This is a genomic window from Psychroflexus sp. MBR-150, assembly GCF_053628795.1.
This window is the reverse complement of the sequence record NZ_JBRJHB010000004.1, coordinates 1-57671: the sequence shown is the minus strand read 5'-3', so window position 1 is coordinate 57671 and position 57671 is coordinate 1. Positions and strand designations below refer to the sequence as shown.

The 57671-nt window shown below is 34.8% G+C and carries 45 protein-coding genes (1 of these 45 running past the window's edge); 34 read left to right on the top strand and 11 right to left on the bottom strand.

Annotation, left to right across the window (positions count from 1 at the left end; genetic code table 11):
* From ACSSV5_RS03480 to ACSSV5_RS03460, 5 genes are all read left to right on the top strand, one after another.
* Positions 1-52: the 3' portion of a copper-translocating P-type ATPase gene (locus ACSSV5_RS03480; RefSeq protein ID WP_454244792.1), read on the top strand. The gene continues 1961 nt to the left of window position 1, outside the view; the window shows 52 of its 2013 coding nt (coding positions 1962-2013); its start codon lies beyond the left edge, outside the window; its stop codon occupies positions 50-52.
* Between the two features lie 11 nt (positions 53-63).
* Positions 64-1755 carry an efflux RND transporter periplasmic adaptor subunit gene (locus tag ACSSV5_RS03475; RefSeq protein WP_454244791.1) on the top strand — a complete coding sequence of 564 codons (1692 nt, stop codon included), beginning with the start codon at positions 64-66 and terminating at the stop codon, positions 1753-1755.
* Positions 1756-1847: 92 nt separating this feature from the next.
* Entirely contained in the window at positions 1848-2579 is a 732-nt protein-coding gene (locus ACSSV5_RS03470) for a DUF5672 family protein (protein WP_454244790.1), read from the top strand.
* Entirely contained in the window at positions 2576-3139 is a 564-nt protein-coding gene (locus ACSSV5_RS03465) for an L-threonylcarbamoyladenylate synthase (protein WP_454244789.1), read from the top strand. Before ACSSV5_RS03470 ends, ACSSV5_RS03465 begins: the two co-directional genes overlap by 4 nt.
* Positions 3140-3144: 5 nt before the next feature.
* Positions 3145-4575, top strand: coding sequence for a CCA tRNA nucleotidyltransferase (locus tag ACSSV5_RS03460; RefSeq protein ID WP_454244788.1), 1431 nt, complete (start codon positions 3145-3147; stop codon positions 4573-4575).
* Between the two features lie 10 nt (positions 4576-4585).
* Here ACSSV5_RS03460 and ACSSV5_RS03455 read toward each other — a convergent pair whose 3' ends face one another.
* The 3 genes from ACSSV5_RS03455 to rlmH all read right to left on the bottom strand — a co-directional run bounded on the left by ACSSV5_RS03455 (position 4586) and on the right by rlmH (position 6437).
* Positions 4586-4891 carry a hypothetical protein gene (locus ACSSV5_RS03455; protein WP_211066231.1) on the bottom strand — a complete coding sequence of 102 codons (306 nt, stop codon included), beginning with the start codon at positions 4889-4891 and terminating at the stop codon, positions 4586-4588.
* Between the two features lie 24 nt (positions 4892-4915).
* Positions 4916-5836 (bottom strand): lipoyl synthase, encoded by a 921-nt coding sequence (gene lipA / locus ACSSV5_RS03450; protein ID WP_247653600.1) that lies wholly within the window; start codon positions 5834-5836, stop codon positions 4916-4918.
* Between the two features lie 127 nt (positions 5837-5963).
* On the bottom strand, positions 5964-6437 hold the full coding sequence (gene rlmH, locus ACSSV5_RS03445) for a 23S rRNA (pseudouridine(1915)-N(3))-methyltransferase RlmH (protein ID WP_211066232.1): 474 nt from the start codon (positions 6435-6437) through the stop codon (positions 5964-5966).
* Between the two features lie 287 nt (positions 6438-6724).
* On the opposite strand from rlmH, the gene pta reads away from it, so the two are divergent.
* The 9 genes from pta (at position 6725) to ACSSV5_RS03400 (ending at position 17100) form a co-directional block, all read left to right on the top strand.
* Positions 6725-8818, top strand: a complete 2094-nt coding sequence (gene pta, locus ACSSV5_RS03440) for a phosphate acetyltransferase (protein WP_454244787.1) — start codon at positions 6725-6727, stop codon at positions 8816-8818.
* A 3-nt stretch (positions 8819-8821) separates the two neighbouring features.
* Positions 8822-10012, top strand: coding sequence for an acetate/propionate family kinase (locus ACSSV5_RS03435; protein ID WP_454244786.1), 1191 nt, complete (start codon positions 8822-8824; stop codon positions 10010-10012).
* 1108 nt (positions 10013-11120) lie between these two features.
* The gene (locus tag ACSSV5_RS03430) at positions 11121-11528 is read left to right on the top strand and encodes a DoxX family protein (RefSeq protein WP_454244785.1); all 408 of its coding nucleotides are present in this window, start codon (positions 11121-11123) and stop codon (positions 11526-11528) included.
* 6 nt (positions 11529-11534) lie between these two features.
* On the top strand, positions 11535-11957 hold the full coding sequence (locus tag ACSSV5_RS03425) for a DsrE family protein (protein WP_454244784.1): 423 nt from the start codon (positions 11535-11537) through the stop codon (positions 11955-11957).
* 2 nt (positions 11958-11959) lie between these two features.
* Positions 11960-13618, top strand: coding sequence for a bifunctional metallophosphatase/5'-nucleotidase (locus tag ACSSV5_RS03420; protein WP_454244783.1), 1659 nt, complete (start codon positions 11960-11962; stop codon positions 13616-13618).
* 641 nt (positions 13619-14259) lie between these two features.
* Positions 14260-14982 carry a Fic family protein gene (locus ACSSV5_RS03415; RefSeq protein WP_211066238.1) on the top strand — a complete coding sequence of 241 codons (723 nt, stop codon included), beginning with the start codon at positions 14260-14262 and terminating at the stop codon, positions 14980-14982.
* A gap of 189 nt (positions 14983-15171) precedes the next feature.
* The gene (dcm, locus tag ACSSV5_RS03410) at positions 15172-16371 is read left to right on the top strand and encodes a DNA (cytosine-5-)-methyltransferase (protein WP_454244782.1); all 1200 of its coding nucleotides are present in this window, start codon (positions 15172-15174) and stop codon (positions 16369-16371) included.
* Between the two features lie 13 nt (positions 16372-16384).
* Complete coding sequence (locus ACSSV5_RS03405; RefSeq protein WP_454244863.1) at positions 16385-16561, top strand: hypothetical protein; 177 nt, start codon at positions 16385-16387, stop codon at positions 16559-16561.
* 113 nt (positions 16562-16674) lie between these two features.
* Positions 16675-17100, top strand: a complete 426-nt coding sequence (locus tag ACSSV5_RS03400; protein ID WP_247653601.1) for a hotdog fold thioesterase — start codon at positions 16675-16677, stop codon at positions 17098-17100.
* Positions 17101-17253: 153 nt separating this feature from the next.
* On the opposite strand, the gene uvrA is transcribed toward ACSSV5_RS03400, so the two are convergent.
* Positions 17254-20046, bottom strand: a complete 2793-nt coding sequence (gene uvrA / locus ACSSV5_RS03395) for an excinuclease ABC subunit UvrA (RefSeq protein ID WP_454244781.1) — start codon at positions 20044-20046, stop codon at positions 17254-17256.
* Between the two features lie 211 nt (positions 20047-20257).
* Between uvrA and ACSSV5_RS03390 the strand changes: the two genes are divergently transcribed.
* Positions 20258-20848, top strand: a complete 591-nt coding sequence (locus tag ACSSV5_RS03390; RefSeq protein WP_211066242.1) for an RNA polymerase sigma factor — start codon at positions 20258-20260, stop codon at positions 20846-20848.
* A 246-nt stretch (positions 20849-21094) separates the two neighbouring features.
* Here the strand turns inward: ACSSV5_RS03390 and ACSSV5_RS03385 are convergent, their stop codons facing one another.
* Positions 21095-21757 (bottom strand): endonuclease III domain-containing protein, encoded by a 663-nt coding sequence (locus tag ACSSV5_RS03385; RefSeq protein WP_211066243.1) that lies wholly within the window; start codon positions 21755-21757, stop codon positions 21095-21097.
* 28 nt (positions 21758-21785) lie between these two features.
* Here ACSSV5_RS03385 and bcp point away from each other — a divergent pair, with 28 nt between their 5' ends.
* Positions 21786-22235 carry a thioredoxin-dependent thiol peroxidase gene (gene bcp / locus ACSSV5_RS03380; protein ID WP_454244780.1) on the top strand — a complete coding sequence of 150 codons (450 nt, stop codon included), beginning with the start codon at positions 21786-21788 and terminating at the stop codon, positions 22233-22235.
* A gap of 78 nt (positions 22236-22313) precedes the next feature.
* Here the strand turns inward: bcp and ACSSV5_RS03375 are convergent, their stop codons facing one another.
* From ACSSV5_RS03375 to ACSSV5_RS03360, 4 genes are all read right to left on the bottom strand, one after another.
* Positions 22314-25124: an alpha-amylase family glycosyl hydrolase gene (locus ACSSV5_RS03375; RefSeq protein ID WP_454244779.1), complete on the bottom strand. Its 2811-nt coding sequence runs from the start codon at positions 25122-25124 to the stop codon at positions 22314-22316.
* A 57-nt stretch (positions 25125-25181) separates the two neighbouring features.
* Positions 25182-26369: a SusF/SusE family outer membrane protein gene (locus ACSSV5_RS03370; protein ID WP_454244778.1), complete on the bottom strand. Its 1188-nt coding sequence runs from the start codon at positions 26367-26369 to the stop codon at positions 25182-25184.
* Positions 26370-26388: 19 nt separating this feature from the next.
* Positions 26389-28002, bottom strand: a complete 1614-nt coding sequence (locus tag ACSSV5_RS03365) for a RagB/SusD family nutrient uptake outer membrane protein (protein ID WP_454244777.1) — start codon at positions 28000-28002, stop codon at positions 26389-26391.
* A gap of 61 nt (positions 28003-28063) precedes the next feature.
* The gene (locus ACSSV5_RS03360; RefSeq protein WP_454244776.1) at positions 28064-30994 is read right to left on the bottom strand and encodes a SusC/RagA family TonB-linked outer membrane protein; all 2931 of its coding nucleotides are present in this window, start codon (positions 30992-30994) and stop codon (positions 28064-28066) included.
* A gap of 264 nt (positions 30995-31258) precedes the next feature.
* On the opposite strand from ACSSV5_RS03360, the gene ACSSV5_RS03355 reads away from it, so the two are divergent.
* From ACSSV5_RS03355 to pgi, 12 genes are all read left to right on the top strand, one after another.
* Complete coding sequence (locus ACSSV5_RS03355; RefSeq protein ID WP_454244775.1) at positions 31259-32311, top strand: LacI family DNA-binding transcriptional regulator; 1053 nt, start codon at positions 31259-31261, stop codon at positions 32309-32311.
* A 90-nt stretch (positions 32312-32401) separates the two neighbouring features.
* The gene (locus ACSSV5_RS03350; protein WP_211066249.1) at positions 32402-33766 is read left to right on the top strand and encodes an MFS transporter; all 1365 of its coding nucleotides are present in this window, start codon (positions 32402-32404) and stop codon (positions 33764-33766) included.
* Positions 33767-33775: 9 nt separating this feature from the next.
* Positions 33776-34438, top strand: coding sequence for a beta-phosphoglucomutase (gene pgmB, locus ACSSV5_RS03345; RefSeq protein WP_454244774.1), 663 nt, complete (start codon positions 33776-33778; stop codon positions 34436-34438).
* 58 nt (positions 34439-34496) lie between these two features.
* Positions 34497-36803 carry a glycoside hydrolase family 65 protein gene (locus tag ACSSV5_RS03340; RefSeq protein WP_454244773.1) on the top strand — a complete coding sequence of 769 codons (2307 nt, stop codon included), beginning with the start codon at positions 34497-34499 and terminating at the stop codon, positions 36801-36803.
* The gene (locus ACSSV5_RS03335; protein ID WP_454244772.1) at positions 36803-38665 is read left to right on the top strand and encodes a glycoside hydrolase family 13 protein; all 1863 of its coding nucleotides are present in this window, start codon (positions 36803-36805) and stop codon (positions 38663-38665) included. The genes ACSSV5_RS03340 and ACSSV5_RS03335 overlap by 1 nt, the downstream gene beginning before the upstream one ends.
* 133 nt (positions 38666-38798) lie before the next feature.
* Positions 38799-39041 carry a hypothetical protein gene (locus ACSSV5_RS03330; RefSeq protein ID WP_454244771.1) on the top strand — a complete coding sequence of 81 codons (243 nt, stop codon included), beginning with the start codon at positions 38799-38801 and terminating at the stop codon, positions 39039-39041.
* A complete protein-coding gene (locus ACSSV5_RS03325; RefSeq protein ID WP_454244770.1) occupies positions 39023-39721 on the top strand; it encodes a type II toxin-antitoxin system RelE/ParE family toxin in 699 nt (232 codons plus the stop codon). Before ACSSV5_RS03330 ends, ACSSV5_RS03325 begins: the two co-directional genes overlap by 19 nt.
* Before the next feature lie 50 nt (positions 39722-39771).
* Positions 39772-41211: an alpha-amylase family glycosyl hydrolase gene (locus ACSSV5_RS03320; RefSeq protein ID WP_454244769.1), complete on the top strand. Its 1440-nt coding sequence runs from the start codon at positions 39772-39774 to the stop codon at positions 41209-41211.
* A gap of 101 nt (positions 41212-41312) precedes the next feature.
* On the top strand, positions 41313-42299 hold the full coding sequence (pfkA, locus tag ACSSV5_RS03315; RefSeq protein WP_454244768.1) for a 6-phosphofructokinase: 987 nt from the start codon (positions 41313-41315) through the stop codon (positions 42297-42299).
* A gap of 32 nt (positions 42300-42331) precedes the next feature.
* The gene (gap, locus tag ACSSV5_RS03310) at positions 42332-43330 is read left to right on the top strand and encodes a type I glyceraldehyde-3-phosphate dehydrogenase (protein WP_454244767.1); all 999 of its coding nucleotides are present in this window, start codon (positions 42332-42334) and stop codon (positions 43328-43330) included.
* A 65-nt stretch (positions 43331-43395) separates the two neighbouring features.
* Positions 43396-44265 (top strand): BadF/BadG/BcrA/BcrD ATPase family protein, encoded by an 870-nt coding sequence (locus ACSSV5_RS03305; protein WP_454244766.1) that lies wholly within the window; start codon positions 43396-43398, stop codon positions 44263-44265.
* Positions 44266-44274: 9 nt separating this feature from the next.
* On the top strand, positions 44275-45906 hold the full coding sequence (gene pgi / locus ACSSV5_RS03300) for a glucose-6-phosphate isomerase (RefSeq protein ID WP_454244765.1): 1632 nt from the start codon (positions 44275-44277) through the stop codon (positions 45904-45906).
* Between the two features lie 1304 nt (positions 45907-47210).
* Here the strand turns inward: pgi and ACSSV5_RS03295 are convergent.
* Positions 47211-47519, bottom strand: coding sequence for a GIY-YIG nuclease family protein (locus ACSSV5_RS03295; RefSeq protein WP_211066257.1), 309 nt, complete (start codon positions 47517-47519; stop codon positions 47211-47213).
* Positions 47520-48015: 496 nt separating this feature from the next.
* Entirely contained in the window at positions 48016-48864 is an 849-nt protein-coding gene (locus tag ACSSV5_RS03290) for a UDP-2,3-diacylglucosamine diphosphatase (protein ID WP_454244764.1), read from the bottom strand.
* Between the two features lie 257 nt (positions 48865-49121).
* Here ACSSV5_RS03290 and ACSSV5_RS03285 point away from each other — a divergent pair, with 257 nt between their 5' ends.
* From ACSSV5_RS03285 to ACSSV5_RS03260, 6 genes are all read left to right on the top strand, one after another.
* The gene (locus ACSSV5_RS03285; protein ID WP_211066259.1) at positions 49122-49919 is read left to right on the top strand and encodes a polysaccharide biosynthesis/export family protein; all 798 of its coding nucleotides are present in this window, start codon (positions 49122-49124) and stop codon (positions 49917-49919) included.
* The gene (locus ACSSV5_RS03280) at positions 49919-52390 is read left to right on the top strand and encodes a polysaccharide biosynthesis tyrosine autokinase (RefSeq protein WP_454244763.1); all 2472 of its coding nucleotides are present in this window, start codon (positions 49919-49921) and stop codon (positions 52388-52390) included. The genes ACSSV5_RS03285 and ACSSV5_RS03280 overlap by 1 nt, the downstream gene beginning before the upstream one ends.
* A gap of 299 nt (positions 52391-52689) precedes the next feature.
* Positions 52690-53565 (top strand): ABC transporter permease, encoded by an 876-nt coding sequence (locus ACSSV5_RS03275; RefSeq protein WP_454244762.1) that lies wholly within the window; start codon positions 52690-52692, stop codon positions 53563-53565.
* 301 nt (positions 53566-53866) lie between these two features.
* Positions 53867-55096 (top strand): ABC transporter ATP-binding protein, encoded by a 1230-nt coding sequence (locus ACSSV5_RS03270; protein ID WP_454244761.1) that lies wholly within the window; start codon positions 53867-53869, stop codon positions 55094-55096.
* A 1-nt stretch (position 55097) separates the two neighbouring features.
* Complete coding sequence (locus tag ACSSV5_RS03265) at positions 55098-56081, top strand: UDP-glycosyltransferase (RefSeq protein ID WP_454244760.1); 984 nt, start codon at positions 55098-55100, stop codon at positions 56079-56081.
* 51 nt (positions 56082-56132) lie between these two features.
* Positions 56133-57071: a glycosyltransferase family 2 protein gene (locus ACSSV5_RS03260; RefSeq protein WP_454244759.1), complete on the top strand. Its 939-nt coding sequence runs from the start codon at positions 56133-56135 to the stop codon at positions 57069-57071.
* Positions 57072-57671: the final 600 nt, after the last annotated feature.

Below are 57671 nucleotides of genomic sequence, written 5' to 3'. Positions count from 1 at the left end.
AGTGATAGTGGCTATAAATGCTCAATTACTTAAAAAACAAATCAAAAATTAAAAATGAAAACAATGAATAAAAAAAGAATAATTATTATATCAAGCACACTTGTTATAGGGATATTGCTTGGATGGGTGATTTTTGGTGGTTCATCATCAAACAGTAACAAAGAAGACAACCATACCTCGGTCAAAAATTCACAAAATCAAACTTGGACTTGCTCAATGCATCCTCAAATACGTCAAAATGAACCTGGCAATTGCCCAATATGTGGAATGAAATTGATTCCTGTTGGCTCTGAAGATATTACTGAACTTGACCCTATGGCGATAAGTATGTCGCCTACCGCTATGCAGTTGGCACAAGTCCAAACTTTAGAAGTAAGCTCGGGTAGTAGCCAAAAATCTGTTCGCCTAAATGGCAAAGTTCAAGCTGATGAACGCTTGCTATATACACAATCTTCTCACATCCCTGGTAGAATTGAAAAACTGACAGTGAATTTTACAGGTGAATTTGTAAATAAAGGAGAAGTTATCGCTTATATCTATTCTCCTGAATTGGTAACTGCACAAGAAGAACTCTTTGAAGCTAAAAAAATTAAAGCTACACAACCTGCACTATTTAGGGCAGCCAAAGAAAAATTAAAAAATTGGAAACTTTCTGACAATCAAATAGAGCAAATTTTAAATTCTGATGAAGTTATAGAAGAATTTCCCGTATTGGCTAATGTATCAGGCTATGTGACGAAAAAAATGATAAACATAGGTGATTATATCAAACAAGGAACAGTTATTTATGAAATTGCTGACCTCTCTAAAGTCTGGGTCATGTTTGATGTTTATGAATCTGATCTTAATTCAGTTAAAGTAGATGATGAGGTAAATTTCACGATTAAAGCCTTACCAGGTAAACAATTCAAAGGAAAGGTGTCTTATCTCGACCCTATGATTAATCCCCAAACAAGAGTAGCTCAAGCAAGGGTTGAACTCCCAAACCCTAATTATAAACTCTTGCCAGAAATGTTTGTTAGCGGTGTGGTAAAAGCTAAAACTGAAAACAACAACCAAATCAGTGTACCAAAATCTGCCGTGATGTGGACTGGAAAACGCTCTGTGGTTTATGTGATGCATCAAACCGCAAAAGGTGTCAGTTTTAAAATGCGAAAAGTGATTTTGGGTGAAAACTTAGGCGAAAACTATATAATAGAATCTGGGTTGCAAGATGGCGATAAAATTGCCGTAAATGGAACATTTAGTATTGATGCTGCTGCTCAACTATCAGGTAAACCTAGTATGATGAATCCCGAAGGCGGTGTAGCTATGACAGGACACCATCACGGAAATATGGATATGCCGAAGACAAATCAAACTCATTCAGCTAAAGATAATGAAACCATTATTCAGCTTATTAATAATTATATTGAATTAAAAAATAGTTTGGTAAACGATAACTTTGAAGCTTCAAAACAAGCATATCAAAATCTTTTATCAAAACTTTCAAACTATAGCGATACTACTTTTAAAAATTTAAATGAGATTAAAAACATTGAAGATTTAAGAGACAGTTTTATAAAAATTTCTGATGAAATTATAGCTATCGTAAAATCTTCAAATCCAACCGATAACAAAATTTATGTGCAACATTGTCCAATGGCTAATCAAAGTCAGGGTGCGTCTTGGTTGAGTTTTTCTAAAGAAATCAAAAATCCATATTACGGCGCTTCAATGCTGAAATGTGGCAGTGTGATTGATTCTATGCCGTAATATAAAATGTGTTTGATGTGACAAAAAAACGTCTAAAACGATAAAAAGAGTTAAACCTTCTGATAATTAATTAAATTTGTAAAAAAATGTAAGTGTTATTTAAAATCGTCGTTCCACTTTATAGAAACAATCTATCTGATAATGAATGGTTATCGTTAAACAATATATCTAAGTATTATTCCAAATCAGATATATGTCTATGCATACCTAAAAATCTTCTATTAGGTGAAAGTTTAAACAAATATGAAAATGTGAGATTTGATGACTTTTTTTTTGAAAGTGTTTCATCTTACAATAAACTTATGCTAAGTCAAGTTTTTTATGAAAGTTTTAAATCATATAAATACATTTTAATACACCAGTTAGATGCTTATATTTTTAAAGATGAATTAAAATTGTGGTGTGATAAAGATTATGATTATGTAGGTGCTCCATGGTTAAAATCAGAAAATCCTTTTAATAATTTATATAAAAGCAAAAAACTCAAAGATAGAGAACCCATTTTTTACAATGTTGGTAATGGTGGCTTTTCACTTAGAAAAGTAAAAACATTTTTGAAATTTATCGAAAAATATGATGACATTATTACACGACATGAAAATCATCCTTTATATAATATTGAAGATGTTTTTTGGTCATTAATTGCACCAAAATATATTGAATTTGTAATCCCTGATTATAAAGAAGCTGCAAAGTTTAGTTTGGATAGAAAACCGAAAATTGGTCTAAAAATAAATGAAGGTCAATTGCCTTTTGGTTGTCACGGTTTTGAAAAGTCTAAAACTAAATCTTTTTGGCAAAAATACATTCAACATCTCTCATGAACACATTAGATATTCTAACCCCTTTAAATTATATAAAAAATCACAAAACAATCCTTTACCCAACCGACACCGTTTGGGGCATTGGTTGTGATGCCACCGATGAAAATGCGGTAAAAAAAGTCTATCAACTCAAACAACGAGATGATTCTAAGGCTTTGGTTTGCTTAGTAAAAGACGTCGATATGTTATCAAAATATGTTGAAAGCATTCCTGATATGGCTTTAGAATATTTAAAACAAACCGAAAGACCCACAACTATTATTTACCCCAAAGCCAAACATTTAGCCAGAAATCTCATCGCTAAAGATGGCTCGATTGCCATAAGGATTTGCCAAACTGAATTTTGTCAAAACCTATTAAAAGAATTTGGTAAACCTATTGTTTCAACTTCGGCAAACATCAGTGGAACACCAACGCCAAAAGGATTTAAGGATATTCAACAAGAAATTTTAACGGGCGTTGACTATGTCGTAAATTTGCAAAATCAAAACAGCGATACTAAACCTTCAAGAATTATTAAATTTAACGAAAAAGGTCAAGTGCAAATTATTAGAGACTAACTTAAATGATGTCAAAACACACCGAAGCATTAACACATCCTATTTTTAAAATTATATCTGAAGTCGCAGATGAATTGAGTTTAGACACCTATGTTATTGGTGGTTATGTGCGTGATTATTTTCTCAACAAACAAAAAGTTAAAGACATTGATATTGTTTGCGTTGGCAATGGGATTCACTTGGCTGAACAAATTGCAAAAGCTTTAGGAATCAACAAAAAACAAGTTAAAATCTTTAAACGTTTTGGCACAGCAATGTTGCATTACAAAGGTATTGACATCGAGTTTGTCGGGGCGAGAAAAGAGTCTTATGCCAAAGATAGTCGCAATCCAGAAGTTGAGCCTGGAAGCCTTGAAGATGACCAAAACCGAAGAGATTTTACGATAAATGCATTGGCTTTACAACTTAATTCATCAGATTTTGGACAACTTTTAGATCCATTTGATGGCATTCAAGATCTCAAAGACAAAGTCATAAAAACACCGCTTGAACCAGAAGTTACTTTTTCTGATGATCCTTTGCGGATGATGCGAGCCGTTCGATTTTCAAGTCAATTGCATTTTCAGATTGAAGAACAAACTTTTAAAGCTATTCAACAACAAGCTGAGCGTCTCAAAATTGTTTCGCCCGAGCGTATTATTGATGAGTTTAATAAAATTATGATGACACCCAAACCTTCTTTTGGGTTAAAATTGTTATTGAAAGCAAATTTATTAAAACACTTTTTACCAGAACTCACAGCACTTCAAGGCGTTGATGAAGTTGAAGGACAAACGCATAAAGAAAACTTTTGGCACACCTTAGAAGTGGTGGATAATATTTCAGAAAACACAGAAAATCTATGGCTTCGTTGGGCTGCACTGTTACACGATATCGGTAAAGCACCCACCAAACGCTTTGATAAAAACATTGGTTGGACATTTCACGGACACGAGTTTAAAGGCTCAAAAATGGTTTATAAACTCTTTAAACGCTTAAAAATGCCTTTGAACGAAAAGATGAAATACGTTCAAAAGCTCGTCTTTATGAGTTCGCGACCTATCGCCGTGGTTGATTCAAACGTCACTGATTCTGCCGTTAGACGACTTATTTTTGATGCTGGCGATGATTTAGAAGACTTAATGACACTTTGCGAAGCAGACATTACTACAAAAAATCCTAAACGTTTTAAAGCTTATCACAATAACTTTAAGCGAGTTCGGGATAAAATTAAAGACGTTGAAGAACGCGATCATATCAGAAATTTTCAGCCTCCAATCAGTGGTGAAGAAATTATGAAAGCCTTTAATATCAAACCTTCAAAAGAAATCGGCATCATAAAATCTGCCATTAAAGAAGCCATTCTCGAAGGAGAAATTCCAAACGAGAAAGAAGCGGCTCGGGAATTTATGCTTCAAAAAGGGAAAGAGTTGGGGTTAAAACCAGATAAAAATTAAAGGCTTCTTACTAAGACAATTTATGACCTAACCTGATCAATCTTTTGCGTTGAATCATATAAAAAATAAACGAAATAAAAGGAATGATAAATAAGCTTAAAATCCAAAAGCTTTTATTGTAAATTTTGTTCCGTATCATATCATTCAAAATGATAATCCAAGTCGAAAAAAACATCATTAATCCAAAAGTCAATAAAAACTCAGGATAATTCCAATGATTTAGCTTTGCAAAAGCACCTAAAATCATCACTAAAGTATTTCCAATAACTAAAAACCAAACTACGTTTTGACTTATTTTAAAATCATTACTTTCCATAAGATATAATTTTAAATTAAAATACTATTCTATATGCTTTTGTGCTTTATAAGATGAACGTACTAAAGCACTGCTTTCTACGTGTCTAAAACCGAGTTCTTTTCCTATAGTTTCATATTTTTTAAATTGGTCTGGCGTGATGAATTGTTTGACTGGTAAATGCTGTTTACTCGGTTGTAAATATTGACCAATCGTCACTACATCGACATCAACAGAACGTAAATCTTTTAAGGTTTGAATAACTTCTTCTTCTTTTTCGCCAAGACCGAGCATTATACCAGATTTAGTCCTGTGAATACCTTGTTGCTTTAAATATTCTAAAACGCCGAGACTTCTATCGTATTTGGCTTGAATACGCACTTCACGAGTTAAACGTCTTACCGTTTCCAAATTGTGTGAAACCACTTCAGGACTGACTTCTATAATGCGGTCTATATTTCTTTTGACGCCTTGAAAATCAGGGATTAAGGTTTCTAAAGTCGTTTCAGGATTCATACGTCTTATGGCTTGAACGGTTTCTGCCCAAATGATAGATCCCATATCTTTTAAATCATCACGGTCAACACTTGTTACTACAGCATGCTTGATGCCCATAATTTTGATGGATCGTGCTACTTTCTCGGGTTCGTCCCAAGCTACATCTTCAGGACGACCGGTTTTAACGCCACAAAAACCACACGAGCGTGTGCAAACATTACCCAAAATCATAAAAGTTGCTGTGCCTTCACCCCAACACTCGCCCATATTAGGGCAACTACCAGAAGTGCAAATGGTATGTAAATCGTATTTATCTACAAGTTTACGCAGATTTCTGTATTTTTCACCTGTGGGTAATTTCACCCTTAACCATTTGGGTTTACCTTTGGTAGTAGTTTGTTTATCAGTAGTTTTATTGACAACTTTTGATGTTTCTTTGATATCTGGCGTAGCAACTGCAGTGCTCATAGTTTTCAATTTTATACAAATTTAAAAAATAAAGATGAGTTAGCTTTACATATTGTGTTTTCAAGCTGAATATTAAGAAATCTTTTAAGATTGATGATGAAAAATCAACCATTAAGAAATATTAAAACTAATCGTGATGATAAGGCAAATTGTGAATGATAGAAAACGCTCGATAGGTTTGCTCAACATAGATCAATCGTATCATCTCGTGGGTAAAGGTCATTGGAGATAGTGCTATTTTTTGGTGGGCACGTCGGTAGATATCTTTTGAAAACCCATAAGGTCCACCGATAAGAAAACACAAGGTTTTTGTGCCTGCATTCATTTTATTTTGATAGAATTTAGCAAAATCCCGCGAAGTCAAAGATTTTCCTTTTTCGTCTAACAAAACAACCCAATCTGATGTGCTAAGATGTTTTAAAAACAATTCCGCTTCTTTAGATTTTTGCTGGTCTTCACTTATGCTTTTAGTGTTTTTGATATCTGGTAAACTCACAATTTCAAAATTGATAAAGTGTTGCAGTCGTTTTTGAAAATGTTGAATCAAACTTTCTATTTCATTTTGTTTGGTTTGACCGATTTGTAGAAGTTTGATGTTCATTCTAAATAAAATTATCTAAGTTTAAATTCCAAATTTAACGAAGTATATTCTTATAAATATAACAGATGACTGAGATAATAAACAAAACATGGCGAACTTTGCGAAACCTTTGTGCCCATTGCGGTTAAAAACTAAACATCGGTTACTTTAGTGTTTAATATGAGAAACATCATATTTTTTAATATCTATCTTAAACTTTATTTTTCTCTTAAGATAAAAATTGTTAAAATACCTGACATTTGCAAATTAAATATTTTCTATTCTCAATTTGAATTAAAAAATTAAAAATGAACAAAGGAATTTATATTGCAACCAGTGAACCCAATAGCGGAAAATCTATTGTTACTTTAGGTTTGATGCGAATGTTATTAACCAAAACGGCTAAAGTAGGTTATTTTAGACCAATTATCGACAACAATTCTCCAGGCAAAAAAGACAACCATATCAATACTGTTCTTTCTCATTTTGGTTTGAACATCAAATATGAGGAAGCTTATGCGTTTACACGTTCAGAATTTATCAGTAAACGCAATGCTGATCAAGATGGTGAAATTTTAGATATCATTATTGAAAAATATAAAGCCCTTGAAGACCGCAACGATTTTATGTTGGTTGAAGGCACTGATTTTTCTGGTGAAGGCACAGCTATAGAATTAGATGCCAATATTTTGATTGCTAAAAATCTTGGGCTACCAACAGTTATTGTTTCCACAGGCGTAGGAAAAAGTTTAAATGAATTTATAAATGGTTTACATTTAGCTTACGATTCTTTTGATGACAAAGGCGTTAAAGTTTCTGCTGTAATTGCTAACAAGGTTCAAGAAGAAAATTTACAAACTGTTATTAATGGCGTAGAAAAGCATTTACCAAAAGATATTATTGTCAATGCTATTCCTTTAACTTCTGGCTTGAAAAACCCTACGGTCAAAGAAATTGCTAAATCTATTGAAGCTAAAGTTTTATTTGGAGAAGATTATTTGAATAACCAAAGCAACAGTTTTAAAGTAGGAGCAATGCAATTGAGAAATTATCTGACATATCTTGAAGAGAACTGCTTGATCATCACACCTGGCGATAGAGCAGATATCATTCTCGGTGCACTTCAAGCTAATATTTCGAGTAATTATCCTAAAATTTCTGGCATTGTTTTGACTGGCGGATTGGTGCCAGAAGCGTCTATTGCAAAACTCATAGACGGCTTGCAATATGTAGTGCCTATTCTTTCTGTAAAACAAGGCACATTTGAAGTCGCTAATAAAATTGGTAATATGCGCTCACATATGTATGCGGATAACAAAGAAAAAATCATGTTGTCCTTAAATACATTTGAAAAATATTGCGATGTAGAAAGACTTTCAGACAAGCTGATTACTTTTACAAACAAAGGGATGACGCCGAGAATGTTTCAATACAACCTCCTTAAACGAGCCAAAAAACAGCGTAAACATATCGTTTTGCCCGAAGGTAACGACGATAGAATTATCACAGCAACATCTCAACTGGCTTTGATGGATTTTGTAGATTTAACCCTTCTCGGTGAACGAAATAAAATTAAAGAAGCCATCTCAAGATTAGGTTTAAGTTTGGATTTTAATCAAGTGAATATCATCAATCCTTTAGATTCTGAATATATAGATGATTTTGCACAAACGCTTTACGAGCAACGCAAACACAAAGGAATGACCATTGATATTGCCGAAGATTTAATCAGAGATGTGTCTTATTTTGGCACGATGATGGTTTACAAAGGCTTGGCAGATGGAATGGTTTCAGGTGCAGCTCATACCACGCAACATACCATAAAACCCGCTTTGCAATTTATTAAGATGAAACCTGATGTTTCTGTCGTTTCATCTGTGTTTTTTATGTGTCTCGAAAATCGAGTTTCAGTATTTGGCGATTGTGCGATTAACCCTAATCCTAATGCAGAACAATTAGCTGAAATTGCTATTTCGTCAGCCGAATCAAGTCAAGCCTTTGGCATTGAACCCAGAATAGCAATGCTGTCTTATTCTTCAGGTTCATCGGGCAAAGGCGAAGATGTGGATAAAGTAAGAAAAGCCACAGAGATTGTAAAATCTAAACGACCAGAACTCAACATAGAAGGTCCAATTCAATATGATGCGGCTGTTGATATGGCTGTTGGGCAAAGTAAAATACCTAACTCTAAAGTTGCTGGACAAGCTACAGTTTTGATATTTCCTGACTTAAATACAGGAAATAATACCTATAAAGCCGTTCAACGTGAAACAGGTGCTGTGGCCATAGGTCCGATGTTGCAGGGCTTAAATAAACCCGTAAACGATCTAAGTCGAGGTTGCACAGTTGACGATATTTTTAACACTGTGGTGATTACCGCTATTCAAGCTCAAGATATTTAATTTATGAATGTATTAGTTATCAATTCTGGCAGTTCTTCAATCAAATATCAGTTGATTGATATGCCCAGCGAAACAGTGAAAGCCACTGGTTTAATTGAACGTATTGGTGCAGAAAACGCTAAAATCACTTACAAAAAAGACGATTTTAAAACATCAAAGGAACTCCATATTGCAAACCACGAAGAAGGTTTGACTCAAATGAACAGGTTTTTGATGCACAAGGAATTTGGCGTGATTGCTGATAAAGACGACATTAAAATCGTTGGACATCGCGTCGTTCACGGCGGGCAATCGTTTTCAAAAACAGTAGAAATTACCGAAATAGTAAAATCAAAAATTCAAAGTCTTTGCACTTTAGCACCACTACATAATCCACCAAACTTAAAAGGCATAGAAGTCGCTGAAAATGTGTTTTCCAAAGCGAGACAAGTGGCGGTTTTTGACACGGCTTTTCTTCAAACCATGCCGCAAAAAGCTTATCAATATGCTATTCCTAAATCATTTTTAGAAAAAGAAGACATTAGAGCTTATGGATTTCACGGCACGAGCCATAAATATGTATCTGAAAAAGCACAGGAATTTTTAGATTATAGAAATCAATCCAGCTCAAAATTGATCAGTATTCATCTTGGCAACGGTTGTAGTATGACGGCTATAAAAGACGGTAAAGCCATCGATCATTCAATGGGTTTTGGTCCAGCTAATGGTTTGATTATGGGTACACGTGCTGGCGATATTGATCAGTCTGTGATTTTTTATTTGATGGATAAATTGGGTTATTCTGCTAAAGAAGTCAACGATATCTTGCTAAAAGAAAGCGGTATGTTGGGCTTAACAGGCTCAAACGATTTACGAGATATTCAGCAAAAAGCAGAAGCAGGAAATAAAGATTGTAGATTGGCTTTAGAGATGAATGCTTATCGAATTAAAAAATACATTGGAGCTTATGCTGTGGCATTAAATGGTTTAGATGCTATAATTTTTACCGCTGGAATAGGCGAAAACTCTGCTTTAATGCGTGATTTGGTTTGTCGAGACATGGATGTTTTAGGTCTTCAGTTAGATCAAAATAAAAACAAAATGGCTTTAAGTGAAATTAGAGACATCAGCACCAAAACATCAAAAGTAAAAATTTTGGTTATTCCAACCAATGAAGAGCTTGAAATTGCTAAACAAGCTTATAAAATTGTGTAATTACACTTTTTTCTCAATCCATGTTTTTGATTTAGGAAATGCGAAAAACTTTCATTGCAGTGCATTCGTGGTATTTAAAAAAAAATTCATCAGTGCATTCGTGGCATTAAAAAAAATTTCATTAGTGCATTCGTGGCTCAAAAAAAACAACATTAGTGCATTCGTGGCTCAAAAAAAACAACATTAGTGCATTCGTGGCTTTAAAAAAAAATCATCAGCACATTCGTGGCTTTTAAAAAAAAAATTCATTAGTGCATTCGTGGCATTTAAAAAAAATTCATTAGTGCATTCGTGGCTTTAAAAAAACAACATTAGTGCATTCGTGGCATTAAAAAAAAATTCAATAGTGCATTCGTGGCTCAAAAAAATTTTCATCAAAAATAAAATCAGCACAAAGACCAAAAACCCAAGTAGAATGTAAAAATTGCCTTTGTCATATTTTTTGTGTAAAACCTCATCCTTAGCGATAGCGTAAATTACTATTGCTAACACAAGGCTATAAGTAATGCTGTATGATGTGCTTAACCGAAGTTCTGAGATTTTTTGCTCTTTGTTAAACGGCAGAAAAGTGATAGCATTTTTGCCCAGCATTAGTCATAGACAAATCCTTAACTTTTATTAAGAAAAAAATAACACGATTGCATAAGATTTGTATCTACATTTGCATAGATGAGAAAAAGTAGCACAATAAAAAAAGTATATTCAATCTTGTCCATTTTTGGACTTGCATTGTTGTTATTGCTTTCTCCTTGCAAGGTTAGGAATTTTATACAAGCTGAATTAGGGATTTCTCAAACAAAAGTCTTAAACAAGAGTCAATCTACAATCTCTCAATCAAATTGCCAGACTTTTCAGGCTACTGAAACTATTCAAACTATCTCAAAACCAACTTTCCAGCAACCTGGTTTTTTGGTTTCAGAAATTTATCCTTGTGAGTTTACAATTAATTTACTTAGGCATTCCTTTATTTATGGGCCATCAAGAAACCACTCGGTCTCTGATGTTCCTTTGTACATTTTATACCAAAATCTCAAGGTTTATTCGTAATTGATTTGCTGACCAAGAAAACTCAAGCAATCACTAAATTTATCAATTACAAATAACAAAAATGAAATTTCAAGAAAAAACACTTGAAGTTAGCTACAAATCTGTAGTTATACTTCGCATTATGCTTAGCTTAATTTTTATAGTAGCAAGCACCAATCATTTTTTTAATACCGAAAAAACCGTGAGCAGGATAGAAAATGCATCCATGGGTTTTATTGGTAATATTCTAGGAACACCTGAGGCAGCAGTGATTCTGTCAGGTATAGTAATGTTGATTGCAGGTATTTCACTACTTATTGGTTTCAAATCTCGAATTGCTGCCATTGTATTAATTGCCGTTCTAATCCCAATCACATTAACAATTCAAGTTGGACAAATATCAACTTTAGGTCCACTTTTTAAAAACATAGCAATTCTCGGTGGACTTCTTTTTTTTACATTGAATGACACTAATAACCTTTTAAAATAAACAAAAATGAAAACATACATATTTAGTTCAATCTTTTTAATGCTTACTCTATTCGGAACCCTAAACACACAGGCACAGCAAATGAACAATGATAAAAATAATTATGTGGTACTGACCAAAAAAGTGCCACAGTTACAGCCTATACTATTGACTGCTGAATCCCTGAAAGCCGAAGACGGTGATGCCTTTGGCGATTTTCAGGTCATTATTTGTGGAAAGGAAATAGGCGATATCACCGATACCGAAAAAATAAGCGACTTCATCGTAAAAGCCGAAAAAGCTGGTGTAAAAATCATAGCCTGTGGGTTCTCGCTCAATAAATTCAAAGTAGATAAAACCAAAGTCCCAAAAGAAATTGAGGTTGTCGAGAACGGAATTCTGTACAACTTTCAACTTCAGAAAAAAGGGTATAAAAGTATAAGCTTATAATTATGACCTCATATAAGAAATATCCCATAACAACTTTTGCCATAATAGGAATACTATTGGTATTGGTTTCTTGTAAAACAGAAAAATCGAACACAGTGGAAAATAATGATTCAGTTAAAGACACATTGAGTATAACGATATTGCAAACAGCCGATATACACGGTCAACTGGACACCCACCCCGAACTGTTCTGGGAAAACGAAAAGATAGTATTTAAAAACCGTGGCGGTCTCGCTAATATTAAAACTCTTTTTGACCAGGAACGACAGAAAAACCCAAATAGAACTATTATTGTGGATGGTGGCGACCTTATACAAGGCAGCGGTTACACTGCTTTATCTGAAGGAAAAGTGATGCCTGATATTATAAAAAATATGGGCTATGATGTCATCATTCCCGGAAACTGGGAAGTGGTTTACGGCAAGGAAGTTATGATGAATGTAATGAAAGGGTATGACACACAGGTAATTGCCCAGAATATGTTTCACGATGATAATGACGAACCTTTATTTCCAGCCTCTTGGGTAAAGGAAATCGAAGGAATTCGCATAGGATTTATAGGTATCAACGACCCAGATGTGCCCGTTAGACAAAACCCCATTTTCAGCAAAGGAATTGGTTTTAGTGGACTAGACGATAATCTAAAGAAAATAGTAGATGATTTTAAGGTCAATGAAAAGATAGATGTTTTGTTTTTAATAACGCATCTTGGAATATTCAAACAAGTAGAGCTTGCCAATAATTCTATAGCAGAGCACGCAGATTATATATTGGGTAACGACACCCACGAACGTGTACGCGAACCTATACAAGGCAAATATGCAAAAGTAACTGAACCCGGGGCGTTCGGTTCTTTTGTAGGTAAGTTGACGCTGCATTTTGTGAATGGCGTGTTAGTGGATGACGATTATGAACTAATTGATGTTGACCCGGAAGTCTTTTCAGCCGATGAAGAAATACAGGCACTTGTGGATAAGGCAAAAGCACCTTACAAAGCACATTTAGAAACTATAGTCGGTTATACAAACACACCGATATATAGATATTTAACGGTTGAAAACCCAATGGATAATATGATAACCGATGCCGCTCGCTGGAAAACAGGTGCAGATATTTCAATTTCCAATGGTTTTCGGTTTGGTAATCCCATTGTACCTCAAGATGGAAAACCGGCACCGATTACAAGAGCTAATCTATGGAACTTGCTTCCGGTAAATGAAAAGGTAAAGACAGGAAAAGCAACTGGAAAACAGATAAAGGATTGGTTGGAAAAAGAAATGCACAATGCCTTTTCTCAAAACCCAACCGAACGTTTTGGCGGCTGGTTAGTGCGCTTTTCAGGAATGAAGGTCAACTTCAATAGCCAAAATGAAAAGGGCCAACGAATCAATAGCATAACCGTAAACGGCGAATCGATGAAAGATGATGAATATTATACCATCTCGGCCTGTGTACGTCCTGGTGACCCTATCGATAATTTATGCAGGATGCCCAATGTTAAAGACATTGAAGTTAAGGATTATACCATTCACGAGCTTGTAGAAGAATACCTTCAAAAAAACTCACCAGTAGCACCAACACTAGAAGGAAGAGCCTATTGTGAATATCTTGGCAAGTATTCCTTTTCTACCGTACCCAAAACCGATTATAAATTTCAATAAAGAATAAAATTATGGATAAGAATAAAAAGAAAACTTGGATTCAGTATGGCATTTTTGCCGTGGTGTCCATTTTCCATAGCCCACGGTTTAAACCGCGGGCTATGGTTTTAAAATATTCGATTGTGAATGGATTTATCCATTTTTTATGATTTCAATTTCTTCCCTGTAAGTTCTATGCTTTACTGCCATACCGTTACGCAGTACTGAAATTGTGAAGCGTAAGTCGGAGGAAAAAATAAGCAACAAAACCAAATAGAAAAAGACGATATAGAATATGGTTATCATAATGTGATTCCGCTTTGGGCTTTTGGATTGAATTACTAAAAAGAAATAATATAAAAACAATGCCAGGCTTTAGCAATAGCTACAAGTATAATGCGAGTTTTAGAGCTAAATCAAAAATTTGGGTGCGTTTTTAAGCTCGCAATTTTTATATTTGAGAAGCGAAATTAACTACCCTAAAATGGCTGATTTATGTATATACACAATCTCTCGGCTAAGGTAAAATGAGTAAATTGGAATAAAATATAAACAATTGATTTACAGAGATGTAATTTTAAGTTAGTGAGAATTTAAAAGCATAAAACCGAAAAGCTTTAAAAAGAAAAAAGTATCTTTGTTATTTAAATTTATCTACAATAATGAAACTTTTAGAAACATTACAAGAAGAAAAATCGAGCGATCTAAAAGGTGGAATTTATCATAAAACTCAAATAAAGTTAACTTACAATACCAACAGAATTGAAGGCAGTAAATTATCTGAAGAACAAACAAGATACATTTACGAAACCAATACCTTTTTTACTGAAAAGGGAACAAATACTGCAAACATTGACGATATTATTGAAACAGTGAATCATTTTCACTGTTTTGATTATATGTTAGAAATAGCAAACGAACCTCTATCAGAAAAACACATAAAAAAATTTCATAAAATCTTAAAATTAAACACTTCTGATGCTAAAAAAGAATGGTTTAGAGTTGGGGCATATAAGTCAAAGCCTAATGTTGTTGGAGGAATTGAAACATCCAAACCCAATGAGGTAGAAAAACACATTGATGAGTTGTTGAAAACTTATAATAAAAAGAATGATATTGAAATTTATGATATTATTGATTTTCATTATGAATTTGAGGCAATTCACCCATTTCAAGACGGAAATGGAAGAGTTGGAAGACTAATAATGTTTAAAGAATGTTTAAAAAATAACATTGTCCCATTTATTATTGAGGATGAATTTAAGTTTCTCTATTACAGAGGTTTGACTGAATACCCAAAAATAAAAGGCTATTTGGTTGATACCTGTCTATCAGCACAAGATAATTATATGGAATTAATGAAATATTTTGAAATTGAAAAATAAAAAACCTACATGTAAACACGAGGCTATCAGTAATGTGGGAAGTTTGGCAAAACCGAAAATTTTGTTGCGTTTTTTAGCTTACAACTTTTATATTTGAGAGGCGAAATTGACAGACCTAAAATTGCTCACTATGGTATATACATAATCTCTCGGCTAACGAAAAATGAGTAAATTTGAAAAATTGTATAAATGATAGAAGTTAATCATCAAAATAAAGAATTAAAAAACTACAATTTTATTGATCTTTTCGCGGGCATTGGTGGTTTTCACTATGCTTTAAAATCATTTGGAGCTAATTGTGTTTTTGCATCGGAAATTGATAGTAAAGCTTCTGAAATATATGAAATCAATCACGGTTTAAAGCCAAATGGAGATATAACGAAAATTAAAGAAAATGAAATACCCAGACACGATATATTGTGTGCTGGTTTTCCTTGTCAAGCATTTTCAATTTCTGGAAAACAAAAAGGCTTTGAAGATACACGAGGAACTTTATTCTTTGATATAGCTCGTATTGTAGATTTTCACAAACCAAAGATTTTGTTTCTTGAAAATGTTAAAAACTTTGTTAGACACGATAACAGTAACACCTTAAAAACTGTTTTAAACACCTTAAAAAATCTTAATTATGAAGCGTTTTACAAAGTTTTAAACACAAGCAAATTTGGACTTCCTCAAAATCGAGAAAGAGTTTATATTATAGGTTTCAATAAAAATGAATTTGAATTTATTGATTTTTCCTTTCCTGATCCAAATTTAGTATCATCATTAGAAGAAATCATGGATGATAATCCTGTCGATGCTATGGTTATCGAAAGAGATGACATTGATATATACAAAGATTTTAAACCAACTAAAAATATTTTTGGTGAACTTGAAATACCGAATAAGCCCATCCAAATTGGCAAAGTTAATAAAGGTGGTCAAGGCGAAAGAATATATCATCCAATTGGTCACGCAATAACTCTTTCTGCGTATGGAGGTGGCGTAGGTTCTAAAACAGGTCTCTACAAAGTAAAAAATGTAATTAGAAAACTATCTCCAAGAGAATGTGCAAGAATTCAAGGCTTTCCTGAAAATTTCAAATTACCCAATAATTCAACAGAAGCTTATAAACAATTTGGCAATAGTGTATCAATCAACACGCTTCAACATATTATCAAAGAAATAGTAAAAACTATTAATAAAAATGACAGAAAATCAAGAATTAGGCTCACAGACAGCAAAAATGGATTCAGGAACGAAAAAGACATAGTCCAGAAATTCAATAATTGGAAGAGTGATAATGAGGCTCAACTGTGGTTATCTTTAATGCACTATGAACTTAAAGAAATAGAATACGTAAAAGCTATTGTTTTATCAGGTCATAAAGCAGATGTTCAAGTCTAAATAACGATAAAGCATAGATGCCGAAAATATTAAAGATACAAAGGACTCAAGAAGAATGTTTGCAAATGAATTTGATAAAGCTGATCAAAGAAAGTTAATTAAATGGTTTGATGAGAATAAATCACTCGAGTCTATATCTAAAACCAGAAGTTTAGGCAAAATCGAAAATTTTGGCATTTTATGTCGATAGCAATTTTTATATTTATAGGATGAAAATAAAAATGCTAAAAAAACTTAAAGCACTGATAATCTATGGTATAAATTTAGGTTTGTCAACAACTAATAAAACTAAAACATAAACAAATGATAAATAAAAACATTGATTTTTTTAAACAAGTTATTGAACAAAATGTCCCAATTCATAAATTTTTAGGTCTAAAATTATTATTGATAGAAAAAGGATTTGTCAGAGTCAGTGTGCCTTTTAGAGATGAAGTGGTTGGAGATTTTAGAAGAAACAGATGGCACGGCGGAATTATTGCTACAATAATGGATTCTGTTGGTGGAATTGTCGGCGGAACACATTTTAAATCTTTTGACGACAAATTAGCAACCATCGATTTAAGAATAGATTACCTCAAAGGTGCTGAAGCATCATCAATAATTGTAGAAGGTAAAATAGTTAGATTTGGAAATAGAATACTTGTAACCAAAATGAAAGCTTTTCAAAATGACGAACTTATTGCAGATGGAAAAGGCGTGTATAATTTTTCACCCCAAAAAAAGTAACAAAAAATCAAAGTTAATTTAGCTAGACTTGAACTCATAAATCTATAGAATTATTGATAGATTAAAAATCAGTTGTTGTTATAAAAGTGATTGGCAAAGTAGAAGTAGAGTGATTTCCATAAATCAGTTGGTTTTTGATACTGATGTCGAAGATTAAGATTCTAACTTGCTTTTCAAATATTTAGCGGTTAAAGATGATTTAGATTTCACAAGGTCTTCTGGTGTTCCTTCAGCTACAAGATAACCACCGTTTTCTCCACCTTCAAGTCCGAGATCTATGATGTGATCAGCACATTTTATCAAGTCCAGTTGGTGTTCTATCACAATAATAGAATGTCCTTTTTCAATTAAGGCATCAAAGGATTTTAACAGTTTTTTGATATCGTGAAAATGCAGTCCTGTTGTGGGTTCATCAAAAATAAACAAGGTGTTTTGCGTATTGTGACTTTTGCCGAGAAAGGTAGCGAGTTTGATCCGTTGAGCTTCACCGCCAGATAGCGTAGAAGAACTTTGGCCTAAAGCCACGTAGCCTAATCCTACATCTTGAAGCGGTTTGAGTTTGCTAACGATTCTTTCTTTTTTGTGTTGCCCAAAAAACTTTATAGCTTCATCTATGCTAAGGTTAAGAATATCATCGATGTTTTTACCTTCAAATTCTACATCAATGACTTCTGGCTTAAAGCGTTTGCCTTGGCAAGCATCACATAAAATATACACGTCGGCCATAAATTGCATTTGAATGGTGATTTCACCTTCGCCTTGACATTTTTCACAACGGCCACCATCCACATTAAAACTGAAATGTCTAGATTTAAAATTTCTGAGTTTCGACAACTTTTGCTCAGCAAACAAATATCGGATATCGTCATAGGCTTTTGCGTATGTTACAGGATTTGAGCGTGATGAACGACCAATCGGGTTTTGGTCAATATATTCTACTTGTTCAAGACTTTTGATGTCGCCTTCTAAGGCATCAAATTGACCTGTTTTTTTGCCGTAAATTCCCAATGCTTTGCACAGTGCTGGATATAAAATATTTTTGACTAATGTACTTTTGCCACTTCCTGAAACACCTGTGATCAAAGTCAACATATTCAGCGGGATATTGACGTCTATATCTTTTAGATTATTATCACGTGCACCTTTGATATGCAGTTGTTTTTTAATTTGTCGCCTTTGTTTTGGGACTTCAATTTTTTGTCTGCCACTTAAATATTGTCCTGTTAAAGATTCGGATTTACAAACCCTTTTAAAATCACCATAAGCCACAACTTCTCCACCGTGAACACCAGCTTCAGGACCTATATCGATAATCAAATCGGCTTCTCTCATGATATCTTCATCGTGTTCGACTACAATCACGGTATTGCCGAGATCTCTCAAGTTTTTTAAAACCCCAATCAAGCGTTCGCCATCTCGAGAATGTAATCCGATGGAAGGTTCGTCTAAAATGTACATTGAACCCACCAAACTGCTTCCAAGTGAAGTTGCTAAATTGATGCGTTGAGATTCGCCACCCGATAAGGTATTTGATTTTCGATTGAGTGTTAAATAACTCAAACCGACATCTATCAAAAATTGAAGTCTTGTGGTGATTTCTTTTAAAAGCCGTTTAGATATTTTTTGGTCGTGTTCTGATAGGTTTAAATGTTTAAAAAAATCTAAAATCTTATCAAGCGACAAATCTACTAATTCTGAAATGCTTTTGTTTTGAATTTTAACATAATTGGCTTCAGGTCTCAAGCGTTTTCCTTTACAAGTTTTGCATTTGGTTTTACCTCGATAGCGTGACAATAAAACCCGATTTTGAATTTTATATGATTTGGCTTCAAGTTCTTTAAAAAAAGCATTAAGCCCTGTAAAATATTCATTGCCTTCCCAAATCAAATCTTTTTGCTCATCCGAAAGTTTATAATAGGGTTTGTGAACAGGAAAATCAAAATGATGAGCGTTTTTTACCAATTGGTTGCGATACCATCTTAAAGAATCGCCACGCCAAGGATAAATGGCATTTTCATAAACGCTCAATCCTGTATTTGGGATAATCAAATTTTCATCTAAACCAATCACATCGCCATATCCTTCACATTCAGGACAAGCACCATAAGGATTGTTAAAACTAAATAAGTGAATATTAGGTTCAAGAAATTTCATGCCATCACGCTCAAAGACATTGCTGAATTTATAATCCTTTTCAGTTTTTGTGTCTTTTAAAATGATATGACCGTGACCTTCGTAAAAAGCATTTTCAACGGCATCTGCCAATCGATTGTAAAAATCTTCATTATGTTTAACCACAATACGGTCAACAACTAAGAAAAGATTTTTTCGAGTAATTCTTTTGTTGAGGGCTTCATCAAGTCGTAATACGTTACCTTTATACATAATTCGGCTATAACCTTGCTTGATCAAAACTTCGAGATGATCTTTTATTTTACGTTTTTTGTCAATTTGAATAGGGGCGAGTAGAAGGAGTTTTGTTTTTTCTTCAAGGCTTTTAACCATATCAATAACATCTGCAACGCGATCTTTTTTGACGATTTTGCCTGAAATAGGTGAGTAGGTTTTGCCAATTCTGGCGTAAAGTAATTTTAAATAATCATAAATTTCTGTTGTTGTGCCAACCGTAGAGCGTGGATTAGTGCTGTTGACTTTTTGCTCGATAGCAATAGCAGGGGCAATACCTTTAATATCATCAACTTTAGGTTTGTTGAGCTTACCCATAAATTGCCTGGCGTAAGACGACAAACTCTCTACATATCGGCGTTGACCTTCGGCATATAGCGTGTCGAAAGCCAAACTAGATTTTCCAGAACCAGATAATCCTGTAATGACAACGAGTTTATTTCTAGGTATAACAACATCAATATTTTTAAGGTTGTGCATTTTTGCACCTTTGATGATGATGTTTTGTAACGGATTTGGTTGAGATGGATTTTTTGTCATAATTTCTAAAAAAATACAAATATAGAATGACCGATTTAGCTTTAGATAAAGCTAATTGTTAAATGTTAAATAATAAATTAAAATTTTGGTGTTTTAAATAAAATTATATATTTGGCGTTCAAACAAATATAATTGCCTATAGCATAGCATTACTTTTTCTATTTAAGACTTTATAAATCAAGCCCCATATAATGGGAAACAGAGTAATGTTATGAAACAACAACACACCATTTCTGAAGCAGAATTAATCAGAAGTTACTTAGACGGTAACGAACATTCGTTATGTCAGCTTATCAATAGACATAAACATAAAATTTTTGGATTTATTATATCTAAAATCCAAGATAGAAATTTAGCCGAAGATGTTTTTCAAGACACGTTTATAAAAGTGATCAATACGCTAAAACGCGGTAAGTATAACGAAGAAGGTAAGTTTTTACCTTGGGTTATGCGTATAGCACACAATTTGGTGATTGACCATTTCAGGAAGAGCAATCGGATGCCAAAATTTGATACCAAAACTGATTTTGATATTTTTTCTGTCATTAAAGATGAAGATTTGAATGTGGAGTCAAATTTAATTAAAGATCAAATTGAAAACGATGTTAAATCTTTATTGAAAGAACTTCCTGATGACCAAAGAGAAGTTTTAGAAATGCGTATTTACAACGAATATAGCTTTAAAGAAATAGCTTACAAAACAGATGTCAGTATCAATACCGCTTTAGGTCGTATGCGTTATGCCTTGATTAATTTAAGAAAAATTATTGAGGAAAGAAATATCATTTTAACTGAAAAATAACTGAAAATAAAAGCAATAAAATAATTTGCACAGCGTTTGTTATTTAAATAAAAAAAGTTTACATGACAAACCTTTACTTAAATCCATCACCGCAAAAAAAGGTGGAAAATGTTGAACCTACGAAGGAATGCATAGATTTCCTTCTTAACTATTCAAAAGCCTTGAAGATTACCAATCATAACAATCTTCAATTTGAAAGTATTCAGAATTAGTCTTTATTTGTTAGTTTCATTTTTAGCACCCGTTTTACTTTCGGGTGCTTTTTTTGCGGTAGGCTTTTATTACAGATGGTCTGCCAATGGTTCTGGTAATAATATCTTTATCTAAATCCCAACCTCGAGCTGGGCTATATTCTCTGCCATACCAGATGATTTGAAGATGAAGCTTGTTCCATAAAGCTTTTGGAAACAATCTTTTGGCATCTTTTTCGGTTTGTTTTACATTTTTGCCTGACGACAAATTCCAGCGATACATCAGTCGGTGGATATGCGTATCAACAGGAAACGCTGGCACACCAAAAGCTTGAGACATGACTACGCTTGCGGTTTTGTGCCCAACGGCAGGCAATGCTTCTAAAGCTTCAAAACTTTGTGGCACTTGACCATTGTGTTTTTCGATGAGTATTTCTGATAAGCCGTGAATGCCTTTAGATTTCATTGGTGATAAGCCAACAGGTTTGATGATTTCTCTGATTTGGTCGATACTCAATTTAACCATATCATAAGGATTGTCAGCCTCTTCAAAAAGCAATGGTGTAATTTGATTAACCTTAACGTCAGTGCTTTGTGCAGATAATAAAACAGCAATCAGTAATGTATATGGATCTTTATGGTCTAAAGGGATAGAAATTTGTGGATAAATTTCATTTAACGTATTTATAACGAAATTTACTTTCTCAGACTTCTTCATTTTCTGTAATTTTAAACAAAAATACATTATGACAACTTTAAAAGCCGGCGATAACGCCCCGAATTTTTCAGCAAAAGACCAAGATGGCAATGTTCATAAATTAGAAGACTACAAGGGTAAAAAACTGGTGGTCTTCTTTTATCCTAAAGCCAGCACACCAGGTTGCACAGCAGAAGCTTGTAATCTTCGTGACAACTGGAATTCTTTTCAAGCAAAAGGTTATGAAATTCTTGGTGTCAGTGCAGATTCACCAAAACGTCAACAAAATTTTAAAGCAAAATACGATTTGCCATTTCCTTTACTTGCTGATGAAGATAAATCTGTGATAGAGGCCTTTGGCGTTTGGGGACCAAAAAAGTTTATGGGTAAAGAATACGAAGGTATTCACCGAACAACTTTTATTATTGATGAAGAAGGAAAGATTGAAGAAGTCATTTCAAAAGTCAATACCAAAGCTCACGCTGAACAGATTTTATAATCTGATGATTTGTTCTAAAAAAAAAAGGCGACTTGTTGAAGTCGCCTTTTTGCTAACTGAGAACAAAATCAATCCCTATTAATCTTTTAAAAGTTTAACAGACAAAGTTTTATCTTGAGATTGGGCTTTTACAAAATACAAGCCACTATTCAAATCTTCAATATCAAATCGGTGATTGGTATCAAAATCACCTTCAAATTGTTTTACAACTTGACCTGTAACATTATATATCACAATATTTTCAACAGATTTATTCAGAGAAAAATAACTTGATGAAGGATTTGGATATATGACAATATCATTTTTGAAAGAACTAAAATCTTCATTTGATAGAGTTACTAATTCATTGCCGTAAATCTTAAATTCGCCTGGAGCAAGAGTAATAGACATATTGGTATCATTGACTGGCAAAGTTGTTTCGGTCATCAAATTATACCAAGTGCCAGTTTCTTGAAAGAACGGTTGGGTTGTTATGGTATTAACTCCAAAATTCCCAACTATGATTACAAACTCCAGATCATTTGGACCAGCATTGTCATCGACTAAGAAAATTTTCTTTTCTATATCATCAGCAACTTCTAATGTGAAGTTTTGGGTTTCAAAAATTGGTTCTTGAAGTTTGAGTTGAATTAATTTACTCCAAGTATCATAAACCTGAGTTCTGTTCGGGTTAGTATCATATCCTAAACTCCATGGTATTGGTTTAGGATCAGTTCTACAGCTGCCATTAATAGTTCCGTTTTGGCATTGATCGATACTAAAATCGTAACCTAATTCACCAAACTGCCAAATCATTTTCGGTCCGGGAATAGGGAAGAAGAAGGCACCAGCAATTTCCATACGTTCAAGTGCTGTGTTTAAGTTTTGGATGTCATAAGATCCTGAACTATTTCCAAATTCAAGGTTTTTAAACATCAATCGTTCTTCGTCATGGCTTTCCATATAGCTCATATTAGATGGCGTTGACCAACCTCGGTTTTGGTATTTGATAAAAGAAAAATCTGTGTTATCAAAGCCCATAGTCGCTTGGTTATAGTTGTAGTTAAAGTTTGCCCAAACTTGCATTCCTGGCTCGTTAGGATCTGTAGTCAATTTGTGGTTGATTAACTGTGTTTCTTCACTGTTTGGTGCAAAATGCTCTAAAATCAAATAAGCTGTTGGATCTGCTGCTCTCACAACATTATACATTCTATTTAGGTTGTTTATCCTTGAACTATCAAAACCACCACCATCACCAACTACATTGGTAAAGCCTTTAGTGAAATCATATCTAAAACCATCTACATTGTATTCTTCTAACCAATACAAATTCAAATGATCAAGATAGTCTTCGGTTGCTGGTGATTCGTGATCAATATCATTAAAAAATGAAAAAGTTGTATTGGGATCATTGACATTGAAAAACGGATTTTCACTTGTAGCTTGACCTCCTGTGCAACCATTGCAATCATTCCACATTCTATAGTAAGGATTTTGACCCGTAGCATGGTTGTAAACCACATCAATTATCACAGCTATGCCTCTTAAATGGCATTCATCTACAAAGGTTTTAAAATCTTCTGGCGTACCATAATATTTGTCTAAAGCACCATGAAACGCAGGATTATATCCCCAACTGATATTACCGTCAAACTCGCTAACTGGCATCAATTCTATTGCATTAACTCCTAAATTTTCTAAATAATCAAGTTTATTGACCACGGCATCAAAGGTGTGAGCTGCGTCAAAATCTCTGATCAATAATTCATAAACCACTAATTCGTCTTGATTTGGACGCTGAAAGTTTGGGACTTGCCATTGGTATTCAGGTTGGTTTAATCTTACCCAAGTGACCATTTCGCTGGTTTTTCCATCAGGATATGCAGGTATGTTTGGAAATACTGAATTATCAATAAATGGATCATTAAACGAATCTAATACCAATTCAGAATAAGGATCGGCAACCTTAATTTCGGCATCGATGACGTATTGATACAGAAAATCATTAGTAGGTTGATTATTCAATCCAGTAATAGTTATCCAAAATCTATCATTAGATGGATCTCGATTCATCAAATAGGTATTGTTGAGATTCCAATCGTTGCCATTAAAATTACCAATGACGTGAACAAAACTCTTGTTTGGTGCAAAAAGCACTAAAGTTATTTCGTCAGGATTATTTACATCATAATTTATGCCGTCTTGCATTCCAGCTGGAACTGGGGCATTATTCACAACAGGTGTAGTTATGACATTAAATTCAGCAGTTTGAACTTCACTACTGATAGGTTCTGTGGCAACCAGTTCAAATGTAGCGTCATTATTAACAGTGTAATTAAAATTATAGGTTGTTGTGTTATTTTGCGTGTCTATAGAAGTTCCATTAGCAAACAATTCAAAATTAGCAGCTAAACTTGTTGTAGCTGAAATAGAAAGAGTATTGCCTTGATCAACAATATTGACACCTTCGAGACTGCTGTCCAAAAACAATTGAAAACTCCCAACGGGTACCAAATGGTCTTGGGTTTTTTTGTCTCCCGTTCCGTTTTTTGCTTTAACCAACATACCGAGTGTTCCGATATTAGTTGCATTATAAAAATTGGTAGGTGTCATGGTAAAGGAAAAAGTGCCATCACCATTGTCTGTCATTTTTTGGGATTCGTTAGAATTTGTCCAAGAACCATTAGTTGGAGAATCACCACCAAATGTGCCATCAGGATTGAGATACCAAGCCCAAAGATAAACGTCGGTAACGCTCCAAATTGAAGGATCTATACCTGAAACTGTGATGGTGATTTGTTCATCTTCTTCGAATGTTGGAGGCGATACAGTAAATGTTCCTTGCTGAACTTGAGCTTGCCCAAAAACAACAAACGAAAATAAAAATAAATTGAATAATATTTTTTTCATAATAAAAGTTAAAAAAAAGGGCAATTGAAATCAAAAGCCCTTTTTATTAATAAGATGTTATTCTTGTGGTATCCAGACAAAGACATAAGTTTCAGTCAGGTCATTAAACCATACATCATAAGTTCCGCCCATTACAGGTATATTAGGTCCATCTTGAGAAGCAAAACCTGTGAACTCTGTATCGGCTCCCCAATTGACAGCCCAATCATTATCTGCTCTGAATTTGGCTTCACCGTCAATTAATTCAACGCCAGTAAGATACCATAAATGTGGGTCAAAAGTTGATTGAGTCATAGCTGTATCAGCATCCCAACCGTTTGGCGTGGCACTACCAATTATACCGATATTAGTGTATGTTGTAGCCCCAGTTTCATCAAAAGGTTGAATGTCAAATGTAGCGTTTTCTATATCAACAGTGATGCTATAATAGCCATCGCCACCAGGAATGTCAAATGGATCAGGGTCTTGACCTAAATCTTCAGAACTAGCCAATGCTCCTCCGCTTAAACCCCATTGTGGTTGCCATAAACCTCTTTGCTCTAAGAGTTTAAATTGATTTGGTGTTCCTAAAAACTTACCTGTAAATGTGTATAAATCACTATTGTCAGGATCTCTGACTAATGGAGTGTTATTGTTATTGTTATTCCAATCAGCAGCTGTTGCATTACCAACTAAAAATAAATCTCTTGGTGGAATAAATTCAACTTCTATAAGTCTCACAAACAAAACTTGAGTTTCTGATATTGACTCTGGCGAGTTTCCATTTGCATTTGTTCCTAAATCAGCTACAACTCTAAAAAACATTTCACCTCTGTCGTTTGGAATTGGGTCACCGTTTTCGTCTAATATAGGATCGCCATTTTCATCGGTTAAACTTGTTGATGGAATCCCATCGACACCAATTTCAGGTGCTAAATTCCAAAGCTGTTCAACTGTAAGGGTAACTTGAGTATCTGTTGTGTTTGCAACTTCAATAGGATTATCAAAAGAGCCATCAGGTGACATTTCTAAAGAATAAGAAATATTAGATTGTACACCAAAGTCGGGACTTACCCATGTAAATCTTTCTGCTATATTACTAAATGTTTCAGTTGATAAAACATATTCACTTAAAACACTGTTTGTGATTGTTAGCTGTTCTACTTCTGCTGGTGTTTGAAATCTAAAGTTGTCATCATCTGTGCACGACTTCAGTCCAAAAAGACCTAAGCAAATTATTGTTAAGATTAAAAATTTATTTTTCATTGTTTTGAGTTTTAAAATATTAGTAACCTGGGTTTTGTGTTAAATTTGGATTAGCAGACATACTTTCACTTGGTATGGGAAATAAACCTCTAAAATCAGCTATTGGGATTCCGCTTAGTGAATTGCCTTTGAGTGTCCAGACATAAGATGCTCCTGTAAATAAACCGAAACGTCTTAAATCTTGTCTTCTGTGAGATTCCCAATAAAGTTCTCTAGCTCTTTCATCAATAATAAAATCTAAAGTTAAATCTGCATCAGAAATATTTGAGGACGTGCTACCATTATTTGCACGTGTTCTTATTAAATTGATGTATTCTACAGCCTGAGCTCTTGTTCCTCCGCCACCTCTTAAATGTGCTTCGGCATACATCAAATAGACATCAGCTAATCTAAACATAGGAAAATCAACAGAGGAAAACGTCAGGTCGTTATCTTGTGTTCCATCTGATCTTATATCTGTATATTTTTCTAAGATATAACCTTGATCACGATTAGAAACATCAGAAATATTGATAGGTCTATCATCTGAAATTATAGTATTTCTAGCATCATTATTGAATGTTGAACTTTCAAATAGACTAACAAACTGAGGGGTTAAACGAATGGCTCCACCCCAACCACCTTCAATGACACCAAGATTAGCACCATTTTGTTCAATACTACCTACAGCACCGTTGGTCATTACTGTTGTTGGTCCAAAAGACTGAGAAAAACTTCCATCTGCTGGAACTGGAAAAATAATTTCATTTTGAGCACCATTAACATCATTATCAGCTCTAAATACGTCTCGATAATCTGGTGTTAAGCTATAGCCTGCATCAATGATTTTTTGAGAATATTCTAAAGCATCGGCATATCGATTTTCTCCAATATACACTTCAGCATTGAGATAAAGTTTAGATAGTATCATCCAAGCCACAGCTTTATCGGCTCTGGCATATTCATTGGTTCTTGCATCTTTCAAATCTGGTATAACTTCTAAAAGTTCAGATTCTATATAGTTGAATAGTTCAACACCGGTAATTTCGTTACTTCTAAAAACACCTACAGGCGTTTCTTCGGTAACAAACGGAGCTTTTCCAAACAAGTCTAACATATGGTAATAAGATAGAGCCCTCAGCAAACGGGCTTCAGCTTTAAAAGTTGGAATTTCTTCTCTTTCAGCACCAGAAACTCCACGTTCATCTAACTTTGCATCTGTAGATTGTCTCAAAAATTCATTGGCAAATGCTACACTACCCATAATTCGACCAAAGGCTCCACGAATAATCACATTAGCGGGTGTCCAAGTTGTGCGTTGAAGTTCCGCAATACCAGGGTCATTTTCGAAAGACCAAATGGCTTCGTCAGTAGTAAAGGTTTGAAGGTTCATCAAAGCTCTTCCGTATTGACTTGTACCAGGGTCTAAACCGCCAATATTTGAACCAAAAGCACCATCAGCACTGGTGAGGTTTAAATTGCCATAAACGCCAGCAAGCAATTTTTTATAGGCATTATCTTGGTTGAAAAAGTCTTCAGCCGTTGAGGCATCATCATCTAATGGAACGGTATTCAAATCGTCTTCGCAAGAAGAAACTATAAACAGCAGTCCCGCAAATAGATAGATTAGGTTTAATTTTTTTATTATTTTCATTGTCATCATATTTTGATTATAAATATAAGGTTTTCAAAGTGTTAAGTTTATAAAACATATCTTAAAATTTGAAATTAGCACCGAGTAAAAAGGTTTGTGGTCTTGGAAAGATAGTGTTATCAATTCCACCAAATACTTCTGGGTCTAAACCAGAATAATCTGTAATCACAAACACGTTATTCATACCTGCCCAAAATCTTAAGGTTGTATTTTTCTGGACAACATCTTGAAAGGTGTATCCAATTTGAAAGTTGTCCATTCTTAAAAAAGAAGCGTTTTCTATATAAATATCAGAGCGAATCACATCAGATGTGTTTTGAAAACCTGTCTCTAAAACTTGAGTAGGGATGTTTCCTAAGACCGCATCATTTTGTAAAAATCTTAATTGTGCTCTAGCTGAATTGACATTGTTATACACATAGTTACCAATACTGGCTCTCATATTGAATGAGAGGTCAAAGTTTTTATAATTCATTGTAGATTGGAAACCCATTGTTACATCTGGATCAGGATCTCTAAACAAATATCTATCGTCGTCATTGATAATATTATCCCCATTCAAATCGGCATAAGCCCCTTCAATTGGTTTGCCATTGTCGTCATAAATTTGGTTATATACCCAAAACGAATTTGGGGCATGACCAACACTGTGTAGCTGAATAAAACCACCAGTACCGCCACCAATATCTCCAACAGGAATATCAGAATCATTGGCCAATTCGTCTAATTCTTGATTGAGAAAAGTAACATTATAATTGACATTCCAATCAAATTTGTCCGAATCTCCTTGAGCATCAAAAATTTGAGCATTGATTCCAAATTCAATACCTTCGGTATTTAAAGTTCCTGAATTTTGTTCTATGGTGTTTGTAAAGTTAGAGCCTTCTGGAACTGGAGCGGTTACAAATAAATCTTCAGTGTCTCTTGTATAAACGTCTAAAGTCCCGGTAATTCTATCGTTAAAGAAACCATAGTCTATACCAATATTGTATGTTTTGGCTGTTTCCCAGGTCAAACCTTCATTTCTCGCAATAGGGAATCCTGCTGTTAATGGAGCTCCACCAAAAATGACTTGTGCAGTGGGTTGTGAAGTTGCAAAACTTTCTATACCAATAATACGAGGTCCAATCTCTTGTTGACCAGTTTCACCATAACTGGCTCTAAGTTTTAAATTGGAAACCACCTTTGAATCTTCTAAGAATTTTTCATCTGATATATTCCAAGAAAAAGCAACCGACTGGAATGTTCCCCATTTGTTGCCTTTAGCAAATCTTGAAGATCCGTCGCGTCTTATGGAGTAAGAAGCGATATATTTATCTTTAAAGCTCACAAAAGCACGACCTATGTAACCTATCAATACAATATCTGGTAATGTGTTAACGTCAGAGTCGTCAATTTGTGCTTCTTCACGGGTTTCGCCTGTAGAAAAGCTCTTATTAGTAAACTCTTGGTATGAATATCCAACCGTACCTCTTAAACTGATATCTTCAGTAATATCATCATCATAATTTAAATACGCATCAAATAAAGTGTTTTTAATATCACTGGTAAATTCTGAATAACTTCCATTAAATGTACCATCTCCATATCGAGCTCCGTTTATGCTTTCTCTTGACAACTCATTAGAACCACTACCGCTGGAGTCGTCTAAACCTAAATTGAAAACCGCTCTTACTTGTGGTAAAAAGTGAAGCCTATAATCTAAATTTAAGTTACCATAAAAACGATCTACATCAGATTCGTCTCGGCGTTGTAATAAACTTGCCACTGGGTTTCTTGATCCCAAGATAGGTTCGTTATTGTTATTTGGATCGTAATATTCAAAAAAACCACCAAAAGGGGAGTTAGGATCTCTCACAGGTTGTGTCGGGTCAAATCTGATGGCATCACCTTCTACACCATTAGCAAATCTATTGCTTTCACGTGTATAGTTAGCATTAATGTTAACTCTTAAATGATCATCAAAAAAAGTTGGGTTGATAGAGGTTGAAACTGAAGAACGTTTAAACTCACTGGTTAATCTTATCCCTTGTTGATCTAAATGACCGAGAGATAAACGTACAGGTATTTTATCAAACAATTGACCTCTGACTGATAAGTTGTGGTCAAAAGAGTTGGCTACACGATAAATCTCATCTTGCCAATTGGTGTTGGCATTGCCAAGTTTACCGACATCATCGGGTCTTTCTTGAGCGATGATTTGTCTAAAGTCTTCAGCAGAAAAAACATCAATTTGATCGTTTAGGCTATAAACACCTGCAGTATAATTAAAATCAACCTGAAAATCTTTAGAGCCTTTTTTAGTTTTAATGATAATAACACCCGCAGATGCACGATTACCATAAATAGCTGTTGCAGCGGCGTCTTTCAAGATTGAAAAAGATTCAATGTCATTTGGATTAATAGATGATAAAATAGATCGACCACCACCAACGTTGTCATTGCTCAAAGGTAAGCCGTCAACCACAATCAAGGGTTGATTGTTGGCATTAAGAGAACCACCACCACGAATTCTGATTTCAGATCCCGAACCTGGTGCACCACTTGTTTTTACGGTAACACCAGCAGCACGACCGCTGATTAAGTTTTCTGGCGTAATAATATTACCTTTTGTAAAATCCTTTTGAGAAATTGCTGTTACCGATCCTGTTAAATCTTTTTTGGTACTGGTACCATAACCAATTAAAACGACTTCTTCTAATTGAGATAGGTCAGGTTCGAGTTCAACATTAATTTCAGATTGCCCAGTATAACTTATTTTTTGGGTTTTAAATCCTAAATAAGAAAATACTAATACTTCACCATTGTTAATTTCGATGGTGTAATTACCGTCAAAATCTGTCGTTGTCCCACGTTGAGTGTTTTCTATCAAAATGTTGACCCCAGGAACGGGCATATTTTGATCATCTACCACAGTTCCACTAAGGGTGTTTTGGGCTAAAATACCTAGTGGCAAAAACAAGAACAGACATAAATATTTGAATGTGTTCATAAATGAGTGATTTGTGTTAAGAATATGTTACTTTTTACTTCCAAGCGTAAAGTTAACTAAAGTATATCTAACGCAAACATTTTCGATGAACCGCAAACGTTTTCGTGTTGACAACTTTTTGATTTTAACACTCAAAAATATAATTTTGATAAAAAAAATCTTTTAAACCCAATTAATTTTGAATAAATCTGAATTTGAAGGTTATCTTAATTTATTGTATTTTTAAAAACTTATTCAGATAAAAAATCATATTTTTCCAATCTAATGAATCAAAAACCAACTTTAAAACTAATTGCCAAAGAACTTGATGTGTCTGTCTCTACAGTGTCTAAAGCTTTGAGAGATAGCAAAGAAATTGGTAAGCAAACCAAAGAAAGAGTCAAAGCTTTTGCTAAACTTTACAATTACAGACCAAATAATATCGCATTAAGTTTAAAAAACAGAAAAACTCAAACTCTTGGCATCATCATTCCTGAAATTGTTCATCATTTTTTCACAACAGTCATTTCGGGTATAGAATCTTATGCCAATGAACACGGCTATAATGTGATAGTAGGACTGTCTAATGAATCTTTTAAAAAAGAAGTCATCAACCTTGATACTTTAGCCAACGGCAGTATTGATGGTTTTATACTTTCAGTAGCTAAGGAAACGTTGTCCAAAGGCGATTATCACCACCTACACGAAACTATTGATCAAGGTATTCCTATTGTGATGTTTGACCGCGTTATAGATGATATAGATTGCGATAAGGTTATCGTTGATGATATAAAAACCTCACAACGTGCCGTTCAAAAACTGATTGACAACGGCTGTGAAAAAATCGGAATTATCAGTACAAAAGACTACGTAAGTGTGGGTAAATTAAGAACAGAAGGCTATTTAAAAGCCTTAGAAGTCAATCAAAAAAATGTCAATCTATCTTATATTTTAAAAATTCACGATGAGTTTAGTTCTGACGACAACCTTGAAGCTTTAGAACAACAGATTTTTGATTATCTATCAAAAAACAAAGACCTTGACGCTATTTTTGCAGTCAATGAACTTTATGCTGTTACTGCTATGAAAGTGGCTAGAAAGCTTGGTTTGAGCATTCCTAACGATATTCAATTCATTGGTTTTACAGATGGTGTTTTATCAAAACATGCTTTTCCGCCATTGACAACCGTGAGTCAAAATGGTTTTGAAATGGGAAGAACCGCCGCTAAGTTGTTGATAAATCGTCTGGAAAAAGACAGAGAAGAAATAGAACATTTTGAAACGGTAATTGTTAATACCAATATAATTGAAAGAGAAACCACTCAAAAATTGAAATAATTTATATATTTGTGGCAAACAAAACTGCTTTTTACTTCCCGTTAAGTTTTGTTTACAAGGCTTATCGTTGTTTAATTTAATTCAAGCGATATGCAAAAACGCAGGTTATCTGCCTTAGAAATAATCAATCTGAGTTTTGGTTTTCTGGGTATTCAAATGGGTTTTGCTTTGCAAAACGCCAACGCAAGCCGTATTCTACAAACTTTTGGAGCTGATGTACACGAACTGTCTTGGTTTTGGCTCATCGCACCTATCATGGGTTTAATTGTTCAGCCTTTGGTTGGTCATTACAGCGATAACACTTGGAATCGTTTCGGTCGGCGTAAACCTTATTTTCTTGTTGGAGCTATATTGGCATCAATAGGTTTAGTATTATTGCCACAAGCCGATTTGTTCATTGCTTTTTTGCCAGCCTTGTGGGTTGGTGCAGGAATGTTGATGATTATGGATGCGTCCTTTAATATTTCTATGGAGCCTTTTCGGGCTTTTGTAGCTGATATTTTAAACGAAGATCAACGCACCGTTGGGTTTACCACACAAACGGTTTTAATCGGTATTGGTGCTGTGGTTGGCTCTTGGTTGCCTTACGTTTTAACTGAATATTTTGGCATTGCCAATAGAGCAGAAGAAGGCACAGTACCACTAAATCTTATTTTGTCATTTGTCATTGGTGCAGCGGTTTTAATGATCACTATATTAGTTACCATAATTACAACCAAAGAATATTCGCCAGATGAACTCGATAAAATTGAAAAAGCCAAAGTCAAAAAACTCGGTGAATCTATAGAAGTCAAACCGAAAAAGAAAGCCAAACTCACCGATATATTTACTGATTTTGTCAAAATGCCAGCTACGATGAAGCAACTCAGTTGGGTGCAATTTTTTTCTTGGTTTGCTTTGTTTGGAATGTGGGTGTTTTCTACACCTGCTATTGCTCAACATTTTTACAACTTACCATATACCGATTCTTCAAGTGAAGCTTTCAATAATGCTGGCGATTGGGTAGGAATTTTATTTGGAATCTACAATCTGGTTTCAATTCCAGTAGCTTTATCACTTGGCAAAATTTCAAAACATCTCGGCAGAAAGAAAACCCATATGTATGCCTTGTTTATTGGGGGCATTAGTTTTCTGTCTATTTACATCATGCCAGATCGCTATTGGCTCATTCTGCCAATGATTGGTATTGGCATCGCTTGGGCGAGTATTTTGTCTATGCCTTATGCCATCTTAGCAGGTGCCATCAACCCTAAAAAAATGGGAGTTTATATGGGTATTTTTAACTTTTTTATTGTTCTACCACAAATTTTAAATGGCATCATCGGCGGTCCTATGGTTAAATATTTTTACAACAACCAGGCTATTTTCGCTTTAGTCTTGTCAGGAATCAGTATGATTATCGCGGCATTTCTGGTCATTCGCGTCAAAGATGTCGATGATGTTCAATCAACTTAAAACCACAATATGCAAAACCAAACTGCTTTTATATTCGACCTCGACGGTGTTATTGTCGATACAGCAAAATTTCACTTTCTGGCATGGCAAAAACTCGCCAATAAAATTGGTATTGATTTTTCTGAAAAGGAAAACGAACAGCTCAAAGGCGTCAGTCGTGTAAAATCTTTAGAAAAAATTCTTTCTTGGGGAAACAAAACCCTTTCTGATCAAGAATTTCAACGTTTGATGGAAGAAAAAAATCAAGATTACCTCAATTACGTCCAACAAATGAGTAAAGATGATATTTTGCCTGGGGTCAAATCTTTTTTAGATGAACTAAAGTCTAAACACCATCCTATTGCTTTGGGCTCAGCCAGCAAAAACGCCAAAACCATTCTTAAATGCGTTGACCTAAATGATACTTTTGATGCTATAGTTGACGGCAACGAAGTGACTAAAGCCAAACCCAATCCTGAAGTATTTCTGAAAGCTGCAAAACTCTTGAATACAGAACCACAAGATTGCTTTGTGTTTGAAGATTCAATTGCTGGGATTAAAGCTGCAAATGTTGGCGGAATGATTAGCATTGGCATAGGTGATAAAGAAACCTTAAGAGAAGCTGATTTTTGCTTTAAAAATTTCAATGAATTTGATTACCAATTTTTTAAAAACATAAAATCAAAAACTTGAGATAAAATTTATATATTTAAAAACCTTTTTTTAAATCACATTTTAAAGACATGACAATATGAATCAAGATTATATCACACCAAATGAGTGGTCTATTATTGAAGAAGGCTTTGAACCACAACGCGTTGAATCTTCTGAAAGTTTATTTAGCTTAGGAAACGGTGCTATGGGGCAACGGGCCAATTTTGAAGAAGATTACTCTGGCCAAACCTTTCAAGGCAGTTATATTGCAGGTATTTATTATCCAGACAAAACCCGCGTAGGTTGGTGGAAAAATGGCTATCCTGAATATTTTGCTAAAGTGCTTAACGCTCCAAATTGGATTGGTATTCACATCCATATTAATGGTGATGTGTTTGATTTGAATACTTGCAAAAGTGTTGACAATTTTAAACGCGAACTCAATATGAAAGAAGGTTGGCACAAGCGAACTTTTGAAGCTGAAATGCAAAATGGCATCAAAATAAAAGTTGAAGCTTTACGGTTTTTAAGTTTAAGTCACGACGAAGTGGGAGCGATACAATTTCAAATTACACCTTTAAACTCTTCTGCAAATATCACTTATTCGCCTTATGTGGATGCGGGAATTAAAAACCAAGATTCTAATTGGGATGATAAGTTTTGGGAAATCACAGAGGTCAAAATTAATGACCATAAGGCTTTTGTAAATTCACATACGATGAAAACAGAATTTCACGTTTGTACCTTTATGCAGTCTTCGGTTTTTATTGATGGAAAAGCTTTAAAAAACAATCCAGAACCTCACCAAAAAGCCCATAAAGCTTTTATAGCTTACGAAGAAGATGTACAAAAAGGACAAACTTATACCATTCATAAATTTGCTGGTTATGTCACGTCTTTAAATCACGACAAAAACGACTTAGTCGAAGCCGCTTCAGGCGTTTTGGATGTCGTTACAGAAAAAGGTTTTGATGCTTTGCTCAACGAACAAAAACAAGCTTGGGAAGCCATTTGGCATATGAGTGATATCATTATTGAAGGCGATACCAAAGCACAGCAAGGGATTCGTTTTAATATTTTTCAACTCAACCAAACTTATCTCGGTAGAGATGCTAGGCTGAATATTGGGCCAAAAGGTTTTACAGGTGAGAAATATGGCGGTAGCACCTATTGGGATACCGAAGCTTATTGTTTACCATTTTATATGGCTACCAAAGATCAAAAAGTGGCTCGAAATCTTTTGGTCTATCGCTACAAACACCTTCAAAAAGCCATTGAAAATGCAGAAAAACTCGGATTTACAAATGGAGCTGCACTTTACCCAATGGTAACGATGAACGGCGAAGAATGCCACAACGAGTGGGAAATTACTTTTGAAGAAATCCACAGAAATGGGGCAATTGCCTTTGCTATTTTTAACTATGTTCGATACACAGGCGACTATTCTTACGTGCCTGAAATGGGTATGGAAGTTTTGTTGGCCATTGCCAGATTTTGGAAACAACGTGCCACGTTTTCTAAACAAAAAGATAAATACGTCATCCTTGGTGTAACAGGACCAAATGAGTATGAAAACAACGTTAGCAATAATTTTTATACCAATTATATCGCTAAGTGGTGTTTAAATTATGCGGTTGAAAACCTCAATATTCTTAAAAAAGATTATACTGAAGATTACAATAGAATTGTAGAGAAAACAAACTTTAAAGAAGATGAAATCAATGCGTTTCAAACACTTGCCGATGAAATGTATTTACCATATTCTGAAGAACATAAGGTGTATTTGCAACAAGATGGGTTTTTAGATAAAGAACTCATCACAGTCAAAGACTTAGACCAAAAACTAAGACCAATTAACCAACACTGGTCTTGGGACAGAATTTTGCGTTCGCCTTACATTAAGCAAGCCGACACACTTCAAGGGTTTTATTTCTTTGAAGACCATTTTACGAATGAAGAGCTACAACGCCACTTTGATTTTTATGAACCTTATACAGTTCACGAGTCTTCACTTTCGCCTTGTGTGCATAGTATTCAAGCGGCATTGCTCAACCGTATGCAACAGGCTTACCAATTTTATCTCAGGACCTCACGTCTCGATTTAGACGACTATAACAAAGAGGTTAAAGAAGGTTGCCACATTACAAGTATGGCTGGTACTTGGATGAGTATAGTAGAGGGTTTTGGCGGTATGCGTGTTAAAAATGATATGCTCAATTTTGCTCCAAAAATTCCTAATGAATGGGATTCTTACACTTTTAAAGTCAATTTTAGGGACAATATCGTTGCTGTGAAAGTCTCAAAAGATGTTACCGATTTCACCCTTGAAGGTCAAGATGAATTAGAAATTGTAGTGAACGAAGAACCTGTTATTTTGAAAAATGGTCAAACTGTAAATGCTTGATGAAAAAAATAAATTTGTTTTATGTATTATTCTTTTTAATTGTCAACACGATGTCTGCTCAAATTGAAAGAATAGAGCCACCGCATTGGTGGGTTGGTTTTGAACATCAAAATCTTCAATTGTTGGTGCAAGGTGATAATATTGGTAAAGCTGAAGTTGACTTAAAATATCCAGGCCTTAGCATTGAAAACATCCATCAAGCGGATAGTCCTAATTATTTGTTTTTGGATTTAAAAATCGAAAAAAATGCCAAAGCAGGACAGCTTAAGCTGAAATTTAAAACCAAAGACGGCAAGTTTACTTATGATTACGAATTAAAATCAAGAGAACGTTCAGCTGAAGATTACAAAGGTTTTGATAGCTCTGATGTCATTTATTTGATCACACCCGACCGTTTTGCCAATGCCAATCCCGATAATGATAGTTTTGAATACTTAAAAGAAACAGGGGTTAATCGTAATGATGATTACGCTCGCCATGGTGGTGATATTCAAGGTATTATTGAACATTTAGATTATATCGACACTATGGGTTTTACGGCCATTTGGTCTTCGCCTTTGTTGACCAACGATATGCCAAGGGCTTCTTATCACGGCTATGCCATTACCGATTTTTATCAAGTGGATCCGCGTTTTGGTAGTTTAGAAGATTACAAAACACTCAGTCAAAAAGCAAATCAACGCGGTATCAAAATCATTATGGATATGGTTGCTAATCACTGCGGAAGCCTGCATTGGTGGATGAAAGATTTGCCTTTTAACGATTGGATAAACGCACAAGATGCCTATGAAAACGGCAAAAAAATCCCGACATCAAATCACCGACGCACGACAAACCAAGATTTATATGCCACCGATTATGACAGCCAAAAAATGACTGAAGGTTGGTTTGTGCCATCAATGCCAGATCTAAATCAAGAAAACCCGTTTTTAGCACAATATATAATTCAAAATAGTATTTGGTGGATTGAAACGCTTCATCTCGGTGGTATTCGCCAAGATACTTATCCGTATCCAGATAAATATTTTATGAGCAAATGGGCTAAAGCGATTATGACAGAATATCCCAATTTTAATATCGTAGGAGAAGAGTGGAGTACCAACCCTTTGATTGTAGGTTATTGGCAATCTGGTCAAAACACGCCTGATGGATATCAGTCTCATTTAAAATCTTCGATGGATTTTCCGATGCAACAAACCATCGTAAAAGCACTTAACCAAAAAGAAACTTGGGGTAGTGGTTTGGATCAAATCTATGAAGGTCTGGCTAATGATTTCTATTATCCACGGCCAAGTGATATGTTGATTTTTCCTGACAATCACGATATGGACAGGATATTTACTCAACTGAATGAAGATATCACAAAAACTAAAATGGCTTTAGCTTTAATTTTAACCATGCCACGAACGCCACAGATCTATTATGGGACAGAAATTTTGATGCAAAACACAGCCAAACCTGGTGACCACGGTCTAATCAGAACTGATTTTCCTGGCGGTTGGGCTAACGATGAAGTTGATGCGTTTCAAAACAAAGGCTTGACAGATGAACAACAAGATTTTAAGTCATTCCTAAAAACTTTATTGAATTTTAGAAAAACTTCTAAAGCTATTCACCAAGGCAAAACCAAACACTTTGCACCATTTGATAACATTTACACTTTGTATAGACAATATGGAGACGAATCAGTTTTATTAATAATCAGTAAAAATGAAGAACCTATTGAAATCAATTTAAAACGCTTTCAAGAGTTGAATTTAAAAGAGCAAAAATGGACTGAAATATTCGGCAAAAACAACCTTGAACTGTCAGATAAATTGACCGTCAAGCCTGGTGTGAATTTGTTTTCTAATCAAAATTAAATATAAGATGTGATATTAAAAAAAACTTAGCGACCCTTGCGGTTAAAACCCCTTGCGATTAATAAAAAATGAAAATGTATAAAACCACACAAACAATTTTTTTTTCATATATTTAAATTAAATTTAAAATAAAATGGCTACAGTAGATAATGTTCGTAATGGATTGATAGATAAAATATTGTCCATAAAAAACAAAGATTTTTTGATAGCTCTTGACAAGCTAATTACATCAAGTTCATCAGAATCCGAAATTGTTGAGCTAACAGATGAACAACGAATAATGTTAGAAATGAGTGAGCAAGATATCAAAAACGGAAAACTAATTTCCCAAGAATCTATGAATAAAAGAAATTTAGAGTGGTTAGACGCTATGTGATTTGGACAAAAACTGCGGATATTCAATTTGTTGGAATTTTAGAATATTGGGTAAAAAGGAATAAATCTTCTATTTACTCAAAAAAATTAATAAAAATAGTTTCGAATAGAACTAAACAAATTACCGAGAATCCACTGATTTATAAAGCTACAGATTTTAAAAATGTAAGAGTTGCATCATTAGGTAATTTCAGTATTTATTATAAAGTAACAGATGAAGATATAATCATAACTGCTTTTTGGGATAATAGACAAGACCCCAAAAAAACTTTTGAAAGTATTACGAAACAGCAAAACCTCAGACTACTGATTAAAAAAACCTTGCGACCCTTGCGAAAACCTTGCGTTCCTTGCGGTAAAACATTAAATATGAAAAATTTAGATAATAATTATTTAATTAAAACTTTTACAGCCTTATTAATAAGTATTGGTTTTATGGCTTGTAAAAACAATCAATCTGAACGCAAACCAATTAATGAACCCAACACACATAAATTTTATTTTGGCACCAAAACCCTTGATGAGCTATATCCACAATATGAAGAAAAGCTCAATCAACTATTTGCCAAACACAATTTTGACGACAATAACTTCAAAAACTTAAAATTTGAAAGCGATGCCAACGACGAAAATTCTAGGCGTGAACGTTTACATATTCCTTTGAAATTTATGCTTAACTAATTGCTATAATTATAAACAAACTCAATATAAACTTTTAAAACTCAACAAATATGAAATACTTGATTTATCCTTTACTACTTTGTTTTATTGTTTTTTCTTGCAAAAAACAAACAAAACAGAAAGCCGATGATGATCCTCAAACAAAAACAACAAGCCATAAACCCATTTCAAATGATGTTCTCGAAACTTCGGTGATTTATGAAGCCAATATACGTCAGTATTCTAAAGACGGAAGTTTTGAGGCTTTCACCAAAGACATTCCGCAGCTCAAAGAACTTGGGGTTAAAGTCATTTGGTTGATGCCCGTTTATCCCATTTCAATGAAGAGAAGAAAAGCCACACCTGATTTGTCTATCGAAGATATTAAAGACCCAGAAGAAAAAAAGAAATATCTTGGAAGCTATTATGCTATTGCCGATTACACCGCAACAAACCCTAAATTTGGAACACTAAATGATTTTGAAAAATTAGTCAAAACCGCTCACGACAATGATATGTATGTCATTTTAGATTGGGTAGCTAATCATACTGGTTTTGACCACCATTGGATAACCGAACATCCAGAATATTACACAAAAAACAAAAAAGGTGAAATCACCGATCCATTAAACCCTGAAACTGGCGAACCTTGGGGTTGGACAGATGTTGCAGATTTAAATTACGACAACAAAGACCTGTGGGATGCTATGAAAGATGAAATGGCGTTTTGGATTAAAAATTACAATATCGATGGCTTTAGATGTGATGTCGCAGGCAATGTGCCGACAGCCTTTTGGGATTATGCTGTGCCCAAACTCAAAGAGATTAAACCCATTTTTATGTTGGCCGAAAGCGAAGACAAAGATTTATTCTACAAATCGTTTGATATGGGCTACAACTGGGAAGGTCATCATATTATGAATGAAATAGCTCAAGGCAAAATGAACGTCAAAGATTGGGATGCGTATATGACTAAGATTGATACCACCTACCAAAAAGACGATTATCTGATGAACTTTGTAACCAATCACGACGAAAATTCGTGGAGTGGAACCGTTGAAGAACGAATGGGGGATGCCGCTGATGCTATGATAGCTTTTACCTATGCTATACCAGGTATGCCGTTGATATATAGTGGCTTAGAATATGATTTGAATCACAGGTTGAAATTTTTTGAAAAAGATGAAATTCCAAAAACCAAAGGACATAATTGGGCTTTATTAGCAAAATTAGGAGAGCTAAAAAACACTAATAAAGCCTTAAATGGTGCAAAAAAAGCCGCGTCTTATAAACGCTTATCAACTTCAAAGGATAAAAACATCATAGCTTTTGAAAGAACAAAAGGCGATGATAAAGTGATTTATATTTCAAATTTTTCTGATGAAGAACAAAGCTTTACAATTGATTATAATGGAAAATTTTCATCTCTCATCAACGGTAAAACAGTTGAACTCAAATCTGACAAGTCTTATGATTTTAAACCTTGGCAATTTTGGATTTTAACAGAGTAAACTTAAAAGAATTAAGCCTTGTAATAAGAGTTATCAACCGAAAACGTTTTAGACTGTAGAAATATTAGCATATAACTAAAAAAACTGATATTTTTGAAATCATGAAACATACTTTAAAAACAATTGCAGTTTTGACTTCAGGTGGCGATTCGCCTGGTATGAATGCTGCCATTAGAGCCGTTGTCAGAAATGCGGCTTATAACAAGCTGAATTGTTACGGCATATATAGAGGTTATCAAGGACTCATAGAAAACGAATTTGTAAAACTCGGTCCACGTAGTGTAAAAAACACCATCAATCGAGGTGGCACGTTTCTGAAATCTGCACGATCAAAAGACTTCAGAACCAAAGAAGGTCGCCAAAAAGCTTTTGATAATTTAAAAACAAGAAAAATTGACGCTTTGGTGGTCATTGGTGGCGATGGCTCTTTTACTGGTGCAGATATCTTTAGCAAAGAATTTGATATGCCTGTCATCGGTATTCCTGGCACCATTGACAACGACATCAATGGCACTGATTATACCATTGGTTACGATACTGCACTTAACACCGTGGTAGAAGCTATTGATAAAATCAGAGATACCGCAAGCTCTCACGACCGCTTGTTTTTGGTTGAAGTGATGGGAAGAGATGCTGGTGATATTGCTCTAAATAGTGGAATAGGAGCTGGTGCTGAAGAAATTTTGATACCAGAACAAGACCTTGGCATTGAAAGATTGATTGAATCTCTACATAAAAGTAGAATTTCGGGAAAAACCTCAAGCATAGTAGTTGTAGCTGAAGGCGATCAAATTGGTAAAAACATAACTAAACTGGCTTCAGATATCGAAAAAAACTTACCAGATTACGAGATAAAGGTTACTGTTTTAGGTCATATTCAACGCGGCGGTTCCCCAAGCTGCTATGATAGAGTGCTTGCCAGCCGTCTCGGTGTTGGTGCAGTTGATGCTTTATTGCAAGGACAAAGCAACATTATGGTTGGTATTCAAAATAAAAACATCGTGTTTATACCTTTTGAAACCGCTATAAATGTTAAAAAAACTTTAGACTTAGATCTTATCAGAGTTGCTGATATCGTATCGACTTAATTTAATTGAAATTTAATTTAAAATAAAAAATAATGAAAACAAAAATTGGAATTAATGGTTTTGGAAGAATTGGAAGAATTGCTTTCAGAATCACTCAAGAAAGACAAGACGTAGAAGTTGTAGCCATCAATGATTTGCTTGATGTTGATCATTTGGCATATCTTTTAAAATACGACTCTGTTCACGGAAAATACAACAAATCTGTTGAAGTCAAAGATGGCAATCTCGTTGTTGATGGAAAAACCATTAGAGTAACCGCAGAAAAAAATCCAGCAGACCTTAAATGGGATCAAGTTGGGGTTGATGTGGTTTGTGATTGCACAGGTATTTTTAAAGACCTCGCTTCAGCTTCAGCTCACTTACAAGCTGGTGCCAAAAAAGTAGTCATTTCTGCACCTACCAAAGACACACCTATGTTTGTGATGGGTGTCAATCACAAAGATGTGAAACCCGAAGACAAAGTGGTTTCTAATGCATCTTGCACAACCAACTGTTTAGCACCAATTGCCAAGGTTATCGATGATAATTTCGGAATTGTAGAAGGCTTGATGACTACGGTTCACGCTGCTACTTCTACTCAATTTACAGTAGATTCGCCTTCACGCAAAAATTATCGCTTAGGTCGTAGTGCTATCAACAATATTATTCCTACAAGCACTGGAGCTGCTGTTGCTGTAACCAAAGTTATTCCTTCACTAAAAGGAAAACTAACAGGTATGGCATTTAGAGTTCCAACCGCTGATGTTTCTGTGGTAGATCTAACCGTAAGAACTGAAAAATCAGCAACTTACGAAGAAGTAAAAGCTGTCGTTAAAGCCGCTTCTGAAGGCGAACTAAAAGGTATTTTGTCTTACACTGATGATGAAGTCGTCTCTCAAGATTTTGTTTCTGAAGGAGCAACTTCAAATTTTGATGCTAACGCTGGAATCGCTTTGAATGACAACTTCTTTAAGTTGATTTCTTGGTATGACAACGAATGGGGTTTTTCAAGTAAAATGATTGACCTAGCAACTCATGTTGCAAAAGTTTAATAAATAAAACTAATCAAAAAGGCTTGTGAGCATTCACAAGCCTTTTTGATATAACAATTACGATTATGATAATTATTGCTGATGGTGGTTCAACCAAATGTGATTGGCTTTTGCTTGACGATGAAGGTCAACAGGTTTTAAAAACCAGAACCAAAGGTCTAAATCCAGCTGTTTTTAAACCCGATGTTTTAAAAGAACGCTTAGAAGAAAATGAAGATTTAGCCAAAATTAAAAATGATATTACACGTATAGATTTTTACGGTGCTGGATGTGGCACGCCAACGCCACGTCAAACTCTAAAAGATATTTTACAAGAATTTATACCCCATGCCGAAATTAACGTGGAAGAAGATATGGTGGCAGCCGCTTATGCAGCTACCAATGAGCCAGGTATAGTTTGTATTCTCGGTACAGGCTCAAATTCGTGTTTCTTTGACGGCAAAAAAATATATATGGAAGTTGAGTCTCTCGGCTATGTTTTGATGGACGAAGCAAGTGGTAACTATTTTGGCAAACGCTTGATCAGAGATTATTACTATAAATTTATGGGCGATGATATGAGCCGTGAGTTTGCAAGTCGATACGATTTAGATGCAGATACCATAAAACGAAATGTTTATAAAAAAGAAAATCCCAATACTTATTTAGCTTCTTTTGCTGAATTTATTTTTACATCTGAAGAACGCAATGGCTATTTCTATAAATTAATTTATGAAGGAATGGAAAAATTTATTGAACGTCGTGTGATGTGTTATAAGAACGCACAAAATGTGCCTATTCATTTTATTGGCTCTATTGCTTTCTTTTCTGAAGACATCATCAGAGATGTCGCTAAGCGTTACCACTTGAATATTGGCAACATTATCAGAAGACCAATAGATGGTTTGATCAATCATTATCAAAAAAATGTCATTCCACATTATAAAAAAGTTTAAAACCTGAAAATGCCTTTACCTCATACAAAACCTACCCAAACCAAAGCTTGGCAGAAACTTTCAAAGATTTTTAAAGCAGAAAAGCATCAAAGTATTCTTCAACACTTTGAGGACGATAAACACAGAACGGATGATTTTTGCATTCAATTTGAAGACTTGTTATTTGATTTTTCTAAAAATAGATTGTCAAAAAACGCCTTTGATGCTTTAATCGATCTTGCTCATGAAACGGATTTAAAGACGGCTATCAAAGCTCAGTTTTCTGGCGAAGTTATCAATCAAACCGAAAACAGACCAGTTTTGCATACCGCTCTAAGATCTAAAGATGATGTAAAAATTAATGAAGTATCAATAAATGAATTAGTTGAAAACACCAAAACTCAAATATCTAATTTTGTCCAAAAAGTAGAAACAGGAGAATGGAAAGGCTATTCAGGCAAAGCTATTACCGATGTGGTTAATATTGGCATTGGTGGTTCAGACCTTGGTCCGCAAATGGTTGTTGAAGCTTTAACACATTATCACAAAAAACTAAATATACATTTTATTTCAAACGTTGACGGCGACCATGTTGCTGAAACAATTAAAAATCTAAATCCAGAAACCACACTTTGCATTGTGGTTTCAAAATCCTTCACCACACAAGAAACCTTGACCAATGCCAATACGCTGAGAAGCTGGTTTCTAAAATACACCTGCCAAGACCAAATTCAACACCATTTTGTAGCAGTTTCTGCCAATGTAGAAAAAGCTAACCGATTTGGCGTTTCGTCTAAAAACATCTTCCCGATGTGGGATTGGGTTGGAGGTCGATTTTCGCTGTGGAGTGCTGCAGGACTTTCAATAGCTTGTGCTGTTGGGTTCAAAGCTTTTGAAGAACTATTGCAAGGGGCTCAACAAATGGACAAACATTTTCAAAACGAACATTTTGAAAAAAATATTCCCGTGGTGTCTGCTTTATTGGGTATTTGGTACAATAATTTTTATGATGCTGAAAGCGAAGCCATTATTCCATACACACAATATCTACAAAAATTAGCACCTTATCTGCAACAAGCCAGTATGGAAAGCAATGGCAAAGGCGTTGACAGAAACGGAAAACCAGTTGATTATCAAACAGGAACCATTGTTTGGGGTGAACCTGGCACCAATTCTCAGCACGCATTTTTTCAATTGATGCACCAAGGAACCAAATTGATTCCTGCTGATTTTATCGGTTTTAAAAAGCCCTTAAACCACTATCAAAATCATCACGACATTTTGATGGCCAATTTTTTTGCTCAAACCGAAGCTCTGATGAATGGCAAAAATGAAGATGTTGTGATACAAGAACTTCAATCTCAAGGCTTAAATGCTGAACAAATTAAAAAACTAACACCCTTTAAAATCTTTGAGGGCAACAGACCCACCAATACGATTGTATTTGATCAACTCACGCCCAAAAGCCTCGGTATGCTTATCGCTATGTACGAACATAAAATATTTGTGCAAGGTGTGATTTGGAATATTTTTAGCTACGACCAATGGGGCGTTGAGCTCGGAAAACAATTAGCCCAAAAAGTGCTTAAAGATTTCAAAGGCAATGAAATTGACACCCATGATGCATCGACTCACAGATTGATAAAATACTACAAATCTTAATTGAAGTAGGTAAAGTTGTGTTGACTTGTTATTTTTTTTCTTAAATTTATATCAAATTTAAACTGATGTTTTTTAAGATATTTGCTTGTTTTGTTTTGTTAAGCTTTTCATAGCCCACGGTTTAAACCGCGGGCTATGAAAAATGCACAATCCTAACCGTTTCAACGGTTTTAAATAGTTAGATTGGAGCCATTCTATTTATAACAACGTGAGTTCAATTCAATTTCCAATAAAATACAGATATGTAATCACTTGTCATGTCGAAAGAGCGAAGCATGAGCGACGAGACATCTCAGATGAGATTTCTCCTCATTCTCCCTGTCATTCCGAGGCAAACGCAGTGACGAGGAATCTCCCAATGAACCAAACCTCCCTTGTCATTCCGAGGCAAACGCAGTGACGAGGAATCTTTCCGCGAACCGAACCCCAATACGTGAAAAAGATTCCTCCTACCGTCGGAATGACAACCGATCGTCGGAATGACATTCCCCTGTCATTCTGAACGGAGCCTGCGGAGTGAAGAATCTTTTCGTGAAATGAAAACCAATCTTGTCATTCTGAACGGAGCCCGCGAAGTGAAGAATCTCTCAGTGAAATGAAAACCAATCTTGTCATTCTGAACGGAGCCTGCGAAGTGAAGAATCTCTCAGTGAACCGAACCCCAATACGTGAAAAAGATTCCTCCTGCCGTCGGAATGACAACCGATCGTCGGAATGACATTCCCTTGTCATTCTGATACCGAAGTCTCGGTAGAGGAATCTCTCCGCGAACCGAACCCCAATACGTGAAAAAGATTCCTCCTACCGTCGGAATGACAACCTACCGTCGGAATGACATTCCCTTGTCATTCTGATACCGAAGCCTCGGTAGAGGAATCTTTCAGTGAACCGAACCCCAATACGTGAAAAAAGATTCCTCCTACCGTCGGAATGACAACCTGCCGTCGGAATGACAAACCCCTTGTCATTCTGAACGGAGCTTGCGGAGTGAAGAATCTTTCAGTGAACCGAACCCCAATACGTGAGAAAGATTCCTCCTGCCGTCGGAATGACAACCGATCGTCGGAATGACATTCCCTTGTCATTCTGAACGGAGCCTGCGGAGTGAAGAATCTCTCAGTGAAATGAAAACCAATCTTGTCATTCTGAACGGAGCCTGCGGAGTGAAGAATCTTTTCGTGAAATGAACCTCAATACGTGAAAAAAGATTCCTCCTACCGTCGGAATGACAACCGATCGTCGGAATGACATTCCCTTGTCATTCTGAACGGAGCCTGCGGAGTGAAGAATCCCTAATACTACATTCAAATCTCATTATTTAAAAACTTCCATTCGGGGTTAAAATCATTAATCAATTTTTCTTTTTTCTCTCTTCTATATCCTTTTATCTGTTTTTCCCTAATGATAGCATCATCTATAGAAGTAAAATGCTCATAATATATCAAATAATAGCAACGGTATTTAGTCGTAAAAGCTTTTGATGTTGCGGGAGGATTTTTGTGAAAATGTAGTCTTTCATTAAGATTATTAGTTACTCCAGTGTATAATACAGACTTATTCTTATTAGTTAAGATGTAAACATAATAATTATGAGTTCCTAAGGTCTTTAGCATGGCTTAAAATTATTAAAAAATTAAATATTATCAAAGCAAAAGATTCCTCTACCGAAGCTTCGGTATCGGAATGACATTCCCTTGTCATTCTGAGCGGAGCCTGCCGACCCCCTGTCATTCTGAACGGAGCCTGCGGAGTGAAGAATCTCTCAGTGAAATGAAAACCAATCTTGTCATTCTGAACGGAGCTCGCGAAGTGAAGAATCTCTCAGTGAAATGAAAACCAATCTTGTCATTCTGAACGGAGCTCGCGGAGTGAAGAATCTCTCAGTGAACCGAACCCCAATACGTGAAAAAGATTCCTCCTACCGTCGGAATGACAACCGATCGTCGGAATGACATTCCCTTGTCATTCTGAACGAAGCCTGCCAACCCCACTTGTCATTCTGAACGGAGCCTGCGAAGTGAAGAATCTCTCAGTGAACCGAACCCCAATACGTGAAAAAAGATGTAGTCAAAAAAAACAAATCTTTCTAAAATTGATTTGATATAAACGCTATTTGTTTTTGAGTTTTGAAATTATTGTCATGGCAGTCAACAAATCATTAGGTTTCTCTTGATCAACTTTATCAACTTTATCAATGCTATCTGTGTCAAATTTGAGTTCATCATATTTAACAAGTTTCCACTTTTTGTCATTATATTCAAGTGCGGTAAGATTTTCTACCCAATCTCCAGAATTCAAATACAAGCAAGTACCGTTTTTGTTGACTTTTCTGATGATTTGTGGCTGATGAATATGTCCACAAATCACATATCTATAATTGTTGTCTATAGCTAAATCAGAAGCTACATTTTCAAAATCAGAGACATATTTAACAGCTTTTTTGACGCTATTTTTGATTTTTTTTGACAATGAATATTTTTCTTTTTTAAATTTAATTAGCCAAAAGTTTATAAACCTATTCAATAAAATCAACAAATCATAGCCCCAACCACCGAGTTTGGCAAGCCATTTGGCTTTTTGGATAGACGAGTCAAATACATCACCGTGAAAAAACCAAGCTTTTTTGCCATCAAGAGTCATGATTTTTTTATCAACAATTGATAGATTACCGATTTTTGTATCGCTGAATTTTCTCAACATTTCATCATGATTACCAGTCAAATAAATCACTTCAGTACCTGTTGCAGATAGACTTATTATCTTTTGTATCACTTTTAGATGAGACTTTGGAAAGTAATTTTTTCTAAATTGCCATATATCTATAATGTCGCCATTAAGTATCAATGTTTTAGGCTCAATACTGTTCAAATATTCCATCAGCTCCTTGGCATGACAACCAAAAGTGCCGAGATGAACATCTGATATAACAGCTATCTCAAGAGGACGTTTTTGCTTCAAATTTTTAGGTTTACAACAAATTAACGATGTATTGCTCTAAACTAAGTCAAGCTAATATTACGTTTACGAAGTATTATTGTTAACAACTCTATGGCTTTTGTTACTCTAATATTAATTTTTTCTCTCCTCATAGCTATAATGTGAGCCATACTGTGGCTTTTTATAATCAATACACCTCAGGTCTTATTGAGTTTAAAGTTTATTTATTTTTCATATTCAAACCTAAAGTTTATATTTGTTGGCTTAAAAAAAAATCTATGCCAATCTTTAGATTCTTGTGTTTTGTATTAGGTTTTTTAGTGCTTCAATCTTGTGTGAGCAAAAAAAAGTTGACCTATTTGCAAAAAAAACAAGACGAACAAGCCTATCAAATAGACAGCATTGCTCAACTTAGGATGACACAAAAGCCCTACCGAATCCAAATCGGTGATATGTTGAGTATTAGAGTTAAAGCCCTTGATCCAGAGTTGGTCAATGCTTTTAACCCCATTGGGCAATCTCAACTTAATGCAACCACTGAAGAACGCGTTTATTTTGACGGGTTCACCGTTGACAGACAAGGCGAAATAGAAGTCCCCGTTCTAGGTAAGCTAAAAGTCATTGGTCTTACCTTAGAAGAAATTGAAAAAAAATTAGAGAAAAGACTCCTTGACGAATACTTTAAAGACACCTCTAACGTTTTTGTAACCGTAAAACTTCCTGGCATTCCATATACCACCATTGGTGAGTTTGGCAGTACAGGTAGTAAAGTGATTTACAAAGAGAAATTAACCATTATGGAAGCCATAGCCAACTCTGGCGATATCACCCTAACTGGCGACAGACAAAATGTTATTGTCTTTAGGCAATACCCAACTGGGGTCAAACGCCACACCATCGACCTTACAAATATCGATGCCATTAATTCTCCTTACTATTATGTCAAACCTAACGATTTGATCGTGGTTAATCCTCTGCCACAAAAATCTCTCGGTTTAGGCACAAACGCTTTTGGTACCTTGTCATCGTTGATTTCTCTTGCCATTTCATTAACCGTTATAGCTCTAAGACTCTAATGCAAGAACTCGATTTCTCCAACGCTAATTCATATTTTGACTTCAAGGCTTTTTTGTTTAAAATGCTTGCCAAGTGGTATTGGTTTGTCTTTAGTATCGCTATTGGTCTTGGTATAGCCTATTATATCAGTGTACGAAAACTCCCTATCTATAAAATGAGTTCAATCATAGCTCTAAAAGACGAGCAGAACTCTTTGTTTGCCAACTCTAATACCAGTTTAACCTTTAACTGGGGCGGACAATCCGGCAAAATGAGTTCAACAGTTATGACCCTCCAAACCCGAACTCACAATGAAAAGGTAGTTAGACACCTCCAATATTATTTGCAATACCTCGAACAAGGCAAATACCAAAAAGTAGATGCTTACGGACGAACACCATTTCAAATTGATGTCCAGCAAGACGCATTTCAACTCAAGGGAAAACTCATGAAAGTCCAATTGCTTGACGATAAGCAATTTGTGATTTCTTTTGACATTGAAGAAGAACCCCAATATCTATCTTACTATAATTACGCAAAAGAAAGCTCTAAACAAGAAAAATATCAACCCGGACAATACATTGATACCTTTGATATCGACAAACCTATTGCGAGCAAATTTTTTACAGGAAAATTAACCCGTATTGATGGTGATAATACTGAGTCAAAAGTGTACTATATACAATTTTTAGACTTTAATTCAGTTGTAAAAAACTACAGAGACATTGTTGTTGAATCCAGTGAAAACGGCGGCTCAATAATAAATCTCAGCCTGACAGGAAACAACAAAGATAAACTTGTAAAATATCTCAACACCACATCAAAAATTTTAAGCGATGACTTATTAGCTCAAAAAAACCTATTTGCCACCAAAACCATTAGCTTCATCGACAGCACACTAAGCGAAAAAGCTTCTGAACTTGATGTCTTTGAAAAAGAACTCAATGCCTACAAGTTAGACAACAAAATTATTGACCTTGACGCCAAAACCGAAAGACTTAAAGATAAACTGATCAGCCTTGACATGGAAAAAGAAGCCATGGAGGAACAAATCAACTACCTTGACAGGCTGAAATCTTATCTACAAAATCGCTCTACCTACGAAAATCCACCTGCTCCAAGCGTCGTTGGTATCAATGAAGAAAGCATCGTTGAAGGCGTTCAAAAAATGGTTGAATTGTCGCTACAACGCAGTAAATTTCAATATGCTGCCAAGAGCAATTTGCCCAAATTTAAAGATATTGACCGTCAAATTGACGCCACAAAAAAAATACTGTTTGAAACTATAGACTCGTTTAAAGACAATATGTCTCAGCAAATTAAAGACATAGAACAACAACTAAAACAAGCCGAAAAAGAAGTAAGTGTACTTCCTAAAGAACAACAAGGCCTCTTAAAAATAGAAAGACGATACGACCTTACTCAACAAAGCTACAACCTGTTTTTGTCTAAACTTAATGAAGCCAAGTTGATCAAAGCTTCTAATGTTAGTGATATCCATATCATTGACGAAGCCAAAGACGTTGGTGGTCACAAAATCGGTCCTAACAACCAACTCAACTATGTCATGGCTATCTTTTTTGGAGCTGGTGTCCCTTTGGCAGTTATTTTTGTTTTGGTCTTGCTCGACAACAAAATCAACACTCCTTCCGATATCACCAAACTTGTTAAAACCCCTTTTATTGGTGTGATAGGCAAATCTAAACTCGAAACCAATAAAGCAGTTTTTGCCCAACCCAATTCTGTGATTTCTGAAAGCTTTAGAGACATCAGAACCAGCCTTCAGTTTGTATTTAAAAACAAAGACATCAAAGGAGCAAAAACCATTTTAATCACCTCTAGTATTAGTGGCGAAGGCAAAACCTTTACGGGCTTAAATCTCGCCTCTATCATGGCTCTTAGTGAAAAGAAAACCATTTTAGTTGGACTAGATTTAAGAAAACCCAAAATTCATAAAGATTTTGACGTTGATAGAGAAAAAGGCGTTTCAAACTATATCTCAAATCAATTAGAATACAAAGACATTATCCAAAAATCTAACTATGACTACTTAGATATTTTGACCTCAGGAACTATTCCTCCAAACCCTTCTGAGCTGATCATTGATAACCGCATGGATGAATTGATGAACCGACTCAAAAGCGAATACGACTTCATCATCCTTGATTCGCCACCCATAGGTCTGGTTTCTGATGCTATCAACCTGGTTAAATATGCAGACACAACCATCTATGTGGTCAGGCAAAACTATACCAAAAAAGGCATGCTCAGCTTACTTAAAGAAAATACCAAAAAAGGTAAACTCAAAAATGTTAATGTCGTTCTCAACTACTTTAAGGTAAAAAGTAAATACGGCTATTACAACTATGGCTACGGATATGGCTTTGGATATGGATATGGCACTTATGGTAGAAGCTATCTAAACAAAGAAAAACGCAACAAGAGCTTAAAAAGACGTATCAAACATAAATTAAAAAATTGGTTTAGTTAGTGGGTAGTAGGTAGTAGGTAGTTGATAGTAGTTAGTTTGTAGAGGATAGTTTTTAGTAAATAGTAAATAGTAAATAGTAAATAAGACATATAAAATGAGTGAACAGTCAGCAGTTGGCAGTGAACAGTGAGCAGTGAGCAATGAACAGTGAGTAGTGAGTAGTGAGCAGTAATTAGAAATTATAAACGCGAAATATAAAAATGAACAATAATCAATCAACAAAAACCCGTTCCCTCTCCTTTGGAGAGGGTTAGGGAGAGGCCATAACGAGAAACCAATAGAAATATCACCATAGCAAAATGAACAAACCAAACGCTTCCTTAGAAAATGCCGATTGGCTTTACGAAATTAAAGCCGAAAAAAAACTCCTCGATTTTAATTTTAAAGAAATCTGGCGCTACAAAGATTTGCTCTTTCTTTTTGTAAAACGGGACATCGTTACCGTTTATAAACAAACCATTCTCGGTCCACTTTGGTTTTTGATTCAACCTTTGTTTACCTCGGTCATTTTTACTTTGATTTTTAACAATGTGGCCAATGTCAGCACTGGCACTGTACCTAACTTTTTGTTTAACCTCGCTGGTATTACCGCTTGGGGCTATTTCAGAGAATGCTTAACCGGCTCATCTTCTACATTTACCAAAAACGCTAACATCTTTGGCAAAGTATATTTTCCTAGAGTGATTATGCCGATGTCTATCACCATATCCAACCTTGTTAAATTTGGTATTCAACTTTCCATTTTTATTGGGTTTTACATCTATTATGTCAGTTCTGGTATTTCCGTTAGCCCTAATCAAAACCTGATTTTGTTTCCCATATATGTCATGATGATGGCTTTTTCTGGTCTCGGTCTCGGTATGATTGTTTCTTCATTAACCACAAAATACAGAGACCTCACTCAACTCTTGACCTTTGCCGTGCAACTCTTGATGTATCTTTCAGCAGTGCCGTTTCCGATGAGCAAAGTACGAGACGATTTGCCCGAATATTACTGGGCGTTTAAATACAACCCCTTAGCACAAATCATTGAAGGCTTTAGATATATGACACTTGACACTGGAATATTTTCTTGGTTCAGTTTTTTATATGCTCTGGGATTTTCTATCTTAGTATTTTTAATTGGATTAGTGATATTTAATAGAACAGAAAAAAGCTTTATCGATACGGTGTAGTTGGTAGTTGATAGTAGGTAGTTTGTAGAGAATAGTTTTTAGTAAATAGTAAATAATAAATAAGACATATAAAACAAGTAAACAGTGAACAGTCAGCAGTGAGCAGTGAACAATAAGATATGACAATAAACAATAAACCAAAACCAAAACCAAAATCCAGTCCCCTCTCTTTTGGAGAGGGCTAGGGAGAGGCTCTTTCCCCTCTCCTTTGGAGAGGGCTAGGGAGAGGCTTTAGGGCTATGGAGAAGCTTCAGGCTTCAGGCTTAGGGAGAGGCTTTTGGATTAAACTAAATAAAAAACAATGAGCACCATATTAACCGCCAAAAACATCTCAAAACAATACCGTCTCGGATTGGTAGGGACGGGCACTTTGAGCCATGACCTGAACCGTTGGTGGCATAAAGTACGAGGTAAAGACGACCCCTATTTAAAAATTGGGGCCGAAAACGACCGCAGCAAAAAAGCCGAATCCGACTATGTTTGGGCTTTACGCGATATCAATTTTGAAGTTGAAGAAGGCGAAGTACTTGGCATTATTGGCAAAAATGGAGCTGGCAAATCTACGCTCTTAAAAATATTATCTCGGGTTACATTGCCCACAACAGGCAGCATAAAAACCAAAGGCCGTATTGCCTCTTTGCTTGAAGTAGGGACAGGCTTTCACCCCGAACTCACAGGACGAGAAAACATCTACCTCAACGGGGCTATACTCGGCATGACCAAAGCCGAAATAAAAGCCAAAGAAGAAGAAATCATAGATTTTTCAGGTTGTGCCATGTATGTGGACACGCCCGTAAAACGCTATTCTTCTGGTATGCGTGTACGTCTCGCTTTTGCCGTAGCCGCGCATCTCGAGCCCGATATTTTGGTAGTGGACGAAGTCCTGGCCGTTGGCGATGCCGAATTTCAGAAAAAAGCCGTGGGCAAAATGAAAGACATCTCTGGTACCGGCGGCCGAACCGTCTTGTTTGTTAGCCATAATATGGCAGCAGTTAAGAGTTTGTGTACGCGAGGGATTGTATTAGAAAACGGAACATCTGTGTTTGAAGGAACTGCTGAGGAAAGTGTGGATTATTATTTGTCAAAGAATGATGATGAATTGAATCATGTATTTGTAAATAATTTAGAAAGTAAAATACTAAAAAAAGCTAAACTTTATAATAGGGAAAAAAATAAAAGTTTTGTTATTGGTGAAGAACTAAATTTTTTAATAGAACTATCAAAACCTTTAGGTCAATATAGAATTGATCTTGGATTATATGATGATAGTGATGAAAAAATCACAAATCTATCGACTGATTATTCAAAAAATACTTTAGATAAAAGCGATATGATAAATTGTATTGTCAAAAATAATTCGTTAGCACCAGGGAAATATAAAGTAAATATAGCAATTCTCGATAAAAGTGAAGCTATAGAATTTTATGAGAACATTATAATTTTTGAAATACTTAGTGGTGATTATTTTAATGTTGGAAAATTAATAGAAAAAGTTCCAAGTAAATTTTTTTTAAATCAAACCTGGATGTAATATGAATATACTTGTCACAAATAATCAATTAGATACTATAGGTGGTTCTGAAACATTTATTTTTACACTGACAGATGAATTAGTTAGGTTGGGGCACAAAGTAGATTATTTTACATTTAAAAAAGGTTATGTAAGTAACAAAATGGAGAATATGCTAGGGGTTTCTTTTATGAATAAAAATAAATATGATATTATTTTTTCAAATCACAATACGACAGTAGAAAAGATTTATAAAAAGGGTTTTACAATACAAACATGTCACGGTATATTTCCTAGACTTGAACAACCTAACCCTAAAGCAAATGCATATGTATCAATATCTCAGGAAGTTCAAGATCATTTAGCCATGTTGGGGTATCCTAGTGTATTAATACATAATTCCATAAACCTTAAAAGATTTAATATAAAATCTAATATAAATAAAGAGTTAAAATCAGTTTTAAGCTTGTGTCACAGTGATGAAGCAAATTCGTTTGTTGAATCTGCTTGTAAAGAAATGAATATAAAATTTAATCAAGCATATAAATATAAAGATCCAATATGGGATATAGAAAAAGAAATTAATAAAGTTGATTTAGTAGTAGGATTAGGTAGAAGTGCATATGAAGCAATGGCTTGTGGCAGACCCGTTGTTATATATGATAATAGAAGATATTTCCCATCTTATGGAGATGGTTATATAAAGGGGTTTTTGGGATTTAGTTTAAAAAACAATTGCTCAGGTAGGTATTTTAAAAACAGCTATAACAAAGCTGACTTTATAAAAGAGGTTTTAAAATATAATTCTGGTGACTCATTATATTTTAGAGAATTTGCAGAAAGGGAACTTAATGTGCAAAAAAATATTTTGAAATATTTTGAATTTGCTGATTTAGTTATAAAAAATAAAAAAATAGCAAAAAGAAATACTAAAATAAAAACCATAAAAAAACTTATAGGTAATAAAAATTTCAAAATAATAGCAAACATTTATAATAAGTTTTAAATAATCGAAATAATTATATTATATATCTAAATCTAATATTATTAAATAAAATTGAATTTAACCTACATCATCATCGTTAGTTACAACGCATCACCATGGCTTAAAAAATGTCTTGGAAGTATTGATTTTGATAAATTTAAAGTTATTGTTGTTGATAATAACTCTAAAGATGATACAACTTCAGTAATTGAAGAAAAATATCCTCAAATCAAATTGTTCAAAGAAGACACTAATTTGGGCTTTGGTCAAGCCAATAATAAAGGTATAAGTTATGCACTAAACCAAGGTGCAGACCAAGTATTTTTGCTCAATCAAGATGCTTATTTAGTTGATGATTGTATAGACAAATTATTACTTTTTCAACAAAACAATCCAGAATATGGTATTTTAAGTCCCATACATACCAATGCATCTCTAACTAAGCTAGATCGTAATTTTTCTAACTACGTTCGTTATGACATGAATCCTGATTTCTATTCAGACCACGTATTAGGTAATGAATTAAAACCTGTATATGAAGTACCTTTTGTAAATGCAGCAGGTTGGTTAATCAGAAAGGAATGTTTAATGAGAGTAGGTGGTTTTGACCCTTTATTTTTTCATTATGGTGAAGATGACAACTTTTGTCAACGGGTGCGTTTTCATGATTTTAAGATAGGTGTTTTACCTCAAGTCTTTATGATACACGATCGCGAAGACCGAAAAAAAGATAATATCAAACCATATTCTGATGCGTTTTTTAATAAAAAAACAAGAAGCTTTAAAATTAAGTATGCTAATGTTTTAACCCATGAAATCAACGTTTTTGATAGTGAAATCAAAAGGCTAAAGAGGCAGATTTTGAAATTTAAACTCAAAGGAAAGTTTAGTTATGCTCAAGCTAATACTAAATTTTTAAAATCTTTACCGAGTCTTAAGCAATCTATTACTAAAAGTTACAAAGTCAATCAACACAAAGGTGCACATTATCTCAACCTAAATTCAAATTAACAATCAATTAAAAATGCTCTTCAACACCCTTGACTTTGCCATTTTTCTCACCATAGCATTTTATATGATAAGTCATAATCCAAACAAATTAAAAAAACACCAATTTATAATTCCGCAAAAATTTAAGACATTTATTGATAATTCTATATTTTCAATTCCAGTATAGCTACTCCATAGCTAAAGTATAGCTAAGGTATAGCTAAAGTATGGATAGTGTATTAAACCCATAACAAAATAACAACACAGCCTCAACAAAAAAACAAACAAAATATTGAATAATCCATAATTCCCTCATAGACAACCCCTGTCATTCCGATACCGAAGCCTTGGTAGAGGAATCTTTCAGTGAACCAAACCCCCCTTGTCATTCTGAACGGAGCCTGCGAAGTGAAGAATCTTTTGTTGAAACGAAAACCAATACGTGAGAAAAGATTCCTCCTGCCGTCGGAATGACATTCCCTTTGTCATTCTGAACGGAGCTTGCGGAGTGAAGAATCTCTCAGTGTATAATACCTCGACAAATTCGGACCATTGTTTAAGTTGAAAATTTATTAACTTTAAACAATGAAAAATATGAAAAAATCAAGAAGAAAATTCACA

What these genes read in the sequence shown, in the direction of transcription:
- ACSSV5_RS03295 (WP_211066257.1), bottom strand. Translation starts at nt 47,519, where the DNA reads ATGCTAAAGACCTTAGGAACTCATAATTATTATGTTTACATCTTAACT.
- ACSSV5_RS03460 (WP_454244788.1), top strand. Translation starts at nt 3,145, where the DNA reads ATGATGTCAAAACACACCGAAGCATTAACACATCCTATTTTTAAAATT.
- ACSSV5_RS03365 (WP_454244777.1), bottom strand. Translation starts at nt 28,002, where the DNA reads ATGAAAATAATAAAAAAATTAAACCTAATCTATCTATTTGCGGGACTG.
- ACSSV5_RS03425 (WP_454244784.1), top strand. Translation starts at nt 11,535, where the DNA reads ATGAAAACATACATATTTAGTTCAATCTTTTTAATGCTTACTCTATTC.
- ACSSV5_RS03415 (WP_211066238.1), top strand. Translation starts at nt 14,260, where the DNA reads ATGAAACTTTTAGAAACATTACAAGAAGAAAAATCGAGCGATCTAAAA.
- ACSSV5_RS03420 (WP_454244783.1), top strand. Translation starts at nt 11,960, where the DNA reads ATGACCTCATATAAGAAATATCCCATAACAACTTTTGCCATAATAGGA.
- pgmB (WP_454244774.1), top strand. Translation starts at nt 33,776, where the DNA reads ATGCAAAACCAAACTGCTTTTATATTCGACCTCGACGGTGTTATTGTC.
- ACSSV5_RS03430 (WP_454244785.1), top strand. Translation starts at nt 11,121, where the DNA reads ATGAAATTTCAAGAAAAAACACTTGAAGTTAGCTACAAATCTGTAGTT.
- ACSSV5_RS03475 (WP_454244791.1), top strand. Translation starts at nt 64, where the DNA reads ATGAATAAAAAAAGAATAATTATTATATCAAGCACACTTGTTATAGGG.
- ACSSV5_RS03455 (WP_211066231.1), bottom strand. Translation starts at nt 4,891, where the DNA reads ATGGAAAGTAATGATTTTAAAATAAGTCAAAACGTAGTTTGGTTTTTA.
- ACSSV5_RS03285 (WP_211066259.1), top strand. Translation starts at nt 49,122, where the DNA reads ATGCCAATCTTTAGATTCTTGTGTTTTGTATTAGGTTTTTTAGTGCTT.
- ACSSV5_RS03350 (WP_211066249.1), top strand. Translation starts at nt 32,402, where the DNA reads ATGCAAAAACGCAGGTTATCTGCCTTAGAAATAATCAATCTGAGTTTT.
- ACSSV5_RS03360 (WP_454244776.1), bottom strand. Translation starts at nt 30,994, where the DNA reads ATGAACACATTCAAATATTTATGTCTGTTCTTGTTTTTGCCACTAGGT.
- lipA (WP_247653600.1), bottom strand. Translation starts at nt 5,836, where the DNA reads ATGAGCACTGCAGTTGCTACGCCAGATATCAAAGAAACATCAAAAGTT.
- uvrA (WP_454244781.1), bottom strand. Translation starts at nt 20,046, where the DNA reads ATGACAAAAAATCCATCTCAACCAAATCCGTTACAAAACATCATCATC.
- ACSSV5_RS03435 (WP_454244786.1), top strand. Translation starts at nt 8,822, where the DNA reads ATGAATGTATTAGTTATCAATTCTGGCAGTTCTTCAATCAAATATCAG.
- ACSSV5_RS03340 (WP_454244773.1), top strand. Translation starts at nt 34,497, where the DNA reads ATGAATCAAGATTATATCACACCAAATGAGTGGTCTATTATTGAAGAA.
- ACSSV5_RS03355 (WP_454244775.1), top strand. Translation starts at nt 31,259, where the DNA reads ATGAATCAAAAACCAACTTTAAAACTAATTGCCAAAGAACTTGATGTG.
- ACSSV5_RS03280 (WP_454244763.1), top strand. Translation starts at nt 49,919, where the DNA reads ATGCAAGAACTCGATTTCTCCAACGCTAATTCATATTTTGACTTCAAG.
- rlmH (WP_211066232.1), bottom strand. Translation starts at nt 6,437, where the DNA reads ATGAACATCAAACTTCTACAAATCGGTCAAACCAAACAAAATGAAATA.
- ACSSV5_RS03335 (WP_454244772.1), top strand. Translation starts at nt 36,803, where the DNA reads ATGAAAAAAATAAATTTGTTTTATGTATTATTCTTTTTAATTGTCAAC.
- ACSSV5_RS03375 (WP_454244779.1), bottom strand. Translation starts at nt 25,124, where the DNA reads ATGAAAAAAATATTATTCAATTTATTTTTATTTTCGTTTGTTGTTTTT.
- pgi (WP_454244765.1), top strand. Translation starts at nt 44,275, where the DNA reads ATGCCTTTACCTCATACAAAACCTACCCAAACCAAAGCTTGGCAGAAA.
- ACSSV5_RS03465 (WP_454244789.1), top strand. Translation starts at nt 2,576, where the DNA reads ATGAACACATTAGATATTCTAACCCCTTTAAATTATATAAAAAATCAC.
- ACSSV5_RS03385 (WP_211066243.1), bottom strand. Translation starts at nt 21,757, where the DNA reads ATGAAGAAGTCTGAGAAAGTAAATTTCGTTATAAATACGTTAAATGAA.
- pfkA (WP_454244768.1), top strand. Translation starts at nt 41,313, where the DNA reads ATGAAACATACTTTAAAAACAATTGCAGTTTTGACTTCAGGTGGCGAT.
- pta (WP_454244787.1), top strand. Translation starts at nt 6,725, where the DNA reads ATGAACAAAGGAATTTATATTGCAACCAGTGAACCCAATAGCGGAAAA.
- ACSSV5_RS03330 (WP_454244771.1), top strand. Translation starts at nt 38,799, where the DNA reads ATGGCTACAGTAGATAATGTTCGTAATGGATTGATAGATAAAATATTG.
- ACSSV5_RS03390 (WP_211066242.1), top strand. Translation starts at nt 20,258, where the DNA reads ATGAAACAACAACACACCATTTCTGAAGCAGAATTAATCAGAAGTTAC.
- dcm (WP_454244782.1), top strand. Translation starts at nt 15,172, where the DNA reads ATGATAGAAGTTAATCATCAAAATAAAGAATTAAAAAACTACAATTTT.
- ACSSV5_RS03275 (WP_454244762.1), top strand. Translation starts at nt 52,690, where the DNA reads ATGAACAAACCAAACGCTTCCTTAGAAAATGCCGATTGGCTTTACGAA.
- ACSSV5_RS03305 (WP_454244766.1), top strand. Translation starts at nt 43,396, where the DNA reads ATGATAATTATTGCTGATGGTGGTTCAACCAAATGTGATTGGCTTTTG.
- ACSSV5_RS03320 (WP_454244769.1), top strand. Translation starts at nt 39,772, where the DNA reads ATGAAATACTTGATTTATCCTTTACTACTTTGTTTTATTGTTTTTTCT.
- ACSSV5_RS03400 (WP_247653601.1), top strand. Translation starts at nt 16,675, where the DNA reads ATGATAAATAAAAACATTGATTTTTTTAAACAAGTTATTGAACAAAAT.
- ACSSV5_RS03265 (WP_454244760.1), top strand. Translation starts at nt 55,098, where the DNA reads ATGAATATACTTGTCACAAATAATCAATTAGATACTATAGGTGGTTCT.
- ACSSV5_RS03270 (WP_454244761.1), top strand. Translation starts at nt 53,867, where the DNA reads ATGAGCACCATATTAACCGCCAAAAACATCTCAAAACAATACCGTCTC.
- gap (WP_454244767.1), top strand. Translation starts at nt 42,332, where the DNA reads ATGAAAACAAAAATTGGAATTAATGGTTTTGGAAGAATTGGAAGAATT.
- ACSSV5_RS03370 (WP_454244778.1), bottom strand. Translation starts at nt 26,369, where the DNA reads ATGAAAAATAAATTTTTAATCTTAACAATAATTTGCTTAGGTCTTTTT.
- bcp (WP_454244780.1), top strand. Translation starts at nt 21,786, where the DNA reads ATGACAACTTTAAAAGCCGGCGATAACGCCCCGAATTTTTCAGCAAAA.